The organism is Variovorax atrisoli, from assembly GCF_014195185.1.
GTDB lineage: Bacteria > Pseudomonadota > Gammaproteobacteria > Burkholderiales > Burkholderiaceae_C > Variovorax > Variovorax atrisoli.
On record NZ_JACIBG010000012.1, the window covers coordinates 56471 to 111732 of the forward strand.

The 55262-nt window shown below is 69.0% G+C and carries 51 protein-coding genes, 1 tRNA gene and 1 pseudogene (2 of these 53 running past the window's edge); 20 read left to right on the forward strand and 33 right to left on the reverse strand.

The annotated features are described in order from the left end of the window. From FHY06_RS31540 to FHY06_RS31560, 5 genes are all read right to left on the reverse strand, one after another. A protein-coding gene (locus FHY06_RS31540; protein WP_019656506.1) for a tripartite tricarboxylate transporter permease crosses the window boundary here: on the reverse strand, positions 1-860 show its 5' portion. 652 nt of this gene lie to the left of the window's left edge; 860 of the gene's 1512 nt are visible here — the first part of the coding sequence; the start codon lies at positions 858-860; its stop codon lies off the left edge, out of view. Between the two features lie 37 nt (positions 861-897). Further along, a complete protein-coding gene (locus FHY06_RS31545) occupies positions 898-1386 on the reverse strand; it encodes a tripartite tricarboxylate transporter TctB family protein (RefSeq protein ID WP_019656505.1) in 489 nt (162 codons plus the stop codon). A gap of 117 nt (positions 1387-1503) precedes the next feature. Next, on the reverse strand, positions 1504-2871 hold the full coding sequence (locus FHY06_RS31550; protein ID WP_019656504.1) for a sensor histidine kinase: 1368 nt from the start codon (positions 2869-2871) through the stop codon (positions 1504-1506). Next, on the reverse strand, positions 2868-3551 hold the full coding sequence (locus FHY06_RS31555; RefSeq protein ID WP_020723231.1) for a response regulator transcription factor: 684 nt from the start codon (positions 3549-3551) through the stop codon (positions 2868-2870). The genes FHY06_RS31550 and FHY06_RS31555 overlap by 4 nt, the downstream gene beginning before the upstream one ends. 270 nt (positions 3552-3821) lie before the next feature. Beyond that, positions 3822-4670, reverse strand: a complete 849-nt coding sequence (locus FHY06_RS31560) for an AraC family transcriptional regulator (protein WP_184607388.1) — start codon at positions 4668-4670, stop codon at positions 3822-3824. A 103-nt stretch (positions 4671-4773) separates the two neighbouring features. Here FHY06_RS31560 and FHY06_RS31565 point away from each other — a divergent pair, with 103 nt between their 5' ends. Both FHY06_RS31565 and FHY06_RS31570 read left to right on the forward strand, forming a co-directional pair. Continuing rightward, a complete protein-coding gene (locus FHY06_RS31565; protein WP_019656501.1) occupies positions 4774-5763 on the forward strand; it encodes a Bug family tripartite tricarboxylate transporter substrate binding protein in 990 nt (329 codons plus the stop codon). A gap of 2 nt (positions 5764-5765) precedes the next feature. Beyond that, the gene (locus tag FHY06_RS31570) at positions 5766-7094 is read left to right on the forward strand and encodes a PhzF family phenazine biosynthesis isomerase (protein WP_157773772.1); all 1329 of its coding nucleotides are present in this window, start codon (positions 5766-5768) and stop codon (positions 7092-7094) included. A 26-nt stretch (positions 7095-7120) separates the two neighbouring features. Here FHY06_RS31570 and FHY06_RS31575 read toward each other — a convergent pair whose 3' ends face one another. Beyond that, positions 7121-8338 carry an acyl-CoA dehydrogenase family protein gene (locus FHY06_RS31575; RefSeq protein WP_019656499.1) on the reverse strand — a complete coding sequence of 406 codons (1218 nt, stop codon included), beginning with the start codon at positions 8336-8338 and terminating at the stop codon, positions 7121-7123. Between the two features lie 139 nt (positions 8339-8477). Between FHY06_RS31575 and FHY06_RS31580 the strand changes: the two genes are divergently transcribed. From FHY06_RS31580 to FHY06_RS31610, 7 genes are all read left to right on the forward strand, one after another. Beyond that, complete coding sequence (locus tag FHY06_RS31580) at positions 8478-9800, forward strand: NUDIX hydrolase (RefSeq protein ID WP_184607389.1); 1323 nt, start codon at positions 8478-8480, stop codon at positions 9798-9800. Between the two features lie 63 nt (positions 9801-9863). Next, entirely contained in the window at positions 9864-12083 is a 2220-nt protein-coding gene (gene yccS / locus FHY06_RS31585; protein WP_184607390.1) for a YccS family putative transporter, read from the forward strand. 84 nt (positions 12084-12167) lie between these two features. After that, positions 12168-12596: a hypothetical protein gene (locus tag FHY06_RS31590; protein WP_244164373.1), complete on the forward strand. Its 429-nt coding sequence runs from the start codon at positions 12168-12170 to the stop codon at positions 12594-12596. Positions 12597-12786: 190 nt separating this feature from the next. Beyond that, a complete protein-coding gene (locus tag FHY06_RS31595) occupies positions 12787-13485 on the forward strand; it encodes a Bax inhibitor-1/YccA family protein (RefSeq protein ID WP_019656495.1) in 699 nt (232 codons plus the stop codon). 34 nt (positions 13486-13519) lie between these two features. After that, the gene (locus FHY06_RS31600; RefSeq protein WP_019656494.1) at positions 13520-14062 is read left to right on the forward strand and encodes an Rrf2 family transcriptional regulator; all 543 of its coding nucleotides are present in this window, start codon (positions 13520-13522) and stop codon (positions 14060-14062) included. A 239-nt stretch (positions 14063-14301) separates the two neighbouring features. Next, positions 14302-15441 carry an efflux RND transporter periplasmic adaptor subunit gene (locus FHY06_RS31605; protein ID WP_184607391.1) on the forward strand — a complete coding sequence of 380 codons (1140 nt, stop codon included), beginning with the start codon at positions 14302-14304 and terminating at the stop codon, positions 15439-15441. A gap of 10 nt (positions 15442-15451) precedes the next feature. Beyond that, positions 15452-18577 carry an efflux RND transporter permease subunit gene (locus FHY06_RS31610; protein WP_026346571.1) on the forward strand — a complete coding sequence of 1042 codons (3126 nt, stop codon included), beginning with the start codon at positions 15452-15454 and terminating at the stop codon, positions 18575-18577. Between the two features lie 13 nt (positions 18578-18590). Here FHY06_RS31610 and FHY06_RS31615 read toward each other — a convergent pair whose 3' ends face one another. Then, positions 18591-19493: a DMT family transporter gene (locus FHY06_RS31615; protein ID WP_026346570.1), complete on the reverse strand. Its 903-nt coding sequence runs from the start codon at positions 19491-19493 to the stop codon at positions 18591-18593. Between the two features lie 139 nt (positions 19494-19632). Between FHY06_RS31615 and FHY06_RS31620 the strand changes: the two genes are divergently transcribed. Beyond that, positions 19633-20076: an Lrp/AsnC family transcriptional regulator gene (locus tag FHY06_RS31620; protein ID WP_026346569.1), complete on the forward strand. Its 444-nt coding sequence runs from the start codon at positions 19633-19635 to the stop codon at positions 20074-20076. 155 nt (positions 20077-20231) lie between these two features. After that, entirely contained in the window at positions 20232-21023 is a 792-nt protein-coding gene (locus FHY06_RS31625; protein WP_184607392.1) for a fumarylacetoacetate hydrolase family protein, read from the forward strand. Positions 21024-21062: 39 nt separating this feature from the next. Here the strand turns inward: FHY06_RS31625 and FHY06_RS31630 are convergent, their stop codons facing one another. Next, the gene (locus tag FHY06_RS31630) at positions 21063-21998 is read right to left on the reverse strand and encodes a LysR family transcriptional regulator (RefSeq protein WP_019656491.1); all 936 of its coding nucleotides are present in this window, start codon (positions 21996-21998) and stop codon (positions 21063-21065) included. 115 nt (positions 21999-22113) lie between these two features. Here FHY06_RS31630 and FHY06_RS31635 point away from each other — a divergent pair, with 115 nt between their 5' ends. From FHY06_RS31635 to FHY06_RS31650, 4 genes are read left to right on the forward strand one after another with little or no spacing between them, the layout of a single operon-like run. Further along, positions 22114-23052 (forward strand): dihydrodipicolinate synthase family protein, encoded by a 939-nt coding sequence (locus tag FHY06_RS31635; protein WP_126183020.1) that lies wholly within the window; start codon positions 22114-22116, stop codon positions 23050-23052. Between the two features lie 52 nt (positions 23053-23104). Next, positions 23105-24076 (forward strand): Bug family tripartite tricarboxylate transporter substrate binding protein, encoded by a 972-nt coding sequence (locus FHY06_RS31640; protein WP_019656489.1) that lies wholly within the window; start codon positions 23105-23107, stop codon positions 24074-24076. After that, positions 24066-24776, forward strand: a complete 711-nt coding sequence (locus tag FHY06_RS31645) for an SDR family NAD(P)-dependent oxidoreductase (RefSeq protein WP_184607393.1) — start codon at positions 24066-24068, stop codon at positions 24774-24776. The genes FHY06_RS31640 and FHY06_RS31645 overlap by 11 nt, the downstream gene beginning before the upstream one ends. 39 nt (positions 24777-24815) lie before the next feature. Beyond that, positions 24816-25982, forward strand: a complete 1167-nt coding sequence (locus FHY06_RS31650) for a mandelate racemase/muconate lactonizing enzyme family protein (RefSeq protein WP_019656487.1) — start codon at positions 24816-24818, stop codon at positions 25980-25982. Between the two features lie 123 nt (positions 25983-26105). Here FHY06_RS31650 and FHY06_RS31655 read toward each other — a convergent pair whose 3' ends face one another. After that, positions 26106-27092 (reverse strand): tripartite tricarboxylate transporter substrate-binding protein, encoded by a 987-nt coding sequence (locus FHY06_RS31655; protein WP_019656486.1) that lies wholly within the window; start codon positions 27090-27092, stop codon positions 26106-26108. Between the two features lie 225 nt (positions 27093-27317). Here FHY06_RS31655 and FHY06_RS31660 point away from each other — a divergent pair, with 225 nt between their 5' ends. Beyond that, a complete protein-coding gene (locus tag FHY06_RS31660; RefSeq protein ID WP_019656485.1) occupies positions 27318-27866 on the forward strand; it encodes a MarR family winged helix-turn-helix transcriptional regulator in 549 nt (182 codons plus the stop codon). A gap of 20 nt (positions 27867-27886) precedes the next feature. Here FHY06_RS31660 and FHY06_RS31665 read toward each other — a convergent pair whose 3' ends face one another. The 7 genes from FHY06_RS31665 to FHY06_RS31695 form a co-directional block, all read right to left on the reverse strand. Continuing rightward, entirely contained in the window at positions 27887-28237 is a 351-nt protein-coding gene (locus FHY06_RS31665) for a FlxA-like family protein (protein WP_184607394.1), read from the reverse strand. A 90-nt stretch (positions 28238-28327) separates the two neighbouring features. Continuing rightward, positions 28328-29191 carry an isocitrate lyase/PEP mutase family protein gene (locus FHY06_RS31670; RefSeq protein WP_132799278.1) on the reverse strand — a complete coding sequence of 288 codons (864 nt, stop codon included), beginning with the start codon at positions 29189-29191 and terminating at the stop codon, positions 28328-28330. Positions 29192-29241: 50 nt separating this feature from the next. Continuing rightward, the gene (prpF, locus tag FHY06_RS31675) at positions 29242-30432 is read right to left on the reverse strand and encodes a 2-methylaconitate cis-trans isomerase PrpF (RefSeq protein ID WP_184607395.1); all 1191 of its coding nucleotides are present in this window, start codon (positions 30430-30432) and stop codon (positions 29242-29244) included. A gap of 27 nt (positions 30433-30459) precedes the next feature. Continuing rightward, complete coding sequence (acnD, locus tag FHY06_RS31680; RefSeq protein ID WP_184607396.1) at positions 30460-33099, reverse strand: Fe/S-dependent 2-methylisocitrate dehydratase AcnD; 2640 nt, start codon at positions 33097-33099, stop codon at positions 30460-30462. 91 nt (positions 33100-33190) lie between these two features. After that, on the reverse strand, positions 33191-34174 hold the full coding sequence (locus tag FHY06_RS31685) for a tripartite tricarboxylate transporter substrate binding protein (RefSeq protein ID WP_019656480.1): 984 nt from the start codon (positions 34172-34174) through the stop codon (positions 33191-33193). Positions 34175-34314: 140 nt separating this feature from the next. Beyond that, a complete protein-coding gene (gene prpC / locus FHY06_RS31690) occupies positions 34315-35484 on the reverse strand; it encodes a bifunctional 2-methylcitrate synthase/citrate synthase (protein WP_184607397.1) in 1170 nt (389 codons plus the stop codon). After that, positions 35481-35906, reverse strand: coding sequence for an acyl-CoA thioesterase (locus FHY06_RS31695; protein WP_126183015.1), 426 nt, complete (start codon positions 35904-35906; stop codon positions 35481-35483). Before FHY06_RS31695 ends, prpC begins: the two co-directional genes overlap by 4 nt. 121 nt (positions 35907-36027) lie before the next feature. Here FHY06_RS31695 and FHY06_RS31700 point away from each other — a divergent pair, with 121 nt between their 5' ends. Then, positions 36028-37452, forward strand: a complete 1425-nt coding sequence (locus FHY06_RS31700) for a short-chain fatty acyl-CoA regulator family protein (RefSeq protein ID WP_184607398.1) — start codon at positions 36028-36030, stop codon at positions 37450-37452. Here the strand turns inward: FHY06_RS31700 and FHY06_RS31705 are convergent. Beyond that, positions 37449-38999 carry an amidase gene (locus FHY06_RS31705; RefSeq protein ID WP_184607399.1) on the reverse strand — a complete coding sequence of 517 codons (1551 nt, stop codon included), beginning with the start codon at positions 38997-38999 and terminating at the stop codon, positions 37449-37451. The genes FHY06_RS31700 and FHY06_RS31705 overlap by 4 nt on opposite strands. 138 nt (positions 39000-39137) lie before the next feature. After that, complete coding sequence (locus tag FHY06_RS31710; protein WP_019656475.1) at positions 39138-40130, reverse strand: Bug family tripartite tricarboxylate transporter substrate binding protein; 993 nt, start codon at positions 40128-40130, stop codon at positions 39138-39140. Between the two features lie 159 nt (positions 40131-40289). Between FHY06_RS31710 and FHY06_RS31715 the strand changes: the two genes are divergently transcribed. Then, on the forward strand, positions 40290-41204 hold the full coding sequence (locus FHY06_RS31715; protein WP_019656474.1) for a LysR family transcriptional regulator: 915 nt from the start codon (positions 40290-40292) through the stop codon (positions 41202-41204). Between the two features lie 19 nt (positions 41205-41223). On the opposite strand, the gene FHY06_RS31720 is transcribed toward FHY06_RS31715, so the two are convergent. The 5 genes and pseudogenes from FHY06_RS31720 to FHY06_RS31735 form a co-directional block, all read right to left on the reverse strand. Continuing rightward, on the reverse strand, positions 41224-42462 hold the full coding sequence (locus tag FHY06_RS31720) for a dienelactone hydrolase family protein (RefSeq protein WP_184607400.1): 1239 nt from the start codon (positions 42460-42462) through the stop codon (positions 41224-41226). Between the two features lie 55 nt (positions 42463-42517). Next, entirely contained in the window at positions 42518-43018 is a 501-nt protein-coding gene (locus tag FHY06_RS35120; RefSeq protein WP_309938299.1) for a flavin reductase family protein, read from the reverse strand. Continuing rightward, positions 43013-44251: pseudogene (locus tag FHY06_RS31725) on the reverse strand (styrene monooxygenase/indole monooxygenase family protein); the annotation flags it as partial. The pseudogene FHY06_RS31725 and the gene FHY06_RS35120, both read right to left, overlap by 6 nt. Positions 44252-44264: 13 nt before the next feature. Continuing rightward, positions 44265-45503, reverse strand: a complete 1239-nt coding sequence (locus FHY06_RS31730; RefSeq protein ID WP_184607402.1) for a styrene monooxygenase/indole monooxygenase family protein — start codon at positions 45501-45503, stop codon at positions 44265-44267. 30 nt (positions 45504-45533) lie between these two features. Beyond that, positions 45534-46325, reverse strand: coding sequence for an SDR family oxidoreductase (locus FHY06_RS31735; protein WP_126183008.1), 792 nt, complete (start codon positions 46323-46325; stop codon positions 45534-45536). A gap of 238 nt (positions 46326-46563) precedes the next feature. On the opposite strand from FHY06_RS31735, the gene FHY06_RS31740 reads away from it, so the two are divergent. Then, positions 46564-47577, forward strand: coding sequence for an AraC family transcriptional regulator (locus tag FHY06_RS31740; RefSeq protein ID WP_184607403.1), 1014 nt, complete (start codon positions 46564-46566; stop codon positions 47575-47577). A 46-nt stretch (positions 47578-47623) separates the two neighbouring features. Here the strand turns inward: FHY06_RS31740 and FHY06_RS31745 are convergent, their stop codons facing one another. The 5 genes from FHY06_RS31745 to FHY06_RS31765 form a co-directional block, all read right to left on the reverse strand. Beyond that, positions 47624-48889 (reverse strand): hypothetical protein, encoded by a 1266-nt coding sequence (locus FHY06_RS31745; protein ID WP_184607404.1) that lies wholly within the window; start codon positions 48887-48889, stop codon positions 47624-47626. A 310-nt stretch (positions 48890-49199) separates the two neighbouring features. After that, positions 49200-49559 carry a hypothetical protein gene (locus tag FHY06_RS31750; RefSeq protein WP_019656468.1) on the reverse strand — a complete coding sequence of 120 codons (360 nt, stop codon included), beginning with the start codon at positions 49557-49559 and terminating at the stop codon, positions 49200-49202. An 84-nt stretch (positions 49560-49643) separates the two neighbouring features. Then, positions 49644-50027: a roadblock/LC7 domain-containing protein gene (locus FHY06_RS31755; protein ID WP_019656467.1), complete on the reverse strand. Its 384-nt coding sequence runs from the start codon at positions 50025-50027 to the stop codon at positions 49644-49646. A 53-nt stretch (positions 50028-50080) separates the two neighbouring features. After that, positions 50081-50599, reverse strand: a complete 519-nt coding sequence (locus tag FHY06_RS31760; RefSeq protein ID WP_019656466.1) for a GTP-binding protein — start codon at positions 50597-50599, stop codon at positions 50081-50083. Between the two features lie 5 nt (positions 50600-50604). After that, positions 50605-51399 carry a hypothetical protein gene (locus tag FHY06_RS31765; protein WP_311733758.1) on the reverse strand — a complete coding sequence of 265 codons (795 nt, stop codon included), beginning with the start codon at positions 51397-51399 and terminating at the stop codon, positions 50605-50607. Between the two features lie 452 nt (positions 51400-51851). Between FHY06_RS31765 and FHY06_RS31770 the strand changes: the two genes are divergently transcribed. Next, a complete protein-coding gene (locus tag FHY06_RS31770) occupies positions 51852-52205 on the forward strand; it encodes a hypothetical protein (protein WP_184607406.1) in 354 nt (117 codons plus the stop codon). 3 nt (positions 52206-52208) lie between these two features. Here the strand turns inward: FHY06_RS31770 and FHY06_RS31775 are convergent. The 5 genes from FHY06_RS31775 to FHY06_RS31795 all read right to left on the reverse strand — a co-directional run. Continuing rightward, positions 52209-52296, reverse strand: a tRNA-Ser gene (locus FHY06_RS31775). 32 nt (positions 52297-52328) lie between these two features. After that, the gene (hemW, locus tag FHY06_RS31780; protein WP_019656442.1) at positions 52329-53591 is read right to left on the reverse strand and encodes a radical SAM family heme chaperone HemW; all 1263 of its coding nucleotides are present in this window, start codon (positions 53589-53591) and stop codon (positions 52329-52331) included. Between the two features lie 14 nt (positions 53592-53605). After that, on the reverse strand, positions 53606-54205 hold the full coding sequence (locus FHY06_RS31785; RefSeq protein WP_132754091.1) for a non-canonical purine NTP pyrophosphatase: 600 nt from the start codon (positions 54203-54205) through the stop codon (positions 53606-53608). A gap of 19 nt (positions 54206-54224) precedes the next feature. Continuing rightward, the gene (gene rph / locus FHY06_RS31790) at positions 54225-54956 is read right to left on the reverse strand and encodes a ribonuclease PH (protein WP_132754093.1); all 732 of its coding nucleotides are present in this window, start codon (positions 54954-54956) and stop codon (positions 54225-54227) included. A 41-nt stretch (positions 54957-54997) separates the two neighbouring features. Beyond that, positions 54998-55262: the 3' portion of a PP2C family protein-serine/threonine phosphatase gene (locus FHY06_RS31795; RefSeq protein ID WP_019656439.1), read on the reverse strand. The gene runs 641 nt beyond the window's last position; the window shows 265 of its 906 coding nt (coding positions 642-906); its start codon lies beyond the right edge, outside the window — the gene reads right to left on this strand; it ends in the stop codon at positions 54998-55000.

Consider the following 55262-nt stretch of genomic DNA (forward strand, 5'->3'; position numbering starts at 1 on the left):
TTGATCTTCTTCTCGATGGTGTAGGCCGCGAAGGCCGACAGCAGCGCGCCGCCGCCGGGCAGGATGCCCAGCGCCGAGCCCAGCGCCGTGCCTCGCAGCACCGCGGGCGTCATGTCCTTGAAGTCCTGCTTGGTGGGCCACAGGCCCTTCACCTTGGCGGTGAACACCTCGCGCTCGTGCTCGGGCACCGCGAGGTTGGCGATGATCTCGCCGTAGCCGAACACGCCCATGGCGATGGCGATGAAGCCGATGCCGTCGGTCAGTTCAGGAATGTCGAAGCTGTAGCGCGCCACGCCCGAGTTCACGTCGGTGCCCACGAGGCCGAGCGCGAGGCCCAGCAGGATCATCGTGATGGCCTTCAGCAGCGAGCCCGAGGCCAGCACCACCGCGCCGATCAGGCCCAGGATCATCAGCGAGAAGTATTCGGCCGGGCCGAACTTGAAGGCCAGCTCGGTCAGCGGCGGCGCGAAGGCAGCCAGGATCAGCGTACCGACGCAGCCCGCGAAGAACGAGCCCAGGCCGGCCGCAGCCAACGCCGGCCCTGCCCTTCCCTTGCGCGCCATCTGGTAGCCGTCGATGACGGTCACCACCGATGAAGACTCACCGGGCAGGTTCACAAGGATCGCGGTGGTCGAGCCGCCGTACTGCGCACCGTAGTAGATGCCCGCGAGCATGATCAGCGCCGACACCGGCGGCAGCGCGTACGTGGCCGGCAGCAGCATCGCGATGGTCGCCACGGGGCCGATGCCCGGCAGCACGCCGATCAGCGTGCCCAGCAGGCAGCCCACGAAGGCATAGACGAGGTTCTGCGCCGTGAAGGCGACGCCGAAGCCGATCGAGAGATTGGTAATCAGGTCCATGTGTCTTGTGTCAGGTCTTGTTGTTCTTCTTCGCGCATCAACCCGAGATGAAGGTCGGCCACACCTGGAACTGCAGCTTCAGCGCGACCACGAAGGCCAGGTAGCTGCCCAGCGCGAGGATGGTCGCGAGGATGGTCACGCCCTTCCAGCCGAAGTTGTCCCCGGCAAGGCTGGCGATGAAGGTCAGCGCGTAGATGGCGACGATGAGGCCCATCGACGGCAGCCCGATGCTCGGCAGGCCGCCCAGCAGCACGCCGAACATCAGGTTCGCGCCGATGATGAAGACCAGCGGCTTCCATGCGATGCGCCCGACGGGCTCGCCGTCCTCCGTCTCAACGGCCAGCGCCTTGAGCGTGATGAGTACGCCCATGAGGGCGATGAGGATGCCCACGATCAGGGGGAAGTAGCCCGGACCCATGCGTGCCCCGGTGCCGACGTTGTAGGTCGTGGCGCCCCATGCGAAGGCCACGCCGAAGGCGCTGAAGAGCACGCCCGAGCAGAAGTCTCTCTGGCTCTTGATTCTCAAAGTAGATGTCTCCTGGAACTGCGTTGATCCGCACGAGATGTGCGCCCAGCCGATCCTAGGAATTCACGGCCCCGCCGTGCATGAACAGAACATTGCCATTCGGCAATGCTTGCGGTCTCAGTCCGCCATCGGCAGGTCGATGCACGCGCGCAGCCCTGGCTTCGCGTCCGCGAAGTCGAGCCGCCCGCCATGCAGCGCCACCACGGCGAGCACGCTCGCAAGGCCGAGGCCGTGGCCCGGCACGCTGCGGTCGAGCCGGTGGAAGCGCACGCCGATGCGCTCGTGCTCCGTCCTCGGGATGCCGGGCCCGTCGTCCTGCACGAAGAGCTGCGCCCTGCCGTCCACCGTGTGGGTTCCGATGCGCACCGTGGCGCCGGTGCCTGCGTACTTGAGCGCGTTGTCGAGAAGGTTGGCGGCAGCGCCCGCCAGCAGGTCGCGGTCACCCAGCGCGACGGCCATGTCGGCGGGCTCGCGCAGCAGCGCGATGCTCCGCACCTCGGCCACGGCCTCGTAGAGTTCCGCCACGTCGTCGGCGATGACGTGCAGCGCCACCGGCGCGAACTGCTGCCGCCGCGCGCCGGCTTCCACCTCGGCGATCTGCAGCAGCTTCTCGAACACCACGGCCAGCTCTTCCAGTTCGCGGATGGCGGTGCTCACCGCATCGCGCTGGGGGTCGCCGGCATCGAGTCCGGCCTCCACGGCGCGCAGCCGCACAAGCACGCGCGTGAGGGGCGTACGCAGGTTGTGCGCGATGGTGTTGGAGACGTGGCGCACCCCGTCCATCAGCGACTGGATGCGGTCGAGCATGGCGTTGATGTCGTGCTCCAGCAGCGCGAACTCGTCCTCCTCGCCCGAAGGCTCCACGCGCTCCTGCAGCTCGCCCGCAGCGATGCGCACCGCCGTGCGCCGCACCGCACCCACGCTGCGTTCCAGCTCCTGCCGGAAGACGAAGGTCCCGCCGATCAGCAGCAGCACCGCCACGATGCCCGCGGCCGCGCTCGCGCTGGCCACCAGCGACTCGATGGACTCCTGGTCGCGCAGGTCGTGCCCCACCACCAGCATGCCGCCGTCGGGCAGCGAGCGCATCACCAGGTAGGCGATGACGGTCTGCCCCGAACGCACCACGCGGCGGTGCACGCCGTCGCCGGCATCGGGGGCCTGCGAGGGCATCTGGTCGAGGTTGCCCGCGAGCTTGTTGCCTTCGCGGTCGGTCAGCAGGTAGATCTCGTTGTCGGAGTTGCGTCCGTCGGAGAGCGCGTTCGAGATCTCGCCGGCCACGCCGTCGGCGCCGCGCGCGTCGTAGCGCACCATCAGCTGCTGCATGCTCGCGGCCACCTGCCGCACCATGCGCTGCTGCAGCACGCCCACCGTCTGCATGTAGACGATGGCCAGCGCCGCCAGCATGGTGATCGCCACCAGCAGCCCGTAGTAGAAGGCGAGCCGGAAGCCGACCGAGCGCCACAGCCGGCGCAGGGCCGCCGTCATTGCGGCGCCGACAGCGTGTAGCCCACGCCGCGCACGGTGTGGATCAGCGTGGGTGCGCCGCCCGCGTCGAGCTTGCCGCGCAGCCGGCTGACCTGCACGTCGATCACGTTGGTCTGCGGGTCGAACTGGTAGTCCCACACCGCCTCCAGCAGCATGGTGCGGGTGACCACCTGGCCCGGATGCATCATGAGATAGGCCAGGAGGCGGAACTCGCGCGGCTGCAGCGCGATGGCGCGGCCCCCGCGCTCCACATGCCGGCGCGCGAGGTCGAGCGTGAGGTCGGCCACCTGCAGCATGCGGATCTCGGGCCCGGTGCGCGAGCGCCGCACCAGCGCTTCGGCGCGCGCCGCGAGTTCCGAAAAGGCGAAAGGCTTGGCCAGGTAGTCGTCGCCGCCGGCCTTGAGGCCGCGCACGCGCTCGTCGAGCGCGTTCAGCGCGCTGAGCACCAGCACCGGCGTTTTCCTGCCGAGCGCGCGCATGGTCGAGAGGATCGACAGGCCGTCGACCTCGTTGGGCAGCATGCGGTCGAGGATGACGATGTCCCACTGCTCGCCGGTGGCGCGCGCGAGCGCGTCGGTGCCGTCACGGCTGATCACCGCCACGTGGCCGAGCGAGCGGAATCCTTCGGCGATGTAGCGCGCGTTGTCGGCGTCGTCCTCGACGATGAGGCAGCGCCACATGGCGGTGCTGCCTAGCACGCCGGTGCGGCGCCCCGGTACGGAGCGACAGATGAAAGAGAGGGTTTCCGAGGAAGCTGCGTTCTGATGCTCATGGCGATGGAGTCGGCCGGCGCCCCGCCGTCACGTTCACGCGGGTGCCGCCGGGGCCATCCTAGCCGGCATTGGATCAGAGAAGGCGCGGCTGCTTCATTACCGTTTGTCCATGTTGGGCCGCCATGCTCGGACGCGCCCGCCGTGGCGATCCGTGGACGGCATGGTTGTCGGCCTGGGTCAGTCCATGCCCTGGAGGGGCCCCGAGGCGCGGATCTGCGTCGCGGTCTTCGCCCAGGTCTTCTCCAGCATCCGGGACAGGTACGAGCCCGATTCCCAGCCCACCTGCAGCGCGATGGACAGCACCGAGTCGCGCGTGCTCCTCAGCAGGAACTCCGCGCGCTCCAGGCGCCGGCGCTGCAGGTAGGCCAGCGGCGACACGCCGTATTTCGCGCGGAAGACGCGCTCCACCTGCCGGCGCGAAACACGGTGCTGCTGCGCGAAGGCCTCCAGCATCAGCGGCCGGGAAAGATCGGCTTCGATGGTTTCTGCCAGCAGTTCTGCCACCAGCAGGGCCGATGCGGGATCGCCGTCCGACAGCGGCTGGCCGCTGAGCCTTGCAGCTTCCATGACGAGCGCGCCGCACAGCGCATAGTTCTCCGCGGTGCCGGCCTTGGCCGACTCGAACATGCGCTGCGACAGCGCACGCAGCGCCGTGCTGCCGGCGCGCATGCCCTGCGATGGAGCGGAAACGCCCTGCGCCTGCAGCGCGGTGGCCCACAGCGCGGGGTCCACATAGACCGCGATGTGCGTCTGCCCTGCCGTGAGCGTGGTGGTCGAATGCGCGCTGCCGGCCGCGAACCAGAGGAAATGGCCGGGGCCCAGGGTCTGCGCGCCGCCCTGCGCGTCGCCGACGCTGAAGCGTCCCGCCAGCGGCACGAACAGCATGTCGCAGTCGTGCACGTGGGTGTCGGTGGCGTAGCGCTCGCGGGCGTTCGCGACCATGGTGGCGTGGTGCGACAGGCGCTCGACGAACAGCGACTGGCGCGGCATCGGGGCCAGTGCCGGGGTCGGGGTGTTCAGGTGCATGGCCACTCCTTGTCGCATTTGAACTCGTGCATGTCGCAATCGGCCGCGCGCGTCCGCGCACGCTCAACAGAATCGGGAAACACCACTCCCGCTAGCAAGAAACATGAAACCCCAAGCACTGCGCCGCCGCGCGCTCCTCGGGCTGGCAGCCGCCGGCCTCCTGTACGGCCCTGCCGCCTCATGGTCGGCTCCGGAAACGGCCTACCCGGCCAAGCCGGTGACGATCATCGTACCCTTCCCCGCCGGCGGCGGCACCGACGTCATCTTCCGCTCGGTGCAGCAGCGGCTGCAGGCCGCGCTCGGCGTGTCGGTGATCATCGACAACCGCTCCGGCGCCGGCGGCACCGTGGGCACCGGCTTCGGCGCGAAGGCGAACCCCGACGGCTACACACTGGTGGCCGCCACCACCTCGACCATCGCCTCCGCCGACGCCGTCTACCCCAAGCTGCCCTACGACCCGGTCAAGGACCTCGTGCCCATCGGCACCATCGGCACCACGCCCTTCGTGCTGGTGGTGACGCCCTCGCTCGCAGCGCGCGACGTGAAGGGCTTCGTCGACCACGCCAAGGCCCATCCGCAGGCGCTCAACTACGGCAGCATCGGCAACGGCAGCCTGAGCCACCTGGCGGGCGAGCTCTTCAAGCAGCGCACCGGCATCGAGATGACCCATGTGCCCTACCGCGGCGCGGCGCCCGCGCAGGCCGACCTGATGGCGGGCCAGATCCAGGCGCTGTTCGACAACCCGCCTGCCCTGCTCGCGCAGGTGCGTGGCGGCCGCATGCGGGCGCTGGCGATCAGCGAGCCCTCGGCCGGATTCGAGGGTCTGCCGACCTTCGAGCAGGCCGGCATCAAGGGTTTCAGGCCTCAGCTCTGGTACGGCCTGATGGCACCCGCAGCGACGCCGCAGCCAGTGGTGCAGCGCCTGCGCGCCGCGCTCGACACCGCCATGCGCGATGCAGGCCTGCGCGCCGACATGCAGTCCAAGGGCGTGACGCCGTGGACCGTGACGCCCGATGCGTTCCAGGCACAGATCCGCAGCGACATCCAGCTCTGGGGCGGCATCGCGCGCTCGGTGAATGCGAAGGCCGAATGACGATGACGACACCCCGCCCTCCGCACGCCCACAACATCCGCGTCTTCGTGGGGTCCGACCCGAGGATCGGCGGCAACCCCGCACCGGTCTGGCTCGATGCCGATGCGCTCTCCACCGCGCAGATGCAGGAATACACGCGGCGCAGCGGCCATGAATCGGTCTTCGTGCTGAAGCCCGCAACGCCCGCGCACGCCCTGCGCATGCGCTACTTCGTGCCCAACCACGAAATGGAGATGTGCGGCCACGCCACCGTCGGCGCGCTCTGGCTGCTGCACCGGCGCGGCGAATGGGACGGCTCGCCCATCGCCATCGAGACGCTGAGCGGCACCGTGACCGGCCGCCGCGTCGACGGCACGGTACAGATCAGCCAGCCTCGCGCGGTGGTGGAGGAAGTGAGGCAGCGGGCGCTGGTCGAGGAGATCGCACGTTGCCTGGGCATCGATGCGGCAAGCGTCGTCGGGCCCGTGCTCAACGCCGCGACCAGCCGCGTGAAGACGCTGGTGCGGCTGCCCGATACGACGCGGCTCCACGGCTTGCGCGTGGATTTCGCCCGCGTCGAGTCGCTGTGCGAGCGGCTGGGCTCGACCGGGCTGTATCCGTACGCGCTTTCGGATGGGGAAGGCGAAGTCTGCACGGTCAGCGCGCGGCAGTTCCCCAAGTCCTCCGGCTATCCCGAAGATGCGGCCACGGGCATCGCCGCAGCGGCACTCGCATGGGGCCTGCGCCACCTGGGCCTGGTGGGCACGGATGCGCTCACGGTGACGGTGCGGCAGGGCGAAGCCATGGGCTCGCCTTCCGCCATCCATGTCGGCTTGCCGTCGGAAGCGATGGCGCAGGAAGGCTGCCGGGTCGGCGGCGAGTGCTGCGAGGAACCGCCGGAGGATCTGCGCCTGGACGTGCTCTGCCCGCCGGAAGCGGCGCGAGCCAGCCCTTCCGGAACCTACGCCACCTTCTCGAAGGCGGGCGGGCTGTGGCACTCCAGCGGCGTCGTCGGGCGCGAGAACGGCGAAGTCATCGCCGGGCCGCTGCGGGGGCCGGACGACGTGGAGCGCGGCCAGCGCGCGGCGGTGGCTGCAGTGGCCGCTCTGCTGCGCGCCGCACGGGAAGAGCTGGGCAGCCTCTCGCGCGTCGCCCGCGCTGTCGCGCTGAACGGATACCTCCAGACAGGCAGCGATTTCGCGGAGCACGCGAAGGTGATGGACGCGGCCTCGGACCTGCTGCGGCACGTCTTTCCCGAGGCACCGCTGCCGGCCCGCACAACCGTCGGCGTCGCGTCGCTGCCGCGCGGCGGCGCGGCCGAGGTGTCGTTGACGCTGGAAGTACGCGACTGACCGGCGTGCGGCGGCCTTCTCAGCGCTTACTGGTACGCCGCCAGCTCCTGCTTCGCGATCGCGTTGCGATGCACCTCGTCGGGACCGTCCGCCACGCGCAGGTGCCGCTCGTAGGCGTAGAAGTTCGTGAGCAGCGTGTCCTGGCTCAGGCCCATGGCGCCGTAGGCCTGCATGGCCCAGTCGATCACCTTCACGCAGTTGTTGGGCGTGAGCACCTTGATCATCGCGATCTCCTTCGCGGCGACCTTGTTGCCCACGGTGTCCATGCGGTAGGCAGCGTTGAGCACCATCCAGCGCGACTGCTCGATGAGCATGCGCGACTCGGCGATGCGTTCGCGCCACACGCCCTGCTCCGACAGCGGCTTGTGGAAGGCGGTGCGCGACACCAGGCGCCGGCACATCATCTCCAGCGCGGCCTCGGCCATGCCGATGGCGCGCATGCAGTGGTGGATGCGGCCGGGCCCGAGGCGGCCCTGTGCGATCTCGAAGCCGCGGCCTTCGCCCAGCAGGATGTTCTCCACCGGCACGCGCACGTTCTCGAACACGATCTCCGGGTGGCCGAAGGGCGGGTCGTACACGCCCAGCAGCGCCATGTCGCGCACGATGGTCACGCCGGGCGTGTTCTTCGGCACCAGGATCATCGACTGCTGCCTGTGGCGATCGGCGTTGTCGGGGTCGGTCTTGCCCATGAGCACGAAGATCTCGCAGCGCTCGTTCATCGCGCCGGTGATGTACCACTTGCGGCCGTTGATGACGTACTCGTCGCCCTCGCGGCGGATGCTGCAGCGGATGTTGGTGGCGTCGCTGGAGGCCACCTCGGGCTCGGTCATCGCGAAGGACGAGCGGATCTCGCCGGCCAGCAGCGGCTTGAGCCAGCGCTCCTGCTGCGCCTTGGTGCCGTAGCGCGCCAGCACTTCCATGTTGCCGGTGTCGGGCGCGGAGCAGTTGAAGATCTCCGAGCACCAGTAACGCCGGCCCATGATCTCGCACAGCGGCGCGTACTCGACGTTGCTGAGGCCAGGGCCGTGCTCCGACTCGGGCAGGAAGAGGTTCCACAGCCCGCGCTCGCGCGCCTTGGCCTTGAGGCCGGCCATCATCGGTAGCTCGGCATACGGCCGGCCCGCGCGGGCATTGGCGGCCAGCTCCTCCTCATGGCGCTTCTCGTTGGGGTAGACGTGCTCGTCCATGAACCTGAGCAGTTCCTCGCGCAGCGCGATCACCCGGGGCGTGAATTCGAAATGCATGGTGCGTCCTTCGGCAAGAGTCGATGTGTAGGTGTGGCTTGAAGGTACGTCGCACGCCGTGTTTCGCACGGTCTTCCGGGTGACAGCGCAGCACCCGTGCTGTCACCTTCGCAGCAGCGGCCGGCGCGACAATGCGGGCATGACCGCCAGCCCCACGGACGCTTCTTCTTCTCCCGCCTCGCCGCGCCCCGTGCGCATGGCCGCGACCCTCATCGTGCTGCGCGACGCGAACGCCGGCCTCGAGGTGCTGATGCTGCGGCGGGCCGAGAAGGCCAACGACCAGAACAGCGGCGCGAGCGTGTTCCCGGGCGGCGTGATCGACGCGCACGACCGCGGCCTGCACGGCTGCTGCAGCGGCCTCGACGACCGTGCCGCGAGCGAGCGGCTCGAAGTGCCCGATGGCGGCCTCGACTACTACGCGGCGGCGATCCGTGAATGCTTCGAGGAAGCCGGGCTGCTGTTCGCGACCGATTCCGCCGGACGGCCGGTGACGCTCGACGGACTGCCTCCAGGCCAGCTCGCCGAGATGCGCCATGCGGCGGAGCAAGGCACCGACGCGCTGCTCTCGCTGTGCGCGCAGCACGGCTGGAAGCTCGCGGCCGACCGGCTCGCGTACTTCTCGCACTGGCTCACGCCGCCGGGCATGCCGCGCCGCTTCGACACGCGCTTCTTCCTGGCCACCATGCCCGAGGCGCAGAGCGTTCGGCCCGACGGGCGCGAGACGGTCGAGCACATGTGGCTGCGCCCCGCCGATGCGGTCGACCCGGCACGCGGGCTCAAGCTGATGAACGTGACGCGCCGCATCCTGCTGGAGCTCGCGCGATTCCAAAGCGTGCAGGAGCTCATGGCGCATGCGCGGGGCCTCAAGCACATTCCCCGCGTGATGCCCCGGCTGGCGGACGGTCCGAAGGGAAGGCGGCCGGTGAACATGGAGGAGCCTTCTTACGAGGAAGTCGGCTTCGTCGATCCGGACGGCGAAGGCGGCGGACGCTATGCGCACGAGGCCGGGCTGGCGATGCGGCTTTCGGCACGGGTGCTCCGGGTGACCGGGGAAGCCGGCGACGGATCGGACACGCTGGTGCACGGCTATTTCGTGGGAACGGCGGGCGGCGATTGCGCCCTGATCTACGTATCGCCCGCAAGCCGCGCGCATGCCGAGGCGCTTGCCGCTGCGGCGCCGGGGCATGTGCGATGGCTTCTGTCGACGCAGGCGCCTCCGGAAGACGCCCTGCGCGAACTCTGGCCCGATGCCTCCGCCGCGGTGCCGGCGCCTGGAGAACAGATCCGCATCGGCGACGCCACGCTGCGCGTGCTGCCGGGCGATGGCGATGCGCAATCGCGCCGGTTCCTGCTGGTCGAGGAAGGGCTTCTGTTCACGGGCGCTTCCGATGCGCCCGCAGCCGGCGAAGAGCAGGTTCGCTGGATCGCGCCGCGCCAAGGCTTCCTGCACAGCCGGCGCTGACCGCCGCGCAGCGCCTCGTCGCGCCGCACGGCCGTGGCATGCATCGTGCAAGATCGGCACATCATGCTTCCCCTGTCTCCCGACGCGCTGCGCCAGCGGCTGCGGTCCTTCGCCTCGCGCGCGCAGCCCGTGCGCATTCTTCTCACCCTCGGCAGTCTCATGGCGGGCTGCGCCTGGACCGGCCACACCGATGCGGTGATTCCCCTCTTCCTCGGCGCCATCGCCAGCGCGCTGGCCGAGACCGACGACAGCTGGCGCGGCCGGCTGCGCGCGCAGCTGGTGACGCTCGTCTGCTTCGCGGCCATCGCCTTCGCGGTGGAGGCGGCCTTCGGCATGCCGCTGCTGTTCATCGCCGGGTTCGCGCTGGCGGCCTTCTGGCTCACCATGCTCGGCGCGGTGGAGGCGCGCTACAAGGCGATCGCGTATGCGACGCTGATCCTCGCGATGTACGCCACGCTGGGCATCGAGAACATGGGCGAGCACGGCGTCGTGCATCGCGGACGCGAGCCCCTGCTGCTGGTGGCCGGCGCGGCCTGGTACGGCGTGTTCTCGGTGATGTGGTGCGCGGCCTTTCCGGCACAGCCGGTGCAGGCGCGGCTGGTGACGCTCTTCACCGTGCTGGGCAACTATGTGCGCTACAAGGCGTCGCTGTTCGAGCCGCTGCGCGGCATCGACATCGAGCGCAAGCGGCTCGCGCTCGCACAGCTCAACGCCGAGGTGGTGACCGAGCTCAACGCGGCCAAGGAGAGCATCTTCCGCCGCATCGGCGCGCGGGCGCCGACCGGCCGCATCTCGCGCTACCGGGGGCTGTACCTGATCGCGCAGGACGTGCACGAGCGCGCCAGCTCCTCGCACGACGACTACAACGCGCTGGCCGACGCCTTCTTCCACAGCGACCTGCTCTACCGCTGCCAGCGCGTGCTCGGCCTGCAGGGGCTGGCCTGCCAGCGTCTGGCCGATTCGATCGCGCGGCGCGAGCCCTTCGAGGTGGGAGCGGAGACCGTGCAGGCGCTGGCCGACCTGCGCAGCGCCATCGAGCACGAGCGCGCGCGGGCCGGCACGCCCGCACGGCTGGCGCTGCTGGCCTCGGTGGAGGCGCTGGCGCGCAATCTGGCGCTGCTCGACGGACAGCTCGCGGGGGCCAGCCAGCCCTCGGCGCGCGCGGGTCGTACCGAGATGGGCCTGTTCGACCGCTCGCCGCGCTCCTGGCGCGACGCCGTCGAGCGCGTGCGGCGCCAGCTCACGGTGCGATCGCCGCTCTTTCGGCATGCGCTGCGGCTGTCGATCGCGCTGGTGGCGGGCTACGGGGTGATGCAGCTCATCCATCCGGCGCAGGGCTACTGGATCCTGCTGACCACGCTCTTCGTCTGCCAGCAGACGTATGGCGACACCATCGCGCGCATGGGGCAGCGCATTGCCGGCACCGCCCTGGGCGTGGTGGCGGGCTGGGCGCTGCTGCAGCTCTTTCCGCAGCCGCTGGTGCAGTCGGTGCTCGCGGTGATCGCCGGGGTGCTTTTCTTCGCGACCCGCGCCACGCGCTACCTTCTGGCCACCGCGTCCATGACGCTGCTGGTGCTGATGTGCTTCAACCAGGTCGGCGACAGCGGCGTGCTGCTGGTGCCGCGGCTGGTCGACACGGCCATCGGCAGCGCGATCGCCGGGCTGGCGGTGCTGCTGGTGCTGCCTCACTGGCAGGCCCGCCGCATCAACGAGCTGGCGGCGGCCGCCATGCGCGGTCATGCGGGCTACCTGCGGCAGATCGTCGGCCAGTACCGCACCGGCGCGCGCGACCACCTCGACTACCGGCTGGCGCGGCGCAACGACCACAACGCGGACGCGGCGCTGTCCACCGCGGTGTCGGACATGTTCCGCGAGCCGGGCTACGTGCGGCCGCGCGCGGGGGTGGCGCTGCGCTTCCTCATCCGCTCGCACACGCTGCTGAGCTATCTGTCGGCGCTCGGCGCACACCGTGCCGCAGTGCCCGATTCGGCCCAGATGGCGGTGCTGCATGCATCGGCCGAGGGGGCGATCGCGGCGCTGGAGGCGCTGGCGGCCGGGCTGGAAAAGGGCGTGGTGGATGTAACAGGCCGCATCGAATCGGAAGCCGCCGCGCGCGCAGCGCTGGCGCAGGCGGCGGCCGACAGCGGCGAACGCGGCGATCCGCATGCGCGAACTTTCCACACCGAACTCGGTCTGATCTGGCTGCAGATAGACGCCCTGCGCGCCCATGCGAGCGAATGGCTGCAGCCCGAAGGCAGCGAAAACACGACCGCGCCGGCCTGAGGGGCGAGTGAACATCCGTGCGATCAGGTCGGTTGAAAGCGCCGCTGCGGGCACCCTCCCGCGCGGCAGGTAAAATACCCCTACATGTCCCGCTGGTTTGCCGCTACCGTTCTTGCCATCATGTTGTCCTGCTACGGCTTCGCCGTGCTTGCGCACAACATGCTCGGTGTCGGCCATTCGCACAGCGAACCGCAGACCGCCCAGGCCACGCAGACGCTGATCGTTAGCGTCGCCTTCCCGGACACGTCCGACCGCTCCGCCTCCTCCGACATTCCAGCGCCCGCCGAAGCCCAGAAGGCCCCGGCCGCAGGCGATGTCGACAATTCCTCGGACGACACCCTCTCCCTCGACGAAGCCGGCTCCGAACACGCCGAGCTGGTCGATGCCCGCAACGGCGCGCCCGCGCTGCTGCGCTTCACTGAACAGCCGCCGAAACTCGGCCTGACCACCATCGTCTCGCCGTTCCTGGCGCGACCCAAGCGGCCACCCCGCGCCGCTGCCTTCGTCGCCTAGGCCCTCCAAGGCCTTCGCGACCGGGGGCCGCCATGGCTCCCGCCCCCTTGCGATCCGGCACGGCCGCCATTGGCGGCGCCCGCATCGCACCGCTGCCACTCGCTCTCTCACATTCACGGCCCTGTGCCCTTCCCGCGCGCCATCCATTGCGCGCCCCCGGCGCCGGTCCAGCTTCAAGGAACAACAGGAAATGAACAACAGCCCTACCGCCTATCACGACAGCATCGAGCTGCCGATCGCTTCGCCGCAGGAGCGCAACCGCGTCCTGCGCAACACCTACTGGCTGCTCGCGCTGTCGATGCTGCCCACCGTGCTCGGCGCCTGGATCGGCGTCTCCACCGGTTTCTCGCGCGCTATGTCGCCGGGCATCGGCCTGATGGTCTTCCTCGGCGGCGCCTTCGGCTTCATGTACGCCATCGAGAAGACGAAGGAATCGGCCGCCGGCGTGCCGGTGCTGCTGGCCTTCACCTTCTTCATGGGCCTGATGCTGTCGCGCCTGGTGGGCACCGTGCTCGGCCTGGCCAACGGCGCCAGCCTGGTGATGACGGCCTTCGCCGGCACCGGCGCGATCTTCTTCGGCATGGCCACGCTGTCGTCGGTGATCAAGCGCGACCTGTCCGCCATGGGCAAGTGGCTCTTCATCGGCGCCATCCTGCTGCTGGTGGCGGGCATCGCCAACTTCTTCATCAAGTCGAGCGCGCTGATGATGACGCTGTCGGTGCTGGCCATCGGCATCTTCTCGGCCTTCATCCTGCACGACCTCAAGCGCGTGAAGGACGGCCTGGAGACCAACTACATCTCCGCCACGCTGGGTGTGTATCTCAGCATCTACAACGTCTTCCAGTCGCTGCTGGCCCTGCTGGGCATCGCCGGCGGCCGGGACGAGTGATTCCCCACGAAGGAAGAAACGGAAGGAACATCCCATGCGTCTCACCACCAAAGGCCGCTTCGCGGTCACCGCGATGATCGACATCGCCCTTCATGGGCGATCGGGCCCCGTCACGCTGGCCTCGATCAGCCTGCGCCAGCGCGTGTCGCTGTCGTACCTCGAACTGCTGTTCGGCAAGCTGCGCCGCGCCAGCCTGGTCGAATCGACCCGCGGCCCCGGCGGCGGGTATTCGCTCAGCCGCAAGGCGGCCGAGATTTCCGTGGCCGACATCGTCCTGTCGATCGAGGAACACGATGCCGAGACCACCCGTCGGCGCGATGCCGACGCGCCGGACGAAGCCGGCCGCTGCGAGATCGACGAGCTCTGGGCCACCGTGAACCTGCGGGCGGTCGAGTTCCTCCGCTCGATCTCGCTGCAGAGCCTGGTCGACGAGCAGAAGGCCAAGGGCGTGCAGGCCGCGGTGCGCAGCGAAGTGCGGCGTTCGCCCAGCGGGCAGCCCGTCACGCGCAAGCCCTTCGTCGTCGATGCGCCGAACTCGGTGTTCGCGCTGGGACGGCGACAGCAAAGCGCCAGCTAGCTCCCCAGGCCAGCAAGCCCGCCCGGCCCATGCGGCAGGGCCCGCCGCCACGGATCGACGTGGCGGCGGGCTCTCGCCCGCATGGGCCTTTTTTTCGTCGGCTTCTCCCTCGGAAGCCTCAGGATTTCTTCATGTTGCGACGCAGCACGGCAGGCAGAATGCACCACAACAGTGCAAAACAATACAGGCGCGCGACCCGGGCGACCCCGGCTCGCGCCGCATCGCGTTTCCGGACGACCATGACTTCCAAGCTCCTGCTTCTTCCTCTTTCCCTGCTCGTGCTCGCCGCATGCGGCGCCAGACAGGCCCCGGAGGCCGGCACCGCGCCGCCCGAAGTCGGCGTGATGGCGATGCACGCGAGCGACGTGCCGGTGCACACGGAACTCTCGGGCCGAACGGCCGCATTCCGCGTGTCGGAGGTGCGCCCGCAGGTCAACGGCATCGTGCGCAAGCGGCTGTTCGAGGAAGGCAGCATGGTCCGCGCGGGCCAGGTGCTGTACGAGATCGAGCCCGGCCCCTTCGAGGCGGCGCACGAGCAGGCGCAGGCCGCGCTGGCCACGGCCCAGGCGAGCATCGCGAGCCTGCGCGGCAAGGCCGAGCGCTTCGGCGAACTGGTGAAGGCCAACGCGGTGAGCCGGCAGGAGCACGAGGAAGCCCAGGCCGCGCTCGTGCAGGCCGAGGCCGGCGTGAAGGCTGCCAAGGCGGCGCTGAAGGCCGCGCGCATCAACCTCGAATTCACCCGCATCGAGGCGCCCATCTCGGGCCGCATCGGCCGCTCCAGCGTGACCGAGGGCGCGCTGGTGACGCCGGGCCAGGCCACGGCGCTGGCAACCATCCAGCGCATCGACCCGATCTACGTCGACGTGGTGCAGTCCAGCCTCGAGCTCACGCGGCTCAAGCGCCGCTTCATCTCGGGCGACATGGCGCCCGCGAGCACGCGCGTGAGCCTTCGCATGGAAGACGGCCTGCCCTACCCGCACCCCGGCACGCTGAAGTTCGCCGAAGTGGCGGTCGATGCCGCCACCGGCTCGGTCACGCTGCGCGCGGAGTTTCCGAACCCGCAGGGACTGCTGCTGCCCGGCATGTACGTGCGTGCGCAGGTCGAGTCCGGGGTTGAACGGCAGGCCGTGCTCGCGCCGCAGCGCGGCGTGGCGCGCAACGAGAAGGGTGAGCCGACCGCGCTCGTGGTGGGCAGGGACGACAAGGTCGAGCTGCGCACGCTCGAAGTGCGCAGCGCGGCGGGCGACCAGTGGATCGTGACCGGCGGCCTGCAGGAAGGCGACCGGCTCGTGGTCGACGGCCTGCAGCGCGCCCACCCTGGCGACAAGGTGAAGCCGGTGCCGATAGCGGCCGCGGCGTCGCCTTCATCGGCAGATTGAGACAACGCAAGTGATCGCCAATTTCTTCATCCAGCGGCCCGTGTTCGCATGGGTCATCGCCATCCTCGTCATGCTGGCCGGCGGGGTGGCCATCCGCACGCTGCCGGTGTCGCAGTACCCGGACATCGCGCCGCCCACCGTCGTCGTCTCGGCCAACTACCCGGGCGCCTCGGCGCAGGCGGTGGAGAGCAGCGTCACGCAGGTGCTCGAACAGCAGCTCAAGGGCATCGACGGGCTGCTGTATTTCAAGTCGACCAGCAGCTCGGCCGGCTGGGCCGAGATCAGCGTCACCTTCCGCCAGGGCATCAACCCCGACACCGCCCAGGTGCAGGTGCAGAACAAGGTCAGCCAGGCCACCAGCCGGCTGCCGCAGGCGGTGCAGCAGCAGGGCGTGACGGTCGCGAAGTCGCAGAACAACTTCCTGCTGATCGTGGCCCTCTACGACGAGACCGACCGCCGCACCGACACCGACGTGGCCGACTGGATGGCCAGCAACCTGCGCGACTCCATCAGCCGCGTCGACGGCGTGGGCTCGGTGCAGGCCTTCGGCGCTTCGTATGCGATGCGCATCTGGCTCGACCCGCACCGGCTCGCGAGCTACCAGTTGATGCCCTCGGACGTGACCGCCGCCATCGCCGCGCAGAACACGCAGGTGTCGGTCGGCGAGATCGGCGCGCGGCCCTCGCCCGCGAGGCAGCAGCTCAACGCCACGGTGACGGCGCTATCGCGGCTGCAGACGCCCGGGCAGTTCCGCGACATCGTGCTGAAGACGCAGGCCGACGGCGCCGTGGTGCGCCTGGGCGACGTGGCGCGGGTGGAGATGGGCAGCGAGTCGTACGCCGAGACCACGCGCCTGAACGGCCATCCCGCCGCGGGCGCTGCGGTCATGCTGGCGCCCGGCGCCAACGCGCTGACCACGGCCAGCGCGGTGAAGGCGCGCATGGCCGAGATGGAGCCTTCGCTGCCGGCCGGCCTGCGCGTGGCCTACGCGGAGGACACCACGCGCTTCGTGAAGATCTCGATCAGGTCGGTCATCAAGACGCTGCTGGAGGCGATCGCGCTGGTGGTGGTCGTGATGTACCTGTTCCTGCAGAACTGGCGCGCCACGGTCATCCCGGCCATCACGGTGCCGGTGGTGCTGCTGGGCACCTTCGGCGTGCTCGCGGCCTTCGGCTATTCGATCAACGTGCTCACGCTCTTCGGCATGGTGCTGGCCATCGGCCTGCTGGTGGACGACGCGATCGTGGTGGTGGAGAACGTCGAGCGCGTGATGCACGAGGAAGGGCTCGACCCGAAGGCGGCCACCGTCAAGTCGATGCAGGAGATCACCGGCGCGCTGGTGGGCATCGCGGTGGTGGTGTCGGCAGTGTTCCTGCCGATGGCCTTCTTCGGCGGCTCGGTGGGCGTGATCTACCGGCAGTTCTCTGTGACGATCATCGCGTCGATGGTGCTGTCGGTGGTGGTGGCGATCGTGCTCATCCCGGCGCTGTGCGCGCGCTTCCTGCGGGCCAGCGACGCGCCGCGCACACGTGGATTCCTCGGCGCCTTCAACCGCCGCTTCGACGCGGCGCAGGGCCGCTACGCGGGCCTGCTGGGGCGCATGCTGCGCAAGCCGCTTCGCTTCGCCGTCGTGTACGCGGCCATCGCGGCCGGCATGGGCGCGCTCTACCTGAGCCTGCCCGGCGGCTTCCTGCCCGAGGAAGACCAGGGCAGCGTGATGGTGCAGCTCACGCTGCCGGCGGGCTCCACGATCAGCCGCACCGACGCGGTGAACCGCCTGGTCGAGAAGCACTTCCTCGAAACGGAGAAGGACACGACCGACACCATCTTCACCATCTCGGGCTGGAGCTACGGCGGCTCGGGGCAGAACATGGGCATGGCCTTCGTCTCGCTGAAGGACTGGTCCGAGCGCGGGCATGCGGACCAGCGCGCGCAGGCCATCGTGGAGCGCGCCGGCACCGTGCTCGGCAGGCAGCAGCGCGACGCCGAGGTCTACGGCATGGTGCCGCCGCCCATCGAGGGGCTGGGGCAGTCGAACGGCTTCGAGTTCTGGCTGCAGGACACCTCGGGCATGGGCGCGCAGAAGCTGGTGCAGGCGCGCGAGTCGCTGCTGCGCGACGCGGGCAAGGACGCGCGGCTGCAATCGGTGCGCGCCAACAGCGTGGCCGGCACGCCGCAGCTGCAGATCGACATCGACCAGCTCAAGGCCTCGGCGCTGCGCCTGTCGCTGGACGACGTGAACACCACGCTGGGCATTGCCTGGGGCGGCAGCTACGTCAACGACTTCATCGACCGCGGCCGCGTCAAGCGCGTGTACGTGCAGGCCGACGCGCCCTACCGCTCCGACCCCGACGACATCCGCGAGTGGTTCGTGCGTGGCTCCACCGGCGCGATGACGCCGTTCTCGGCCTTCGCCACCACGCGCTGGTCGCAGGGCGCGCCGCAGCTGGAGCGCTACAACGGCCTGCCGGCGGTGCAGATCCAGGGCGCGGCCTCGCACGGCACGAGCTCGGGCACGGCGATGGCGGCCGTCGAAGCCATCGCGAAGAAGCAGCGCGGCACCGGCCATGCGTGGAGCGGGCTCTCATACCAGGAGCGCCTCTCGGGCGGGCAGGCGCCGCTGCTGTTCGCGCTGTCGATCCTCGTCGTGTTCCTTTGCCTGGCGGCGCTGTACGAGAGCTGGTCGGTGCCGTTCTCGGTGATGCTGGTGATTCCGCTGGGCGTGCTCGGCGCGGTGATCGCCACGTCGCTGCGCGGCCTGTCGAACGACATCTACTTCCAGGTCGGCCTGCTCGCGACCATCGGACTGTCTGCGAAGAACGCGATCCTGATCATCGAGTTCGCCGAAGCGGCGCTGCGCCGGGGCATGCCGCTGCTCGACGCAGTGGCCGAAGGCGCGCGCCTGCGGCTGCGGCCGATCCTGATGACATCGCTGGCCTTCCTGGCCGGCGTGGTGCCGCTGGCACTGGCCACCGGCGCAGGCTCGGCGAGCCAGGTGGCCATCGGCACGGGCGTGTTCGGCGGCGTGCTGGCGGCGACGGCGCTGGGCATCTTCTTCGTGCCGCTGTTCTATCTGCTGGTGAAGCGGCTGGCGGCCCGGTTCTACAAACGCAGCGGCGTGGCGGCGGCCTCCTGAGGAGCCGTCGCCGTCAGCTCTTTCCGGCAACGGGCGAGCGTCGCGCCAGGCCCGGCAAGGTCCATCCGAAGGTCATGCCCGCCGCGGCGATCAGGATGGCGGCCGCGCCCACCACCTGCAACGCGCCCAGCCGCTGGCCGAAGGCGACGTAGTCCACGCCGATCGCCACCAGCGGATAGATGAACGACAACGCCCCGGCCACCGGTGTCGACAGCTTCTGCAGCGCGCCGTACAGCAGCACGAACACCAGCCCGGTGTAGACCACGCCCATCGTCAGGTGCACGCCCCAGGTGGCCGCGTCGGCGGGCAGCGCGCTGAGGTTCGCGAAGGGCGCGAGCATCACGATGCCCACGCACACCTGGATCAGCGCGATGAGGTGGGGCGCGATGCCGTCGAGCTTCTTCGCGACGAAGGCGGCCAACGCATAGCAGAAGGCAGCGCCCAGCGCCATGAGCACGCCGACGAAGTAGGAAGACCCGTCGGCCCCTCCGCCGGACTTGGCCTGCGCCACCAGCACCACGCCGGCGAATGCGATGCACAGCCAGATCGCCTTCATCGCGGTCAGCCGCTCCGACAGCAGCAGCGCACCCAGCGCCACCAGCATGAAGGGCTGCGTGTTGTAGACCGCCGTGGCGATGGAGATCGACGCGCGCGAGAACGACGCGAAGATCAGCACCCAGTTGACGACGAGCGCCACGCCGCCCAAGGCCGCGAGCGCGAACTTGCGCGGCGCGATGCCCCGCTTCAGCAGGCCCAGCGCGAAGCACACGACCAGCAGCGTCGCGGCGCCGAACACGCAGCGCCAGAACAGCAGGTCGGCCAGCGGCTGGTCGAAATGCACCACGAACCACCCGATGGTTCCGGAGATCGCCATGGCCGCGCTCATCTCCAGCGCGCCGCGAAGCTGTGTCTGCATGTCGGTCCGTTGTCGCCGCTGTTCAGGGGAAACAAGAGTGCCACTTATCGCGTCGCCTGGATATGCTTGGAAGAAGGCGAAAACCGCCGACGGCCTTCGAAACGAAGGCATCCAAGCCCCTCCACCGGAGAACAGGAAGATGCTCGACGCAACCGACGAAGCCATCGTGCTCGCCCTCGCGGGCAATGCCCGCATGTCGCTGAAGGAGCTGGCCCATCACGTGGGGCTCTCGTCGCCGAGCGTGTCGGAGCGGCTGCGGCGGCTCGAGGAGCGCGACGTGATCCGCGGCTACACGCTCGAGCTGAACCCGAAGGCGCTGGGCTACCAGTTCCAGGCCATCGTGCGCATCCGCCCGCTGCCGGGGCAGCTGAAGGCTGTGCAGGAACTGATCGCTGCCACGCCCGAGTTCTGCGAGTGCGACAAGGTCACGGGAGAAGACTGCTTCGTCGCGCGGCTCCATCTGCAGTCGCTCGAGCAGCTCGACGGCATCCTCGACCGCATCGCGGCCAGGGCGGAGACCAACACCTCCATCGTGAAGGCCCAGACGATCCAGAGGCGGCTGCCGCCCTTCTCGGCGCGGTGAGGCGCCGCAGCCGATCGGCGGCGCCTGCGGGTGGGTTGTGTCCTGTTTTTGCGTAGATGCGCACCATCGCCACGCGGTGCGACCTCCCAGAATCGACCGGCCGTGAGAGGCACGGCCCACGACGCCGATCCACAAGACCAAGGAGACACATGCCCATGATCACTTCCCGCCGCGGCCTGCTGGCCGGTTCCGCCGCCATGGCCACCGGCGCCATCGCCGGCTGCGCGCTGCCCGCCGGGGCCGGCCGCTCGGCCCCCACGCCATTCGATGTCGCTGCGTCGACCATTCCGATCGTCGGCAGCGACCAGGTCTTTCCGGTGCGCCGCATCTACTGCATCGGCCGCAACTACGAGGCGCATGCACGCGAGATGGGATCGGACCCGAGCCGCGAGCCGCCCTTCTTCTTCCAGAAGCCGGCCGATGCGATCCAGGTCGTGACGCCGGGCGTGGTGGCCGACCACCCCTATCCCACGCTCACGAAAAACTACCACTACGAAGTCGAACTGGTGGTGGCGCTGGGCAAGGGCGGGCGCGACATCCCGACGAGCGCCGCGCTCGACCACGTGTACGGCTACTCGCTGGGCCTGGACATGACGCGCCGCGACCTGCAGCGCGAGATGGGCGACCAGAAGAAGCCCTGGGAGATCGGCAAGAGCTTCGACCATTCGGCGCCCGTGGGGCCGATCCACCCGGTGGCGAAGGTCGGGCATTTCAGCGACGGCGCGATCTGGCTCAAGGTGAACGGGCAGACGAAGCAGAGCGCCACGCTCAGGCACATGATCTGGTCGGTGGCCGAGCAGATCAGCCGGCTGTCGCAGGCCTTCGAGCTCAAGCCGGGCGACATCATCTATTCGGGCACGCCGGAGAACGTGGGGCCGGTGGTGCGCGGCGACCTGATCCAGATCCACATCGACCGGCTGCCGGAGCTGTCGGTGCGGATCGTCTGAGGAAAAAAGGCCCGCCGATGCGCGGGCCGCACCGCCGCTTCAGGAGCCGGCGGCCGCCTCGCCGACCAGCCCCCACAGCGCCTCCGCCACCGGCGCCATCTGCGCCTGCTGCCGATACAGGCGGATGTCCACCGGCACACGCCAGCCGCCCGCGCCGGCATCGGTGAGCGCGCCGCTGCGCAAGTCGTCGGCCACCAGGCTCATCGGCAGCCATGCGAGGCCGCGGCCTTCGAGGGCCATGGTGCGCAGCAGCGCGGCATGGTGGGCGGTGAAGACGACGGACAGCGACGCAGCGAAGTCCTTGCCGAACTCGATGTCCTGGATGGCGCGCATGATCCGGCCCAGGCCCGAGGCCTCGCTGTAGGCCAGCACGGCGGGCGACTTGCCCCCGCCCAGTGCATGCAGCGGAACACCGTCGGCACCGGGCGTGCTCACCGGCACCAGCACGTCGTCGCTGAGCCGCCGCACAGGGTATTGCGCCTCGTCGAGCCGGCCCGGCGCATCGGCGTGGCCGTGGCACAGCACGAACTGCACGCGGCGCTGCAGCATCAGGTCTTCGCAGGCGTAGGAGCTGTCGGAGATGGTCTGGATCGGGCCCATGCTCAGCCGCGATTCGACGCTCGCCAGCCAGCGCGGAAAGAAGGTCAGCGAGAGCACGTGCGTGGCGGCGAAGCTCAGGCTGGCCGCGGCCAGGTCGTGCGCGGCGCGGGCCTTGATGCGTGCGGCCTCCAAGCCCGCGAGCACTTCCTGCAGCAGCGGCTGGAAGCGCTTGCCCGCGGCGGTGAGCGCAGTGGGATGCGCGCTGCGGTCGAACAGGTCGACGCCCACCCATTCCTCCAGCGATCGGATGTGGCGGCTGAAAGCGGGCTGTGCGATGGAGCGGGCCTGAGCGGCGCGCGAGAAGTTGCCGGTCTCGGCCAGGGCCAGGAAGTCTTCCAGCCATTCGAGGTCGAGCGGTCTGTTGCCGGGGCCCATGCGCTGCTCGGTCGGTCGGTTGAATAGTTGTATGCGATTCGAGTATTGGACGGTCCGCACCCCGCCGGCAAAAGATGCACCCATTCCTGCACCTTGAACCACACGGAGACACAGCATGCCTTCCATCGCGAATTATCGCGGGATCATTCCCGCCATTTCCTGCCCCTTCACCAGCGACCACCGCATCGACGAACCCGCGCTGCGCAAGCTGGCCTCGTGGCTCGCCGGCCATGACGGCGTGGTGGCGGTCATGACCAACGGCCACACCGGCGAGGTCTTCTCGCTCACGCCGTCGGAGCGCGCCGAGGTGACGCGCATCGTCGCCGACGAGCTGCGCGGGCGCACGCCGGTGATCTCGTCGATCGTCTGCGAGGGCCTGGCCGAGGCCGCCGAGCATGCCCGCGCCGCGCAAGCCGCCGGCGCGGTGGCGCTGGACGTGATGCCGCCGCACCACTGGCTGCGCTTCGGCTTCACGCCCGGCCACGCGCTGCAGTACTTCGAGGCCATCCACCGCGCCGCGCCCGAGTTGGACCTGGTCTGCCACGTGTACCCGGCCTGGACGCGCGCCTCGTACTCCTCGCAGCTGCTGGCCGACCTGGCGCGGCTGCCCTACCTGCAGGCCTTCAAGGTGGGCCAGCGCGACATGAACAAGTACGCCCGCGACATCCAGGCGATCCGCGAGGCCGATGCCTCCAAGGCCATCCTCACCTGCCACGACGAATACCTGCTCGCCTCGATGGTGCAGGGCGTGGACGGCGCGCTGGTCGGCTTCGCGACCTTCATCCCGCAACTCATCATCGACCTGTGGAATGCGGTGAAGGCCGGCGACCTGAAGAAGGCCATGGCGGTGCAGGCCCTCATCACGCCGCTGAAGGACGCGGTGTACGGCGGCGGCGAGCCCACCGGCGAGGCCCATGCGCGCATGAAGGGCGGCATGTACCTGGCCGGCGTGCTGGAGAACGCCACCGTGCGCCCGCCCACCGAGGCGCCGAACGCGCGCGAGATGGACGCGCTGCGCGCCGCCGTCGAGCAGGCCGGCCTGTCGAGGCGCTGAAGCGCCAGGGGCCGCTGCGCCCCGGCCAAGAGAACACAAGGAGACAAGAGACATGCAACGCAAGCACTTCCTGCGCGCCACACTGGCCGCGCTCGCGCTGGCCGCCGTATCGACCGCCGGCCTCGCCCAGAACTGGCCCGCCCGGCCGGTGCGCATGGTGATTCCCTTCCCGCCCGGTGGCACGCTCGACACCATCGGCCGCCTGCTGGCGCAGAAGCTCGGCGAGCAGACGGGCCAGACCTTCATCGTGGAGAACCGCCCCGGCGGCAACGGCGTGATCGGCGCCGACGTGGTGTCGAAGGCGCCGGCCGACGGCTACACGCTGCTGTTCAACGCGTCGACCTTCACCACCGCGCCGATGACCATGAAGTCGGTGCCCTACGAGGTGGTGAAGGACTTCACGCCGGTGGCGCTGGTGGCGAAGGCACCGCTGTCGGTGGCGGTCAACAAGAACCTGCCGGTGAACGATGTGAAGTCGCTCATCGCCTACGCCAAGGCGCATCCCGGCAAGATGACCTTCGCGGTCGGCTCGATCGGCTCGGCCGGGCACCTGTCGACCGAGCTGCTCAAGCGCGCGGGCGGCGGGCTCGACTACCTGATCGTGCCGTACAAGGGCACGGCGCCTGCGTTCCAGGACCTGATCGGCGGGCAGATCGACGGCTTCATCGACCCGATCCTCGGCTCGCTGCAGTACCACAAGAGCGGCATGCTGAAGGTGATCGCCGTCACCTCGGCCACGCGCGCGACAAGCCTGCCGAACGTGCCCACGGTGGGCGAGAGCATCCCGGGCTACGAGTTCTACAGCTGGTACGGGCTGTGGGGCCCGGCGAAGCTGCCGGCAGCCATCACGCAGCGGCTGAACGCCGAGGTCAACAAGGCGCTGGGCACCGACATGCGCGAGACGCTGAACGCGCAGGGCCTGCTGCTGACGCCGGGCAGCGTCGAGGACTTCGCGAAGTTCCAGGCCGAGGACATGGCGCGCTCGAAGAAGATCATCACCGAGGGCAACATCCATGTCGAATGAGCTCGCCACGGCGCCCCATGCGGTGGTGACGGGCAGCAGCGGCGGCATCGGCCGCGCCATCGCCTCGCATCTGCTGCACGCGGGCTGGCGCGTGAGCGGGCTGGACCTGGCCGCGCCCACGCTGTCGTCCCATGCCGGCTTCACCCACGTGGCCGTGGACCTGGGCGACGCCGCAGCCATCCCGCGCATCGCCTCGACGCTGCAGGATGCGAGCGCGCTGGTGCACGCGGCCGGTGTGCTGCGCGTCGGTCCGCTGGGCGAACTCGATCACGCGGGCGGCGAGCTGATGTGGCGCCTGCACGTGGACGCGGCCACGCGCCTGGCCGACGCGCTCGTGCCCGCGATGGCGGCGCGCGGGCACGGCCGCGTGGTGTTCGTCGGCAGCCGTGTTGCGCAGGGGCTGCCGGGGCGCGGCCAGTACGCCGCGACCAAGGCCGCGCTGATCGCGCTCGCGCGAAGCTGGGCCGCGGAAGTCGCGGCGCGCGGCGTGACCGTGAACGTGGTGTCGCCCGGCGCGACGCAGACGTCGATGCTGCAGGACCCGGCCCGCGCGGGCAGCGCGCCGCGCCTGCCGCCCATCGGCCGGCTGATCCAGCCCGAGGAGATCGCCGCGCTCACCGGCTTTCTTCTGTCGCCGCCGGCGGCGGCCATCACGGGGCAGGACATCCCGATCTGCGGCGGCTCCTCGCTGCATCTCTGACCCTCTTTCGCTTCCTTTCCTTCCACCCGGAACCCGACCATGAAAATCGTCAACATCCTCGAATCCACCCGCCCCATCAAGTCGGACATCCGCAACGCCTACATCGACTTCTCGAAGATGACGCTGAGCCTCGTCGCGGTGGTCACCGACGTGATCCGCGACGGCCGGCCCGTCGTCGGCTACGGCTTCAATTCCAACGGCCGCTACGGCCAGGGCGGGCTGATCCGCGAGCGCTTCCTGCCGCGCCTGCTGGAGGCCGACCCGGCCTCGCTGCTCGACGAGACCGGCGACAACCTCGATCCGCACAAGATCTGGGCCCGCATGATGATCAACGAGAAGCCCGGCGGCCACGGCGAGCGCTCGGTGGCCGTGGGCACCATCGACATGGCGGTCTGGGACGCCACCGCCAAGATCGCCGGCAAGCCGCTCCATCAGCTGCTGGCCGAGCGCTATGGCAACGGCAAGCCGAACCCGCGCGTGTTCGTCTACGCGGCCGGCGGCTACTACTACCCCGGCAAGGGCCTCGAAGGCCTGCAGCGCGAGATGACCAGCTACCTGGAGCGCGGCTACTCGGTGGTGAAGATGAAGATCGGCGGCGCCACGCTCGCCGAAGACTGCGAGCGCATCGAGTCGGTGCTGAAGATCCTCGGCCCCGGCCAGCAGCTCGCGGTGGACGCCAACGGCCGCTTCGACCTGCCCACCGCCCTCGACTACGGCCGCGCGCTCTCGCAATACCCGCTCTTCTGGTACGAGGAAGCGGGCGACCCGCTCGACTACGAGCTGCAGGCCAGGCTCGGCGAGGTGTACGCCGGTCCGATGGCCACGGGCGAGAACCTGTTCTCGATGCAGGACGCGCGCAACCTCATCCGCCACGGCGGCATGCGCCCCGACCGCGACTGGCTGCAGTTCGACTGTGCGCTGAGCTACGGCCTCGTCGAATACCTGCGCACGCTCGACATGCTGAAGGAGAACGGCTGGTCGCCCTCGCGCTGCATCCCCCACGGCGGCCACCAGATGTCCCTGGCCATCGCCGCCGGCCTCGGCCTCGGCGGCAACGAGAGCTACCCCGACCTGTTCCAGCCCTACGGCGGCTTCCCCGACGGCGTGAAGGTCGACAACGGCTACGTCACCCTGCCGCCGCTGCCCGGCATCGGCTTCGAAGGCAAGGCCGACCTGATCGCCGAGATGAGGGCCCTCGCGGCCTGAGCGATCCCTGCCTTTTCGCGGGACGCCGCGGAACCGGCTCCGCCGGGCCGCAGGCGTCGCCCCCCGGCGAGGGGGGTTGGCGAAGCGACACGAAGTGCGCGAAGCCTGGGGGGAGTACCACGCTCAAGGATGAAAACCGGAGCGGCGCACCACCGGCTCCCACTGCGCGCGGTAGGCCTTCAGCATCTGCGTCGTTTCCGCCGCATTGCTCACCACCGGCGTGATGAAGAGCGAGTCGGCCACCTTCTGCAGGCCCGGGTCCTTCATCACGTCGCGGATCGAGTTGGCCAGCAGCTGCACCCTGGCGGGCGGCATCGAAGCGGGCGCGAAGAAGGTGTTCCAGCCGTCGGCGTCGATCTTCATGCCGGCCTCGCTGAAGGTGGGAATGCCGGACGCGAAACTCGCGCGCTTCTTGCCCGATGTCGCCAGGATGCGGATCTTGCCGGCCACGTGCTGCGGATAGAGCGAATCTAGCGTGTCGATGGCGATCGGCAGGCTGCCGTTGACGAGGTCGGCCGCCAGCGGTGCGGAGCCGCCATAGCCCTTGATCTGCGGCTGCACGCTCAGCGCGTCGCCCACCATCAGGCCGAAGAAGTGCGGCAGGCTGCCGGTGGCGGGCACGCCGAAGATGGCTTCCTCGGGGTGCGCCCACAGGCGGCCCACCAGGAACATCGCGCGGTCGAGCTGGAGCTTGCTGCCCACGGCCAGCGCGAAGTCGTAGCTGCTGACCTGGGAGACGGGCACGAAGTCCTTGTCGGGGTCGTAGCCGGCGTCCTTGATGACCAGTGGCGCGACCACCATCACGGCCGGGTTGCCGAGCATCAGCACGTTCTGTCCCGCGGGGGCGCGCTTGACTTCCTTGGCCGCGAGGCGGCCACCCTCGCCCGGCCGGTTTTCGACGCTCACCGGCACGCCGAGCTTCGGCGTGAGCCGCTCGGCGATCAGCCGCGCGATGCGGTCGGTGCTGCCGCCGGGCGCGTAGCCGACCACGAGGGTGAGCGGGCCGCCGTCGAGCGCGGCGGGCGCCTGGGCCTGGGCCAGGGGAGCGCAAGCGGCAAGGGCGAGGCCTCCTGCCATGATGAGCTTGCGCCTTGAAAGGAATGCGGGCATCGGATCGGGTCTCCTGCGGACGATGGGCGCGAGCGGACGGGGACAAGCGCGTTTTCGCGGCGAAAATCCGCGCGTCAAGACTGTTTCCGCTCGTTCAAATTTGTTACTGGTTTATACGTATGGGGAAACAGTTGATCTAATCAACCAACTGCCTGCCGCGGCGGGCGAGCCACACTCCCGACGTTTCCGCAACCACGTCACCTCACGCCGTCACCCTCAGCCCGTATGCGACAAGCTTTCCCCGACGCCGGCGCGCTGCGCGCGCCCCGCTCACTGGACGACCTGGTGCTCTATCGCATGGTGCGCGCCGTGCGGGCCGGCAACGGCATGGCGACGCGGCTGGTAGAAGGCGGCTTCGGCATCACGCGCCGGGAGTGGGGAATGATCGCCACGCTCGCGCAGGAGGGCGAGATGACCTCCTCCGCGCTGGCCGCGCACCTTCACCTGGACCGCGTGCGCACCTCGCGCGGACTGCGCAGCCTGGTCGACAAGAAGCTGGTGCTGCGCCGGCAGAACGCGGAAGACCGGCGCGAGGTGCACGTGCGGCTGAGCGCATCGGGCGAGCAGCTCTTCGGCGGGCTCTTTCCGCGCATCGCAGGGCTGAACACCGAACTGCTCGAAGGCGTGTCGCCCGCCGACCTCGACGCCTTCCTGCGCTGCCTGCAGCACCTGGAGCAGCGCGGCGAGGAACTGCTCGCGCGCGGCGTGGTGGCGGAAAAGGCCGACCGGCGTTCGGGCGGCACGCGGCACCGCTGGCCGGAGCGCAGCCGCTGAGGCGGCCGGCAGCCGACCGCTCAGGCCTGCACGTCCACCACGCTGCCCATCGTTCCGGACCCGCCGGTGCGGCCAGGGCGCGACGTGCCCGCAGCGCTTTCCTCCAGCGAGGCCATCGCGCTCTGCTGCACGCCGGCGTTGCGCAGCGCGTTCATCTGCTGCTGCAGCATCGCGAGCTTCGCCGCGAGCGCCTCGAGCTGCATCCGGATCGCGTCGCGCGCATCGCCCTCGGGCGTGTCGATCAGCTGGGCCTGCGTCTCGCCGATCTGCTTCTGCGTCGCGGCGATCTGCCGCTGGAGCTTCGCGATCTCGACGTTGACGTCGATCCCGCTCCTTGCCGCACCGCTGCTGGCGCCGATGGCATTCAGCATCCCGTTCCTCCGTTCTTGCACATGGGTAAGAACGTCTATCGGCAGCGCGCGCGAAAAGTTGAGGGCCGCCGCCGCCATCGCCGAACGAGCTCAGCTCGCGTAGCGCTTCTCCAGGGCGTCGAGCTCCGGCTTGCCCACCAGCCGCTGGCGCTCGGCGAAGGGCACGACCAGCGCCGGGTCTTCGTCCACGCGCTTCGTGTCGCGCAGCACCGTCAGTGCCTTCTGCATGCCGGCGACCGCGCCCTGCAGCGCCGCGTTGGCGTAAAGCACGATGCCGTAGCCCAGCTGCGCGAGCTCTTCCGCGCCGAAGATGGGCGTCCTGCCGCCGATCACCATGTTCATGAGCTGCGGCTTCTTCAGCCGCTGCGGCAGCGCACGGATCTCGTCGGCGGTGGTCACGGCCTCAACGAAGAGGATGTCGGCGCCCGCTTCGCTGAACTGCTGCGCGCGCTCGATGGCGGCCTCGAAGCCCAGCGTGGCGGCCGCGTCGGTGCGGGCCATCACGAGCAGGTCGGGATCGGTGCGCGCATCGACCGCCGCCTTGATCTTGCTCACGGCCTCCTCGGTGGAGATCACGTCCTTGCCCGAGAAGTGGCCGCAGCGCTTGGGCGCGACCTGGTCCTCGAACTGGATGCAGTCGGCGCCCGCGCGCTCCAGCACGCGCACCGTGTGGCGCACGTTGAGCGCGTTGCCGAAGCCGGTGTCGGCATCCACGATCAGCGGCAGGCCCACCGCGTCGCGGATGCGCGCCGTGTGGTCGGCGATCTCGTGCAGCCCCATGAAGCCCTGGTCGGGCAGGCCGAACCACATGTTGGTGACGCCTGCGCCGGTGACGTAGATGGCCTCGAATCCCAGGTCCTCGATCACGCGCGCCGAGAGCGCGTTGAAGGCACCCGGCACCAGCACGCCCCGGCGCGCCTCGGCCAGGGATCGGAGGGTCTTGCGAGTCGACATCGGTTCTTCCTTGTTGTGTTGTGGGGTGTGGTGTTGTTGATTCAGCAGGGTCAGAGCGTATCGCCGGGCACTCGCACCCAGCCTTCCATCAGCACGCGGGCGCTGCGGCTCATGACGGCCTTGGTCACCCTCCATTCGCCATCGACCCGCGCCGCCTGCGCACCCACGCGCAGCGTGCCCGAGGGATGGCCGAAGCGCACCGCCGAGCGCTCGCCGCCGCCGGCCGCGAGGTTGACCAGCGTGCCCGGAATGGCAGCCGCCGTGCCGATGGCCACCGCCGCCGTGCCCATCATCGCGTGATGCAGCTTGCCCATCGAAAGGGCTCGCACCAGCAGGTCGATGTCGCCCGCCGCGACCGGCTTGCCGCTGGAGGCGGTGTAGCCCGTGGACCGCGCGACGAACGCGACCTTGGGCGTGTGCTGCCGCCCCGCCGCTTCGCCGACGTTCGCGATGAGCCCCATGCGCACCGCGCCGTGCGCACGGATGGCCTCGAAGCGTGCGAGCGCGGCGGCGTCGCCGTTGATGGCGTCCTGCAGCTCGGTGCCCTTGTAGCCGATGGCTTCGGCCTCCACGAAGATCGTCGGGATGCCGGCGTTGATCATCGTCGCGCGCAGCCTGCCGACGCCGGGCACCTCGAGCTCGTCGACGAGGTTGCCGGTCGGGAACATCGCGCCGCCGGCGCCTTCCTCTTCCGCCGCGGGGTCCATGAATTCGAGCTGCACCTCGGCGGCCGCGAAGGTCACGCCGTCGAGCTCGAAGTCGCCGGTCTCCTGCACCGCGCCATCGGTCATCGGCACGTGCGCGACGATGGTCTTGCCGATGTTGGCCTGCCAGATGCGCACCACCGCCACGCCGTCGCGCGGCACGCGGGCCGCATCGACCAGGCCGTTGGAAATCGCGAACGGGCCGACCGCCGCCGAGAGGTTGCCGCAGTTGCCGCTCCAGTCGACGAAGGGCTGGTCGATCGACACCTGGCCGAAGAGGTAGTCCACGTCGTGGCCGGGCCTCTCGCTCTTCGAGAGGATCACCGCCTTGCTCGTGCTGGAGGTGGCTGCGCCCATGCCGTCGATCTGCTTGCCGTAGGGGTCGGGGCTGCCGATGACGCGCAGCAGCAGCGCGTCGCGCGCCTTGCCGGGCAACTGCGCGGCTTCGGGCAGGTCCTGCAGGCGGAAGAACACGCCCTTGCTGGTGCCGCCGCGCATGTAGGTGGCGGGAATCCTGATCTGTGGTGCGAAGGCCATGGTCGTGCGATTGTCGGGATTGTCGGTTCAGGCGGCCGCGGGCGCCGCCGCTGCGTTCGTGGCGAGGAAGTCCTGCGCGAAGCGCTGCAGCACGCCGCCGGCCTCGTAGATCGACACCTCCTCCGCGGTGTCGAGGCGGCAGGTCATCGGCACTTCGAGCCGTTCGCCGCTGCGGCGGTGGATGACCAGCGTCACATCGGCACGCGGCTCGCGCGCGCCGATCACGTCGTAGGTCTCGGTGCCGTCCAGGCCCAGCGTCAGGCGGTTGGTGCCGGGCCTGAACTCGAGCGGCAGCACGCCCATGCCGATCAGGTTGGTGCGATGGATGCGCTCGAAGCCTTCGGCCGCGATGGCCTCCACGCCCGCGAGGCGCACGCCCTTGGCCGCCCAGTCGCGCGAGGAGCCCTGGCCGTAGTCGGCGCCCGCCACGATGATCAGCGGCTGCCTGCGCTCCAGGTAGGTCTCGATCGCCTCCCACATGCGCACCACCCTGCCCTCGGGCTCGATGCGCGCGAGCGAGCCCTTGCGCTGCACGCCGTCGATCACCGCCATCTCGTTGGCGAGCTGCGGATTGGCGAAGGTGGCGCGCATGGCCGTCAGGTGGTCGCCGCGGTGCGTGGCGTAGGAGTTGAAGTCTTCCTCCGGCAGGCCCATCCTCGCGAGGTACTCGCCGGCGGCGCTGTCGGGCAGGATCGCGTTGGAGGGCGACAGGTGGTCGGTCGTGATGTTGTCGGGCAGCAGCGCCAGCGGCCGCATGCCGCGCAGCGTGCGCGGGTTGGCCGCCAGCGCGCCCACGCCCTCGCGGTCCCAGTAGGGCGGGCGCCGGATGTAGGTCGACTGCGGCCGCCAGTCGTACTGCGGGCTCACCTTCTCGCCGCGGTCCGCGTGGATCGCGAACATCGGCTCGTAGACCTTGCGGAACATCTCGGGCCGTACGGAGGCCGCGACGATGGCGTCGATCTCCTCGTCGGCCGGCCAGAGGTCGGCCAGGCGGATCTCGCGGCCGTCGCCGGCCACGCCGAGCACGTCGCGCTCGATGTCGAAGCGGATCGTGCCCGCGATCGCATAGGCCACGACCAGCGGCGGCGAGGCCAGGAAAGCCTGCTTTGCATGGGGATGGATGCGGCCGTCGAAGTTGCGGTTGCCCGAAAGCACCGCCGTGGCGTAGAGATCGCGCTCGACGATCTCCTGCCGGATCTGCGGATCGAGCGCGCCCGACATGCCGTTGCAGGTGGTGCAGGCGAAGGCGACGATGCCGAAGCCCAGCTGCTCCAGTTCGCCCAGGAGGCCCGCGTCGCGCAGGTAGAGCTCCACGGTCTTAGAGCCCGGCGCCAGCGAGGACTTGACCCAGGGCTTGCGCCGCAGCCCGAGCCGGTTGGCGTTGCGCGCCAGCAGCCCGGCCGCGATCACGTTGCGCGGATTCGAGGTGTTGGTGCACGAGGTGATGGCCGCGATGATCACCGCGCCGTCGGGCATCAGCCCTTCGGCCTCCTGCCTGCGCGCCTCGGCCAGGCCGACGGCGATGTCGCGCTCGGCCAGCTGCGAGGTCGGCAGCCGCCGGTGCGGGTTCGAGGGGCCGGCCATGTTGCGCACCACGCCCGACAGGTCGAAGCGCAGCACGCGCTCGTAGCTGGCCGTCGCAAGCGCATCGGCCCAGAAGCCGGCGGTCTTCGCATAGGTCTCGACCAGCGCGACCTGCTCTTCCTCGCGGCCGGTGAGCCTCAGGTAGGCTAGCGTCTGCTCGTCGACATGGAAGAGCGCGGCGGTGGCGCCGTACTCGGGGCACATGTTGGAGATGGTGGCGCGGTCGCCGATGGTCAGGCTGCGCGCGCCCTCGCCGAAGAACTCCAGGTAGGCGCCGACCACCTTCTCCCTGCGCAGGAACTCGGTGAGCGCGAGCACGATGTCGGTGGCCGTGATGCCGGCCTGGCGGCGGCCGGTGAGCTCCACGCCGACGATCTCGGGCAGCCGCATCCACGAGGCGCGGCCCAGCATCACGTTCTCGGCCTCCAGGCCGCCCACGCCGACCGCGATCACGCCCAGCGCGTCGACGTGCGGTGTGTGGCTGTCGGTGCCCACGCAGGTGTCGGGAAAGGCCAGCCCGTCCTGCACGCAGACCACCGGAGACATCTTCTCCAGGTTGATCTGATGCATGATGCCGTTGCCCGCAGGGATCACGTCGACGTTGGCGAAGGCGCGCTTCGTCCAGTCGATGAAGTGGAAGCGGTCCTCGTTGCGGCGATCCTCGATCTGCCGGTTCTTCTCGAAGGCCTGCGGGTCGAACCCTCCGCACTCCACGGCCAGCGAATGGTCAACGATGAGCTGCACCGGCACCACCGGGTTCACCCGCGCGGGGTCGCCGCCCTCGGCCGCGATCGCATCGCGCAGGCCCGCAAGATCGACCAGTGCGGTCTGCCCCAGGATGTCGTGGCACACCACGCGCACCGGGAACCACGGGAAGTCGCGGTCGCGGCGGCGCTCGGCCAGCTGCAGCAGGCACTCGTCGAGGATGGCCGGGTCGCAGCGGCGTACCAGGTTTTCGGCATGCACCCGCGCGGTGTAGGGCAGCGTGCTCCAGGCCCCGGGGCGAAGCGCATCGACGGCGGCCCGGGCATCGATGTAGTCCAGCGAGGTGCCGGGCAGCGGTTTTCGGAAGCGTGTGTTCATCGTGGCGGATCTGTCTGCGGCGTCGGCGCGGCAGCGGCGATGGCGGGCCGCGCCGACTGGGCTTTCTGCTTTCTCTCTTGCTTGAACGGGCTCACTCGGAGCGGATGTCGTTGTCCTTCACGACCTTGGCATAGCGCGGGATCTCCGCACGGATCAGCGCGCCGAACTGCTCGGGCGTGCCGCCGGCCGGGGACACGCCGGTCGGGTCCAGCTTGGCGCCGAGTTCGGGTGCCTTCAGCCCGGTGGCCAGCGCGCCGTTGAGCTTCGCGATGACGGCAGGCGGCACGCCCTTGGGCGCCACCAGGCCGTGCCAGGCCACCACGTCGTAGTCGGGCAGCCCGCCGGCCTCGGCGATCGAGGGAATGTCGGGATAGGCCTGCAGCCGCTGCGCCGTGGTGACGGCCAGGGCGCGCAGCCGGCCCGACTGCACGTGCGGCATCAGCGCCTCGGTGCCCGCGATCAGCATGTCGACGTTGCCCGCCACCAGGTCGGTGACCGCCGGCCCGGTGCCGCGGTACGGGATGTGCGTGGCCTTCACCTTCGCCATGCCGAACATGTACTCGCTCACGATGTGCAGGTGGCTGCCGTTGCCCGCCGAGGCGAAGCTCAGCTTGCCGGGGTTCTGGCGCGCGAAGGCCAGCAGCTCCCGCAGGCTCTTCGCCTGCACCTTCGACGGGTTGACGCACAGCACGTAGGCGCCCTTGGACAGCTGGATCACCGGGCTGATGTCGCCCACCGGATCGAAGCGCAGCTTGTACAGCGAGGGATTGACGGTGTAGCTGCCGGCGATCAGCAGCAGCGTGTAGCCGTCGGCCGGCGTGTGCAGCGCGTACTCGGTGCCGATGGTGCCGCCGGCGCCGGGCCGGTTGTCCACCACCACCGACTGGCCGAGCTGCTGGGTCAGCACGTTGGCGGCGATGCGGGCGATGAAGTCGGAGCCGCCTCCAGGCGCGAAGGGGCAGACGATGCGCAGCGGCTTGGACGGAAAGGCATCCTGGGCCCGGACCGTGCGGGCGAGAGGGAGTGCCAGTCCGGCCAGGGCGGCTGACGAGAAGGCGCGGCGATTCAAGGTCATGCGGTTTGTCTCCGGTGTTGTTGTCATGCGTTCCGCAACGGCGTGCCGTCGCGTCGGCAGGCACTAGTTTGCGCCTGTCCGCCGACCCCGCCCTGACCACCCGGAGACTGCATGAACCCTGGACTGGCGAACCCCGCCCCTCAGGCGCGCGCCTCGATGGGCACGAAGGCCAGGTCCTCGGGCCCCGTGTAGTTGGCGCTGGGCCGGATGATCTTGTTGTCGATGCGCTGCTCGATGATGTGCGCCGCCCAGCCCGCGGTGCGCGCGATCACGAAGAGCGGCGTGAACATGGCCGTGGGCACGCCCATCATGTGATAGCTCACCGCGCTGAACCAGTCGAGGTTCGGAAACATCTTCTTCACCTCCCACATCACGCCTTCGAGCCGCTCGGCGATGTCGAACATCTTGGTCGAGCCCGCCAGCTGCGACAGCGACCTCGCCACGCCCTTGATGACCACGTTGCGCGGGTCGCTCACCGTGTAGACCGGGTGGCCGAAGCCGATCACGACCTCCTTCGCCTCGACCCGGCGGCGGATGTCGGCCTCGGCCTCGTCGGGCGAGTCGTAGCGCTTCTGGATCTCGAAGGCCACCTCGTTGGCGCCGCCGTGCTTGGGCCCGCGCAGCGCGCCGACGGCGGCGGTGATGGCCGAGTACATGTCGGAGCCGGTGCCCGCCACCACGCGAGCGGTGAAGGTCGATGCGTTGAACTCGTGCTCGGCGTAGAGGTTGAGCGACGTGTGCATCGCGCGCACCCAGGCTTCGGAAGGCTCGCGGCCGTGCAGCAGGTGGAGGAAGTGGCCGCCGATGGAGTCGTCTTCGGTCTCCACGTCGATGCGCCTGCCCTGCGTGGACCAGTGGTACCAGTACAGCAGCATCGAGCCCAGCGAAGCCATCAGCCGGTCGGCGATGTCGCGTGCGCCCGGCAGGTTGTGGTCTTCCTTCTCGGGGAGCATGCAGCCCAGCGACGACACGCCGGTGCGCATCACGTCCATCGGGTGCGCGCCGGCGGGCAATTGCTCGAGCGCTTCCTTCAGGCTCGCAGGCAGGCCGCGCATCGACCTGAGCTTCGCCTTGTAGGCGCGCAGCTCCGCTGCCGTGGGCAGCTTGCCGTGCACCAGCAGGTGTGCGATCTCCTCGAAATCGCAGACCTCGGCGATGTCGAGGATGTCGTAGCCGCGGTAGTGCAGGTCGTTGCCGGTGCGCCCAACCGTGCATAGCGCGGTGTTGCCGGCGGTCACGCCGGACAGGGCCACGGACTTCTTCGGCCGGAAGTCGGCCTTGGCTTCGGCGGGGGTGGCGATGTCGTTCATGCTGCTTCCTTCTCCTTGGTTTCCTTGTCCTTCATTTCCTGTTTCGGAAACGAGGCGGGTATGCGCACGGGCCGGCCGCTGCGGTCGACCGCGACCATTTCGAACAGCGACTGCAGCACCGCCACCGGCTCGCGCCCCAGCTGATGCGCCGTGCCGCTGACGCGCACCGTCAGCGAGCTGCGGCCGGCGCGGCCGATCCACGCCCGCAGCCTCAGCACGCTGCCCACGGGCACGGGCGCGAGGAACTGCGCGTCGCTGCAGCGGGCCATCACCACGTCGGTGCCGGCATGGGCACGCGCAGCGAGAAAGGCCGCCTTCGACATCAGCAGCAGGGCATTGCCGCCGAACAGGGTGCCGTAGTGGTTGGCGTGCTCGGGAAACACGATTTCCGTGAGTTCGAAGGCCGTGCGCTCGTCAGTCATGGATTCGCAATTTACGCAATTGCCTGCCCATAATGAAGGACTGAATTTGCCAATCATTGCGAATGGAAAACACCGGATTTGCAAATATTGCGAACAACCTGAGCCCGCAAGGAACCGCACGATGAGCAAGACCTTCATGGGCGTTCGCCTGCGCAAGCTGCGCGCCGAGCGCGGCCTGACGCAGGTGGCACTCGCGCAGGCGCTGGGCCTGTCGCCCAGCTACCTGAACCAGCTCGAACAGAACCAGCGGCCGCTCACCGTGCCCGTGCTGCTCAGGATCAGCCGCACGCTCGGCGTCGACGTGCAGCAGTTCTCGGAAGACGAGGAGGCCCGCCTCGTATCGAGCATGCGCGACGCGCTGGCCGACAACCCCGGCGGCGAAGCCATCGCCCTGCCCGAACTGCGCGAGGTGGCCTCGCAGATGCCCGCCGTGGCGCGCGCGCTGCTCGCGCTGCACCGCCGCCACCAGGAAGCGATGGAGCGGCTGGAGATCATGGCCGCCGAGTTCGGCGACGGACGCGGCGAACTCACGAACGCGCGGCCCATGCCCTTCGAGGCGGTGCGCGATTTCTTCTTCGCCCACCAGAACCATTTCGAGGAGCTCGACCTGCAGGCGGAAAGGCTCGCCGACGAGGCGCGCGGCCACGGCGGCACGCTGTCGGAATGGCTGCAGCAGCGCCTTTCAAAGCAGCACGGCGTGCACGTGGTGCCCACCGACGACGACACCATCGACAACCAGCGCCGCTACGACCCGGCCAGCCGCGTGCTGCGCCTGTCGTCGGGCCTGGAGCCGGGCCAGCAGGCCTTCCAGCTCGCAACGCAGCTCGCGCTGCTTGAGCAGACGCAGCTCATCGAATCGCTGCTGCAGGGCGCCAGCCTGATCGACGACGCACCCACGCATGCGCTCGCCCGCATCGGCCTGGCGAACTACTTCGCGAGCGCCGTGCTGCTGCCCTACGGCCTGTTCCTGAAGACGGCGGAAGCCCTGCGCTACGACATCGACCTGCTGGCGCGCCGCTTCGGCGTGGGCTTCGAGACGGTGTGCCATCGCCTGAGTTCGATGCAGCGGCCCGGCGCGCCCGGCGTGCCCTTCTTCTTCATCCGCGTGGACCGCGCGGGCAACATCTCGAAGCGGCAGTCGGCCACGCACTTCCACTTCTCGAAGACCGGCGGCACCTGCCCGCTGTGGAATGTGTACGAGGCCTTCGCGCAGCCGGGCCGCGTGCTGCGGCAGCTCGCGCGCATGCCTGACGGGCGCACCTACCTGTGGGTGGCGCGCACCGTCTCGCACGGGCAGCGCGGCTTCGGCTCACCGAGCAAGACCTTCGCCATCGGCCTGGGCTGCGACATCCGCCATGCGCCGAGGCTGGTCTACTCCAAGGGCCTCGACCTCGCGGACCAGGAAGCGCCCACGCCCATCGGCATGGGCTGCAAGGTGTGCGAACGCACCGCCTGCCCGCAACGGGCGTTCCCGTTCATCGGACGGGCGCTGGACGTGAACGAGAACGAAAGCAGGTTCACGCCGTATGCGGTGGCGAACTCCTAGACGGCCGACACGGCGGCCGATGCGGCAGCACGGCCATCGCCGAAGACGGGCGGCATCCTGACGATCGAAGTCAGCGCAGGTTCGGCCACGCGCAGCGCGGCGAGGTCGGGACGCGGCCGCCGCAGCTCGGGGTTCGACGAGAACGCCGCCTCCATCGCATGCGCCGCGCCCAGCACCTCGTGGTCGGCCCTGAACCCGCCCACCACCTGCAGCCCGAAGGGCATGCCCGCGTGGTCGAGGCCGCAGGGCAGCGCGATCGCGGGGTGCGTGGTCAGCGTGACCACATAGGTCAGCGCCAGCCAGCGGTAGTAGTTGGCCTGCGGCTCGCCGTTGATGGTGGCGGCGTAGAGCTGGGTCCACGGGAAGGGCGAGACCGGCGTGGTCGGCGACAGCACGAGGTCGTAGTCGGCGAAGGTGGCCTGGAAGCGCTTCAGCAGCCGCGTCTGCTCGGCCTGCGCCCAGGCGCTGTCGAGCAGGCTCATCCTCGCGCCCATCTCGTAGTTGGCGCGCGGATTGGGGCCGAGGCTGTCGGGGTCGCGCTCGTAGGCCGCCTGCATGCCGGCCACGAAGGCCTCGGCGCGCAGCACGTCGAAGCAGCGGTGCGCCTCGCCCATGTCGAAGTCGACCTTGTCGCAGCGGCCGAAGAGGTGCCGCATCGCTTCGATCTTGCGGCGGAAGGTGGCGCGGATGCGGTCGTCCACGGCGCAGGTGCCGAAGTCCTCGGTCCATGCCACGCGCAGCCGGCCCAGGTCGACCGGAGGCGGCACGAGAAAGGACATCGGGTCGAGCGGATAGCTCAGCGGGTCGCCCGCGCACATGCCGGCCGATGCCGCCAGCTGCAGGCAGGCCTCTTCCACGGTGCGGCCCATGGGGCCGACGACCGAGATCGGCGTCCAGCCCAGCGGCTTGCGCACGCTGGGCACCACGCCCGGCGAGGGCCGGAAGCCCACGACGCCGCACTTCGCGGCCGGAATGCGCAGCGAGCCACCGGTGTCGGAGCCGGTGCACACCGGCAGCATGTCGCAGGCCAGCGCGGCCGCCGAGCCGCCCGAGGAGCCGCCCGCGTTGAGGTTCGGGTTGAACGGGTTGCCCGTGGCGCCCCACACGTCGTTGCGCGAGTTGGCGCCCGCGCCCATCTCGGGCACGTTGGTCTTGCCCGCGACGATGGCGCCGGCCCGGCGCAGGCGCGCCACGAGCTCGATGTCTTCCGTTGGCACGTGGTCGCGGTAGATGGGCGAGCCCCAGGTGGTGAGCAGGCCTTCTGTGGGCTCCAGGTCCTTCACGCCCATCGGCAGGCCGTGCAGCAGGCCCAGCGCATCGCCGCGCATGACGGCGCCTTCGGCCGCCTTCGCCTCGGCGCGCGCTCGATCGAAGCAGGTGGCGGTGACCGCATTGACGAACGGGTTCACGCGCTCGATGCGCGCGATGCATGCCTCCAGCAGCTCGACGGGCGAGACCTGCTTGCTGCCGATGAGGCGGCGCAGTTCGACGGCGGATTTCTCGACGAGTTCGTCGGCGGAATCGTGGATTGTTCTGGCAAAGGTCATCGATGTCTCTTGTTCTGGCCATGGCGCTGCACATTCGCAAGACACCACGGAACCGGCTCTGCCGGGCCGTAGGTGTCGCTCCCGGCGAAGGGGTAGGCGCAGCGACACGAAGTGCGCGAAGCCTGGGGGAGAACCTGTTCAGTCCGCAGTGATGTTGGCTCTCGCCGCGATGGCTCGCATGATCGGCAACTCGCGGTTGATCAGCTCCACGCTCGTGGCCGCATTGCTGTAGCTCGGCTCCAGCCCCGCGGCCAGCAGCTTGCTCTTCGTCTCGGGGTCGGCGATGGTCGCGGCGAGCGCCTTCTCCAGCTTCGCCTTCACGTCGGCGGGCACTCCCTTGGGGGCCGCGAGCATGAGCCACGAATCCATGTCGACGTCGGGATAGCCGCTCTCGGCGAAGGTGGGCACGTCGGGCAGCAGCGCAGAGCGCTTCGCGGTGGTGAGCGCGATCGCCTTGATCTTGCCGCTCTTGAGCTGCGGAACTGTCGCGCTCACGGTGTCGATGGTGAACGGGATCTGCCCGCCCATCAGGTCGGTCATGGCCGGAGCGCTGCCCTTGTAGGGCACGTGCGTCATCTTCAGGCCGGTGGCGCGCAGCATGGTTTCACCCGCGAACTGGGCGGTGGTGCCGGTGCCGAAGGAGCCGTACGAGTACTTGTCCGGCGCGGCTTTCACGTACTCGACGAACTGCTTGACGGTCTGCACCGGCACTTCGCTGTTGGCCAGCAGGATCAGCGCCACGCGACCGGCGATGCCGATCGGCTCGAAGCTCTTCACCGGGTCGTAGGGCAGGTTGCTGCGGATCGCGGGGTTGACGGTGAAGGTGGAGCCCGAGCTCAGCAGCAGCGTGTAGCCGTCGGGCGTGGACTTCGCCACGTAGCTCGCGCCCACCACCGTGCCGGCGCCGCCGCGGTTCTCGATCACCACCGGCTGGCCCAGCTCCTTGCCGAGCTTCTGCGCGATCACGCGGCCGTTGACGTCGGTGGCGCCGCCCGGCGGGAAGGGAATCACCAGCGTGACCGGCCGCGCGGGAAAGCCCGTCTCGGCGGCAAGCGAAGTCAGCGGCACGGCGCCAAATCCAAGGCTGCAGCACAGCAATGCCATGCGCGCCACGAGCGGGAGACGGTTCATCGGGACTCCTGGAATTTCGACTGGATGACAGGGGTTCGAGGGTGCGAACGAGTTCATCCTAGGATCGTCACGCCGGTGCCACAAGCGCAATGTTTAGAATTCTTCGTTGCCGAATCGGCAATCTTCAGCAACCGTCCGGACCACGTGCAGGAGCGATCCATGGCGCCTCGTGCCTTGCAGGAAACAGCGGTGCGCTACTTTCTCGAGGTCGTGAAGACCGGCTCGGTGAAGGAAGCCGCACTCAAGCTCAACGTCGCGCCCTCGGCCGTGAGCCGGCAGGTCGCGCGACTGGAGCGGGAGCTCGACACCCTGCTCTTCGAACGCCATGCCCGCGGCATGGTGCCCAACGCCGCGGGCGAACTGCTCGCTGCGCACGCCAAGCGGGCGCAGCAGGACATCGAGCGCGTCGCGAACGAGATCGCCGGGCTGCGCGGACTGCGCAGCGGCCACGTCCGCGTGGCGAGCACCGAGGGCTTCGCCTTCGACTTCATACCGAGGCTGATCGCGCAGTTCCGCCTCAAGCACGCGGGCATCCGCTTCCACCTGGAGGTCTGCGCGCCCTCCGACATCTCGCGGCTGGTGCGCGACGGCGAGGCCGACGTGGGCATCACGCTCAGTGCGCTGCCGGAGCCGGGCATCGAGGTGGAACTGCGGCATCCGAGCCCCATCCTCGCGGTGATGGCGATGGACCATCCGCTCGCACGCCAGCGGCAGCTCTCGCTTCGCCAGGTGGTGGCCTATCCGCTGGGGCTGCCGCAGGAGGACAGCTCGATCCGCCGCCTGCTCGATGCGAGCTGCTCGCGCCAGGAGCTGCGCTACCAACTGGCGATGTCGAGCAACCATGCGAACGCGCTGCTGAGCTTCGCGGCCGCGGGCGGCGGCAGCATCGCGTTCTACGGTCCGCTGTCGATCCGCGCGCTGCTGCAGAGCAAGGCGCTGGTCGCGATCCCGCTGAAGGACCGCGAGATGCACGAGCGGCACCTCGCCATCGAAACCATGGCGGGCCGCTCGCTGTCCGATGCGGGCAAGGCCTTCGTGCGCTTCCTGGTGGATGCGGTGAAGGCTTCGGACTAGGGCTCAGGGCTTCAGGGCCTCAACGCTGCATCAGCGTGTTCGACGGCAGCGTCTCGTCGAGCAGCTTGCGCGCCGTCTCCACACCCGCCACCGGCAGCAGCTTCGCATCGAGCAGCCCCACCTGCACCAGCACGCTGGCCTGGTCCCAGTAGATGTGCTCATGGTAGAGCTTGTCGCCGCGAAACTTGATGACCGCGAGCAGCGGGATCTCCACGCGCTTGCCCGTCGGTGCCACGCCCGGCAGCATCCACGGGATCTCGGTGGTGTGGGTGAAGCAGAACAGCATCTCGTCGACCACCTGCGTGGCGCCGATGGTGCGCGAGATCGGCACCAGCGAGGTGTCGGGCGGGTTGCTGTTGACGAAGTGGTTCGAATAGAAGGCGTGCAGGTTCTTGTAGCCCACGCCGCCGGTCATGGTCGGGATGTGGTTGACGTAGGGCTCGGCCACCATGGTCGACATGGTGTCGTCGACGTTGCGGGTGCCGAACTCGTACTCGCAGTGCTTGTCCCACAGCGCCGAGAGGTCGTAGTGCGGGCCGATGGCGTCCTTCAGCGTGGCGATGCTGCGCTCGTGCGCCATCAGCGCCGAGGGCTTGTGGTAGTGCTCGCCACCCAGGCGCGCGAAGGCGTGGTCCATGCCCGGGTACACGTGCAGCGAGACGCCGGGGCGGCCCTCGAGCGCCGCCACGATGCGGTCGCGCGCCTCGGGCGGGCAGAACTTGTCGAGCTCTGCGATGTGCAGCGTGAGCGGGCGCTTGATCTTGTCGGCCTCGTCGAGCGCGGCATCGATGCCCACGCCGTAGTAGCCCACGGCCACGTCCGCGTCGGTGCGGCACGCCGCGAGGTAGGCCAGCTTGCCGCCGAGGCAGAAGCCGAGCACGCCGACCTTGGCGTCCTGCACCTCGGGCCGCTGGCGCAGGGCGGTGATCGCGGCCTGCATGTCCTCCATGCCCTTGGCCTCGTCGAAGCCCTGGTAGAAGCCGAAGGCGCGCTGCCAGTCCTCGGGCGTGTAGCCGAGTTCGACGTCGGGCTGCTGGCGCCAGAACAGGTCGGGCACGAGCACCACGTAGCCTTCTTCCGCGTAGTAGTCGGCCACCTCTCGCATCGTGTCGTTCACGCCGAAGATCTCCTGCGCGATGACCAGGCCGGGCCCGGTGCCCGAACTGGGCAGTGCGAGGTAGCCGCTGAAGCTGCCGCTTGCGTCGGTGGCCTCGATGCGGATGCGCTGTGGTGCGGCCTGGGGTGCTTTCTGCTGCATGTGTGTTGCTCCGTTCATGGGGTGGTTCACGGGATAAGTGTGGCGGGCCACGCGCTCATTGCATGCATTCCGGATGTCTTGTGGTCACCTGGTAGTAGCCCGAATGAAAGACCAGCGGCTCGCCGTCGAAGCGGTCGTAGCGCTCGACCTCGCCGATGAAGATGAGGTGGTCGCCCCCATCGTACTGCCTGACGTTGCGGCACACGAAGCGCGCGATCACGCCGTTGAGCAGCGGCACGCCGGCCGTGCCCTCGCAGCAGTCGACGCCGCCGAACTTGTCGGCCTGCGGTGTCGAGAACTGCCGCGACAGGTGATGCTGGTTCGCCGCCAGCACGTTGATCGCGAAATGGCTGGCACCGGTGAAGTCGGCCAGGCTCGGCGCCTGGCGCGCGAGGCTCCACAGCACCAGCGGCGGATCGAGCGAGACCGACGAGAACGAGTTGGCCGTCATGCCCACGCGCCGCCCGTCCATCGCGCGGGTGGTGATGACGGTCACGCCGGTGCTGAACTGACCGAGGGCCTTGCGGAAGTCGCGCCGGTCGAAGCGGTCGACCACGGCCTCGCGTGCACGCGCTTCTAGAAAGCGGTCGGCCTCGGCCGCGTCGAACCACCACGGCGCGAAGGCGCGCGGATCGTCGAAGCCGTTGACCACGATGCTCGCGACCGCCGGCATGCTGGAGGCGCTCTGCAGCAGCTTCTGCAGATGCGGCCCCGGGGGCGTGAGCAGGCTGTTGGTCCAGCCGGTGGCCCAGCGGGCATAGCCCTCCCAGTAACGCTCGAAGGTCTGCTGCATCCACGCGGCGTCGAAGGGCGCGTCGCCATGCTCGAGGATGCGCTTGAGGTAGATGTCGGCGCACTTGGCCGCGTTGTTCGATCCCTGGCCGGTGATCGGGTCGTTGAGCACCACCGCGTCGGCCAGGCCCAGCACCTTGCGGCCCGACGGCAGCGTCGCCACCGGCCTGCGTACCGTGGGCGTGAAGCGGCCCGAGAGGATGCCGTTGTCGTCGGTCAGCTCGACGTGCCTGCAGCGCTCGGCCTCCCAGGGCAGGAAGGTTTCGAGGATCCACTTGCTGCGCGCGAGATGCTCCTCGGGCGTCTTCACGTCGGCCCAGCAATCCATAGGGCCGCCGGGCACGCCTTCGAACACCATGATCTCGCACGGCCCCGTGGTGGTCAGCGCCGGGAACACGAAGTACTCGCCCACGCCCGGAATCAGGTTGAAGCACACCGCCGAGTGCGGCTCGCGCGGCCTCATGCCCTTCACATAGGTCAGTGCGAGTGCGCGCTGCGGTTGCTCGTAGGGCGAGCGTTGGGGGTCGCGCTCGAAGAGCCTGGAGATCTCGCCCTTGCCGCTCGCCACGACCACCAGGTCGTGCATCTGCGTGCAGGTCTCCAGGTCGTCGATGTCCACGTCGCGCAGCACCAGCTGCCCGCCGCGCTTCTCGAACTCGGCCATCCACGCGGGTATCTTGAGCCGCTGGTCGACCGACTGCGCGGGGCCGTCGAGCTTCGCGCTCCATTCGACGGCCTTGCCGCCTTCGGGGTTGCGCACCGCGACAGCGATGCCTTCCACCGCCGGGCATTCGTCGGCCCACCAGTCAAGCCCCAGTTCGCGCTCGGTCTGCAGCGCGGTCTCGAACATGCACTGGCTGGACATCACCGGCCCCTCGGCGATCTCCCGTGCGCTGCGGTTGGAGAGCACCGTCACCTCGTGCCCCGCGCTCTGCAGGCCGAGCGCGAGCTGCATGCCGGACTGGCCGGCGCCGACGATGGCCACGCGTCGCTTCATGGTGCCGCTCCCGCTATGCAACCGCTGCGCAGGTGTCGATGAAGCGCTGCGACTCGGTCGGGTCCGCGAACCACGGGAAGAAGGTGCGCGGATCGTCGAAGCCGTTGGCGAATGCGCTGGCCAGCGGCGGCACCGCGCCGGCCGCACCGAGCAGGTTGAGCACGTGCGGCGGCGGCGGGGCCAGCAGCATGTTGGTCCACTGCGTGACCCACTGTGCATAGCCGAACCAGTAGCGGTCGAAGGTCTGCTGCATCCAGGCGGCATCGGCCGGGCCGTCGCCGCGCGCGAGGATGCTCTTGAGATACGTGTCTGCGCACTTGGCCGCGTTGTTGGATCCCTGCCCGGTGATCGGGTCGTTGAGCACCACCACGTCGGCCAGGCCGAGCACCTTGCGGCCCGACGGCAGCGTCGCCACCGGCTTGCGCACCGTGGGCGCGAAGCGGCCGGCGAGGATCCCGTTGTCGTCGGTCAGCTCGATGTCGTGGCAGCGCTCGGCCTCCCATGGCGTGAAGGTGTCGACGATCCACTTGCTGCGCGCGAGATGCTCCTCGGGTGTCTTCACGTCGGCCCAGCAATCCATAGGGCCGCCGGGCACGCCTTCGAACACCATGATCTCGCACGGCCCCGTGGTGGTCAGCGCCGGGAACACGAAGTACTCGCCCACGCCCGGAATCAGGTTGAAGCACACCGCCGAGTGCGGCTCGCGCGGCTTCATGCCCTTCACATAGGTCAGCGCGAGGGCGCGCTGCGGCTTGTCGTAGGTGGACTTGTGGACGTCGCGCTCGAAGAGCTTCGAGATCTCGCCCTTGCCGCTGGCCACGAGCGTGAGGTCGTGCGTCTGCGTGCAGGTCTCGAGCTCGTCGATGCCCGCGTCCTTGAAGACGAGCTCGCCGCCCTTCTGCCTGAACTCGTCCATCCACGCCGGAATCTTCACGCGCTGGTCGACCGACTGCGCGCTCGAATCGAGCCGCGCGACCCAGTCGATGACCTTGGCGCCCTTCTGCTCCGGGTGTGGCACGGCCAGACCGATGCCGTCCACCGTGGGGCATGCGCTCGCCCAATGGTCGAGCCCCAGGTCGCGCTCGATCTGCAGCGAGGTGTGGAACATGCACTGGCTCGACATGACCTTGCCCTGGCGGATGTCCTCGCCCGTGCGGTTGCTGAACATCGTGACCTCGTAGCCCGCGGCAAGCAGGCCGAGTCCCAGTTGCAGGCCCGACTGGCCCGCGCCGACGATGGCGATTCGCTTCATTTGCTGCTCCTTCGATGCTCCGGCTGGAGCTCAGTCCATCAACTTGGGAATGGCGGGAACGGCCTGCTCGGGCCCCATGGCGGAGTAGCCGCCGTCCACCGCGTAGTCGGCACCGGTCACGAAGCTTGCGTGGTCGGAGCACAGGAAGAGCACCACCTGCGCCACCTCGTCCGGGTCGCCGACGCGGCCGAGCAGGTGGAAAGGCGCGGCCACGCGATCGGTCTTGGCGCGGTCGCCGTTCGTGAGCTGGTTCATCACCGCCGACCAGGTCCAGCCCGGCGACACGCTGTTCACGCGGATGCGGTCGGGCGCGAGGTCCATCGCCATGTTGCGGGTGAGCTGCGCCATCGCCGCCTTGCTCACCGGATAGAGCCAGCGGCCCGTCTGCGCCACGCTCGAGGAGATGCTCGTGAAGTTGACCACCGCCCCGCCGCCGGCAGCCACCATGTGCGGATGCACCGCCTGCAGCATCGCCACGGCGCTGGCCACGTTCACATTGAACGAGGTGAGCCAGTCGGCGCGCGGCGACTTGAAGCCGTCGTCCACGTACGAGCACGCCAGGTTGACGAGGAAGTGCACCCCGCCGTGATGCTCGGCCGCCTCGGCCACGCAGGCCTTCACCTGCGCGTCGTCGGTGATGTCGGTGCGCACGAAGCGCACGCCGGCCCCCAGCGAATCGGCCAGCGCCTGGCCGTTGCCGGCGTCGATGTCGGCGATGACGACCTTCACCCCCGCCGCATGCAGGGCGCGCACCACGCCCGCGCCTATCAGTGTGGAGCCACCGGTGACGATGGCGCTCTTGCCTTCGAGTCCCTTGAACATGACGCTTGCTCTCCTCGGTTTGATCGGGCAGGCCCGGCTGGTGCCTGTGGAGCGAACGTTATGGGCAAGGGTGCGCCGGACGAGTCCCGCAAACGCAGGCGCTGTCCCTGGCGCGCAGATTTCTTGGGGCGATGGCCTGCGCCGGCTCCTGGGTCAGGGCCGAGGGATGGCCGCGGGGAGGTCCGAATTGTGGGCGGGGACAGTTTTTGCTACGGTGCCCTCGCCCTGTCCTCGCCTCATGGAAACCCTCACGACCCCACCGTTGCCGCTGCAGCGCTACCGGCTTTTCGAGAGCCACGACGTGGACGAGGCGCGTGAGAGCGTGGCCCGCGTATTCTGTCCGCACGGCCTCGTCATGCTGAAGCCGCGCACCAGACTGGACGCCTGCCACCACAGCGCGAAGCTGCACCGGGACGTGAGCCTCAACTACGTGCAGTACGGCCCCGGCGTGCAGATCGACCCGGGCTACCTGCAGGATTTCTTCCTGTTGCAGATTCCGTTGCGCGGCGGCGCCGAAATCCGCTGCGGCGCTCAGCAGATCGACGCCACGCCCCGCCTCGCGTCGCTGCCCTCGCCCACCGAGCCGCTGTCGATGCGCTGGGCCGACGGCAGCCCGCACCTCATCGTGCAACTGGCCCGCTCCGCGCTGCATTCGCGGCTCGAATCGCTGCTGCAGGCGCCCGTCGGAAAGCCGCTGGTGTTCGACCTCGGCGTGCCGCTGGACAACCCCACGCTCGCGCCGCTGGTGCACTTCATCGACTACCTGAGGCTCACGCTCGATGCCGGCACCGGCCTGCACGGCGGCGGCCCGCTGGCCGAGCACGCAGAGGCCTACCTGATCTCCAGCCTGCTGATGTCGGCGGGCCACAACCACTCCAGGGCCCTGGCAGGCGACAACCAGCGGCGCCTGCTGCCGCGCGTGGTCCGCAGGGCCCAGGAATACATGTCGGCGCATGCGGACCAGCCCCTGTCGCTGGCGGACGTCTGCCGCGAGATCGGCTGCAGTGCGCGTGCGCTGCAGCTGGCCTTTCGCCAGCACGCGGGCCAGGGGCCGATGGAATTCCTGCGCGAGACGCGCCTCGACAGGGTGCGCAACGAACTGCAGCAGCGCACCTCGGCGGGCGCCAATGGCGCCGGCGTGCGCGAGGTGGCGCAGAAGTACGGCTTTCTCCACCTGGGGCACTTCGCGGCGCAGTACCGCGCGCGCTTCGGGGAAAGGCCTTCGGAGACGATGGCGTCGCGCAGCCGCTGATCCATCGGCCGGCCGCTGGCAAGGTGCGCGGCCGGACTCTTCTCTGCTACTTCTGAAAGAACCAGGTCTGCGACGGGAAGGTCTGCAGCTGCTGCTGATGACCATGCTGCTGCGGATAGTGCGGCGCTTGCTGCTGCCCGAACGGCTGATGCTGCTGCGGATAGTGCGGCGCCTGCTGCTGCCCGAACGGCTGATGCTGCTGCGGATAGTGCGGCGCCTGCTGTTGTCCGAACGGCTGATGCTGCTGCGGATAATGCGGCGCTTGCTGCTGCCCGAACGGCTGATGCTGCTGCGGATAGTGCGGCGCCTGCTGATGACCGGACGGCTGCTGCGGCAGGAAGTACTGCGGCACCTGGTGCACAGGCTGCGGTACCGGTCGCGACGCGTCCTTGTGGGGCAGCGTCATGATGTTCGATCCACCCCGGTGAGGACTCTTCAGATCGCTGCAAAGCGCCTCGATCTCGGCTTCCGCGGTCAGCCGATGGGCCTTCCAGGCGTGGTACGCATCCGCCAGATGGCCGCTGATCGCACTGTCCTGCGGCACGTTCTTGTACAGCTCCTTATAGTGCTCGAGGCCGGCGCGGGTGCTGTTGCGCATGTCCCGCAGCAGCTTCTCGAACTTCTTGAGTGCCTGCTCGCGGTCGTAGTCCCGCGCATGGCCGCCGGACAGCTTGCCCAAGGTGTTCTGCATCCGGGCTTCGTCGCTCTTCAGGTTCAGGCTGTATGCCGAATACCTTCGCTTGAGACCCAGGGGCGTTGCCCCCTGCAGGCGCTGCGTCGTGGCCTTCGCGTCCAGCCGGTCGAGCGCACCCGAGATCCTCATGCCGACCGTCGGGGTGGTCGAGCTGGACGACACCCCATTCAGGTCGCTGGAGATCGATCCGTCGAGATGCTCCATCAGCACGTGAGGATCGAGCATGGTCTGGTTGTTGCGCGTGTTGGTCAGCGACCATCCGGCGAACAGGTTCATCGGCTCCGCCGCGTAGATCGAGCCCAGCTTGTGAGGCTTTTGGGAGTCCCAGTGGGGAGTGACCTGCGTGTGCGACAGGTTGCCGCTGAAAGCGCTGAAGATCGGTCTGAAGTCCTTGTAGGCCGAGCCCGCGAACAACTGCAACGTCAGGGCGTAGTAGGCCCGCTTGAATGTGTTTGGCGGCGCACCGTCGGCCAGTTTGAACAGGGTCTGGAGATCGGTGTCCCGGATCTTGTGGCGGACTTGCAGGGCGCTCGCCAATGTGCCTCTGAGTTCAACTTCAGATTTCAGCGCGGTGGCTGTGCACTCGGCAAGAAACAGGTCTAGCGCAGCTTTATGCATTGGCATGACTCCTCAGCCAAAAAGATGAGAAAACGGGAGCACGAGACTGCCGTCCGTTTCCCGCGCCGCTCCGGCCAACTCCCGTAGGCGCCAGCCTCCCCGCGGTGTGGCTTCAATATCCGGCTCAATCCGGGTGCAATCAATACCGAGAATTCGGTAGGCACTGCGATCGAGCAGTGGCCGCTTTCGCCGAGGCCCTGCACCGCCCGCTTTTCGAGGGCAGCAGGTGAGCGGCAAAGAAAAAGCCCGCCAGGTTCTCGCGGCCGGGCGGGCTCTGGCGCATTCTGCGCGGAGGATGGAGGCGCGTCGGTCAGACCGCCAGGGTCTGCTCCACGTCCTGCGTCTTGCGGCGGGCAAGCGCGAGGTTCGACTTCGACTTGTCGAGCACCAGGTAGATGAACAGGCCTTCGTGCTTCTGCAGCGGGCGGATGATGTGGTATTGGCGGCCGAGCGTGATCAGGATGTCCTCGATCACGTCGTTCAGGCCCAGCGCGCGCATCGTCTTGTGCTTGGCGCGCACCACTTCGGTATTGCCGGCGGCGGCCACTTCCAGGTCAACGCCCGAACCGATCTGTCCAAGGATCATGCCGCTGCCCGAGTCGACGAGCGCCGCGCACAGCGCGCCGTCGATGGTCATGAGTTCGTCCATGGATTGCTTGATGTTTGCCATCGGAGTCTTTCGTAGGTATTCCATCGCCCTGATGATCGGCCGCCGCCCGGGCGAATGATGAGCGGCAGCCGCTGGTGAAAGCCTTCAGGCCCGCTGCAGCGCCAGCGTCGCCTGCTTGGAGAAGTACAGGGCCTGGCCGATGACCGCGTCCTTGCCAGTGACTACGCTCACGATCAGCCCGGCTTCCTGGTGGCGGGCCTGCAGCATCAGGATGTGGCCCAGTGCGGTTTCGATGGCGACGTTCTCGCATTGCCCGAGGCCGCTTTCCTCGCCCGCCACCGCGCCGAGCGCCGCGAGCGAACTCGCGATGGCCGACATGCGCGCGACCTGGGCGGTGTTCTGCGCCCGCGCAGCGAGCTCGAGGCCGTCCTCGGTCGCGATCACCACGGCCTTCACGCCCTTGATCTCGCGCATGAGCGTGTCGACGACGGTCTCGGCGGCGTCCTTGATGCGGGGTGCGATGTTCATGTGATTGGGGGTCCGGCGTTGCGGTGAAAAAGAAAGGGGAAGCCGTCCGGCCCTCAGGCCTCGAGCTGGATCAGCAGCAGCTCCAGCAGCTGCACCACCTGCTGCGGATCGGTCACGTTGGCGGGCAGCACGGGGCACAGCACGCCCTTGTCCTGCATGCGCTGGGCATAGGCTTCGAGGCCGGGCTCTGGGTGCGCTTCCATGCGGCCGACCGCGACCACGCAGGCCGTGCTCTCGATCAGCTCGGCGAAGCCGTCGAGGTACACCTCCAGGTCGGCCAGCGGATCGGGGCGGCTGTTGTCGACCAGGATCACGAGGCCCAGCGCGCCGCGCGCGAGGATGCGCCACATGAAGTCGAAGCGCATCTGCCCCGGCGTGCCGTACAGGCGCAGCTTCTCGCCGTTGTCGAGCGTGAGTTCGCCGTAATCCAGGCCGACCGTGGTGGTGGCCTTGGCGACGGAGGTGTCGCTGTTGCGCACCTCGGTGCGCACCGGGGGAATCTCGCTCACCGCGGCGATGGCGGTGGTCTTGCCCGCACCCATGGTGCCGGTGAAAAGAATCTTGTGTTCCACGCTCTTCAGGCCCTCGGTCCGTAAGCCAGCAAGCCGAGCCGGTTGCGGATGCGGGCGAGCAGGCCCGGCTCCACGTTGGCGCGGGCCGCCGGACCGGCGGCAGCGGGGTGATGTGGCTCGCTGCCGGAGGAGATGTGCGAATCGGGCCAGATCGATTCGGGTGCTCGGCTGTTGGCGAAGCCGGTGACGCCACTGCCGCTGCCGCCACCGCCGCTGCTGCTGGCGACGAAGCCTGCGCGTTCCAGCATCGAGATGAAGTCCGCGCACTCGCGCGCGCTGGCGCCCGAGCGTTGCTGCAAGGCCTGCGGCGTTGCCGGACGGGTCGCGAGCAGCGTCGCGAGCTTCATTCGCATGCTCGTGTCGAGCAGGGTGGACGAGGGCCAGCGCAGCAGGCGGTATTCCTCGCCTCGCGCGACCTGCTCGCTGCGGCTGCGCGAAGCCGCGGCCAGCCCCAGTTCACGGGCGTGGACCAGCATCGCACCGAGGCGGTTGAGCATCGCCTCGAGCGCATCGGCATGCAGCGGCAGGCGCAGGAAAGGACCGTGCGGCGGCGGCGTGTCGCCGATCGTCAGCAGCGGCACCGGACGCTCCGCCGGATCCTGTTCAGGTGGCGCCGACAGCTTGTCGCCCACCACGCGCAGATCGGCGTCCTGGACCTGCCAGTCCCAGTGCTGGTGGGTGCGATGGTCAAGCAGCCGGACAAGGGACTTGAAGAGCAACTCGTCGCGGGCCGGCAGGCCCTCCACGCTGAAGCTCAGCAACGGGCGACGGGCGCGAGGGGCAGCGGCCGGCGTGTTCACAGGCGGCTCCGGATCGGCCAAGCGACGGCCGAGGCCAGTCGCACCAGATTGGGGCTTTCTTGCGGCTTGAACTGCAATTCCAGAGCTCCCCATGATGGGCATCCACAGGAAGACGCCCGTCAGTCCTGTACTGAAGCCCTAAGTGTTACGAGAATGTTTCTGGGAAAATATAACATCCGTTGCAAATAAAAACACTAGATTACAAAGCCCGACTGCTACCTACGGGAATCGGTGGTGGGGGGTGTGGTGGCAGGGCGACGGCAGTGCCGATGGCCCGCTGTTCAGGCGGGGCGAAGAGGCACCCGGGTTGGCTGTGGGGCAGTGTGAGAACACGCCGTCTGCCCCGCGCATGCGCTTGACTCAAGGCAAGCCAGGAGCACCCGCAACTGCCATCGGAAGCTGAAAAAGAAGTTGAAACCGCCGCCAGTCTTCTCGTAGTTCTGCTGGCCGGCATGGCCGCTCGTGCTCAGACGCGCTTCGAGCAACTGTCTCCTGCGGCGCGCAAGAACTACGACGCGTGCACCGATGCAGCCGCCTCGAAGCCGACCACCGAGGACGTCCGCATTGTCATGAGCACATGCAACCGCCGCTTTTTCTCCGAAGAGCGACCTGCCGCAGCGGAGGCCATGGACGCTGAATCGCTGGCGACAGCAATCGCCGATGGCTTCAACAAGGACAAGGCGCAGCAGCTGCCGGAGGACGTCATCAGCGGATCCGCCGCAGCCCTCTCGGCAAGCAGGGACGGATCAAAGAAAAAGTTCCGTCGCAGAGGCTGCGCGGGACTTTCAAAAACTGCCAGAGATTGATTCTGGCGGAGAGTGTGAGATTCGAACTCACGGACGCTTTCACGTCGGCAGTTTTCAAGACTGCTGGTTTAAACCACTCACCCAACTCTCCGGAACCGACGATTTTATGCCGACGGCGGCGCCCTACTCCTCGTCGGGCAGGAACATCGACTGCAGGTCGCTCAGGAAGTCGAGGCCGCGTTCGGTCGGCCATACGCGGAACAGGTCGCGCTCGACGAGGCCCTTGCGCTCGGCTTCTTCGAGGCCGCGCTGGATCGACGTCATCGCAAGCCCGGTGCGTTCGCTGAACTGCGGCAGCGTGAAGCCCTGCTTCAGCCGCAATGCATTGAGCATGAATTCGAACGGCAGGTCGGCCAGGGCCACTTCGTCGCTCTGCGACACGGCCGCGCCGGCGCGCGCGTTCTCCATGTACAGGCGCGGCTCGCGAAAGCGCACCTGCCGCACGATGCGGTGGGCGAAGCTCAGCTTGCTGTGCGCGCCCGCGCCGATGCCGAGGTAGTCGCCGAACTGCCAGTAGTTGAGGTTGTGCGCGCACTGGTGCCCTTCGCGCGCATAGGCGGACACCTCGTAGCGCGACATGCCGCTGGCGCCGGTGCGCTCGGTGATGCGGTCGAGCATGGCATAGGCGATGTCGTCCTCGGGCAGCGTGGGCGGAAACTTGGCGAACCAGGTGTTGGGCTCGATGGTCAGGTGGTACACCGAGAGGTGCGGCGGCGCGAGCGCGAGGGCCTGCGAGAGGTCGGCCTCGAGGTCTTCCAGGGTCTGGCCCGGCAGCGCGTACATCAGGTCGAGGTTGAAGGTGTCGAAGTTGCTCGCGGCTTCCTCGAGGGCGGCAATGGCCTGCGCGCGGTCGTGGACGCGGCCCAGCGCCTTGAGATGCTCGTCGTTGAAGCTCTGCACGCCCACCGACAGGCGCGTGACGCCGGCCGAGCGGTATGCGCGGAAGCGGTTGCGCTCGAAGGTGCCGGGGTTGGCTTCGAGCGTGATCTCGCAGTCGGGCGTGAGCTTCAGGCGTGCGCGCACGTCGCTCAGCAGGCGGTCGATGGCCTGCGGTGAGAACAGGCTGGGCGTGCCGCCGCCGATGAAGATGGTGTGGACGCTGCGGCCCCAGATGAGCGGCAGCGCGGCGTCGAGGTCTGCCACCAGCGCGTCGATGTAGGCCGCTTCGGGAATACCGTCGATGTCGGCCTCGCTGGCGGCGCGCCATTCATGCGAGTTGAAGTCGCAGTACGGGCACTTGCGCAGGCACCAGGGCAGGTGGATGTACAGCGACAGCGGGGGCAGCGCGCTGAGCTGCAGCGGACCGGGACGCATCCAGTGCAGCACGTCGTTGGCGTGCGGCGCGCCGGCAGCCTGCGCCGGCAGGATCGGGAAGGTGGTGGCCATCGATCGCGTACCGCTCAGAACCAGCGCTCGCGCATCAGCGCCAGCATGGCCTGCGCCGCACGGCCGCGGTGGCTGTTGGCGTTCTTCACCTCGGGCGGCAGCTGCGCGAAGGTCTTGCCGAAGGACGGCAGGTACATGACGGGGTCGAAGCCGAAGCCGTTGTCGCCGACGGGTGCAGGCGCGATCTCGCCGACCACGCGGCCCACCGCGATGAGCGGCTCGGGGTCGTCGTGGCTGCGCAGCGCGACCAGCGTGCTGACGAGCGCGGCGCGGCGGTTGACGACGCCGTCGAGCTGCTCGAGCAGGGCCTTCACGTTGTTGGCATCGCCCTTGGTGTAGCCGAACTGCGTGGCGTAGAAGGCGGTGTCCACGCCGGGCAGGCCGCCGAAGGCGTCAACGCACAGGCCGGCGTCGTCGGCGATGGCGGGCAGACCGGTGGCTGCGCTCGCGTGGCGCGCCTTGGCCAGTGCGTTCTCGACGAAGGTGCGGAAAGGCTCCTCGGCCTCGCTCACCCCCAGCGCCGACTGCGGCACCAGGGTCACGGCGAGCTCGGCGAACAGCTGCTGGAGCTCGGCGAGCTTGCCTGCGTTGTTGGAAGCCAGGACCAGTTTCATGAATTCGCCAGTGGATGCGTCAGTTGGAGAGCAGCGCCTGCTTCTGCAGGTCCACGAGCTCGCCGATGCCCTTCTCGGCCAGGCCGAGCAGGATGTTCATTTCTTCCCGGGTGAAGGCCACGCCTTCGGCCGTGCCCTGCACTTCGACGAAATGGCCGGCGCCCGTCATGACGACGTTCATGTCGGTGTCGCAGGCGGAGTCTTCGGTGTATTCGAGGTCGAGCAGCGGCGTGCCGCCGACGATGCCGACCGAGATCGCCGCCACGTGGCCCTTGATGGGCGAGGCGGCGATGGCGCCGGACGCCAGCAGCTTGCTGACGGCGTCCTGCGCGGCGACGAAGGCGCCGGTGATGGCCGCGGTGCGCGTGCCGCCGTCGGCCTGCAGCACGTCGCAGTCGAGGTGGATGGTGCGTTCGCCGAGCGCGGCGAGGTCGAACACGGCGCGCATCGAGCGGCCGATGAGGCGCTGGATTTCCTGCGTGCGGCCGGTCTGCTTGCCCTTGGCGGCCTCGCGGCTGCTGCGGGTGTGGGTGGCGCGCGGCAGCATGCCGTATTCGGCGGTGACCCAGCCCTCGCCGCTGCCCTTCTTGTGCGGCGGCACTTTTTCCTCGACGGAGGCGGTGCACAGCACGCGGGTCTGGCCGAACTCGATGAGCACGGAGCCTTCGGCATGGATGGTGAAACCGCGGGTGATGCGCACCGGGCGCAGCTGGTCGGCGGCACGGCCGCCGCTTCGTGTGAAAGCAGTCATTGTTCGAGAACCGGAAAAGGAAAAAGGAAAGAAGGCTGCGCTCAGGTCTTGCGCGCCGCCGATCTGCGGATGGCCTCGTTGATCTCGGCGATGGAGCGCTCGATGGCGTCCTCGTCGAGGTCGTCGATCTCGTTGTCGGAGGGCATGCCAGCCTGGATGGTGGAGGCGAAGACACCGTCCTCGATGGTCTCGGTGGAAACGCCGCTGCGGTCGTCCGCGCTGTCGGGCATCTCCCATTCGAGCGCAATGAGCGTGACGTTGTCGCTGTGAGAACCGCCCTTGCGCAGCGCCATCTCGGCGAGGTCG

What these genes read in the sequence shown, in the direction of transcription:
- prpF (WP_184607395.1), bottom strand. Translation starts at nt 30,432, where the DNA reads ATGGCCTTCGCACCACAGATCAGGATTCCCGCCACCTACATGCGCGGC.
- FHY06_RS31580 (WP_184607389.1), top strand. Translation starts at nt 8,478, where the DNA reads ATGACCGCCAGCCCCACGGACGCTTCTTCTTCTCCCGCCTCGCCGCGC.
- FHY06_RS31755 (WP_019656467.1), bottom strand. Translation starts at nt 50,027, where the DNA reads ATGAACATCGCACCCCGCATCAAGGACGCCGCCGAGACCGTCGTCGAC.
- FHY06_RS31695 (WP_126183015.1), bottom strand. Translation starts at nt 35,906, where the DNA reads ATGACTGACGAGCGCACGGCCTTCGAACTCACGGAAATCGTGTTTCCC.
- FHY06_RS31705 (WP_184607399.1), bottom strand. Translation starts at nt 38,999, where the DNA reads ATGACCTTTGCCAGAACAATCCACGATTCCGCCGACGAACTCGTCGAG.
- FHY06_RS31735 (WP_126183008.1), bottom strand. Translation starts at nt 46,325, where the DNA reads ATGTTCAAGGGACTCGAAGGCAAGAGCGCCATCGTCACCGGTGGCTCC.
- FHY06_RS31620 (WP_026346569.1), top strand. Translation starts at nt 19,633, where the DNA reads ATGCTCGACGCAACCGACGAAGCCATCGTGCTCGCCCTCGCGGGCAAT.
- FHY06_RS31750 (WP_019656468.1), bottom strand. Translation starts at nt 49,559, where the DNA reads ATGGCAAACATCAAGCAATCCATGGACGAACTCATGACCATCGACGGC.
- FHY06_RS31650 (WP_019656487.1), top strand. Translation starts at nt 24,816, where the DNA reads ATGAAAATCGTCAACATCCTCGAATCCACCCGCCCCATCAAGTCGGAC.
- FHY06_RS31550 (WP_019656504.1), bottom strand. Translation starts at nt 2,871, where the DNA reads ATGACGGCGGCCCTGCGCCGGCTGTGGCGCTCGGTCGGCTTCCGGCTC.
- FHY06_RS31590 (WP_244164373.1), top strand. Translation starts at nt 12,168, where the DNA reads ATGTCCCGCTGGTTTGCCGCTACCGTTCTTGCCATCATGTTGTCCTGC.
- FHY06_RS31685 (WP_019656480.1), bottom strand. Translation starts at nt 34,174, where the DNA reads ATGACCTTGAATCGCCGCGCCTTCTCGTCAGCCGCCCTGGCCGGACTG.
- FHY06_RS31785 (WP_132754091.1), bottom strand. Translation starts at nt 54,205, where the DNA reads ATGAAACTGGTCCTGGCTTCCAACAACGCAGGCAAGCTCGCCGAGCTC.
- FHY06_RS31720 (WP_184607400.1), bottom strand. Translation starts at nt 42,462, where the DNA reads ATGCAGCAGAAAGCACCCCAGGCCGCACCACAGCGCATCCGCATCGAG.
- FHY06_RS31670 (WP_132799278.1), bottom strand. Translation starts at nt 29,191, where the DNA reads ATGTCGACTCGCAAGACCCTCCGATCCCTGGCCGAGGCGCGCCGGGGC.
- FHY06_RS31770 (WP_184607406.1), top strand. Translation starts at nt 51,852, where the DNA reads ATGGCCGCTCGTGCTCAGACGCGCTTCGAGCAACTGTCTCCTGCGGCG.
- FHY06_RS31710 (WP_019656475.1), bottom strand. Translation starts at nt 40,130, where the DNA reads ATGAACCGTCTCCCGCTCGTGGCGCGCATGGCATTGCTGTGCTGCAGC.
- prpC (WP_184607397.1), bottom strand. Translation starts at nt 35,484, where the DNA reads ATGAACGACATCGCCACCCCCGCCGAAGCCAAGGCCGACTTCCGGCCG.
- acnD (WP_184607396.1), bottom strand. Translation starts at nt 33,099, where the DNA reads ATGAACACACGCTTCCGAAAACCGCTGCCCGGCACCTCGCTGGACTAC.
- FHY06_RS31660 (WP_019656485.1), top strand. Translation starts at nt 27,318, where the DNA reads ATGCGACAAGCTTTCCCCGACGCCGGCGCGCTGCGCGCGCCCCGCTCA.
- FHY06_RS31740 (WP_184607403.1), top strand. Translation starts at nt 46,564, where the DNA reads ATGGAAACCCTCACGACCCCACCGTTGCCGCTGCAGCGCTACCGGCTT.
- FHY06_RS31615 (WP_026346570.1), bottom strand. Translation starts at nt 19,493, where the DNA reads ATGCAGACACAGCTTCGCGGCGCGCTGGAGATGAGCGCGGCCATGGCG.
- FHY06_RS31560 (WP_184607388.1), bottom strand. Translation starts at nt 4,670, where the DNA reads ATGCACCTGAACACCCCGACCCCGGCACTGGCCCCGATGCCGCGCCAG.
- FHY06_RS31715 (WP_019656474.1), top strand. Translation starts at nt 40,290, where the DNA reads ATGGCGCCTCGTGCCTTGCAGGAAACAGCGGTGCGCTACTTTCTCGAG.
- FHY06_RS31655 (WP_019656486.1), bottom strand. Translation starts at nt 27,092, where the DNA reads ATGCCCGCATTCCTTTCAAGGCGCAAGCTCATCATGGCAGGAGGCCTC.
- FHY06_RS31640 (WP_019656489.1), top strand. Translation starts at nt 23,105, where the DNA reads ATGCAACGCAAGCACTTCCTGCGCGCCACACTGGCCGCGCTCGCGCTG.
- rph (WP_132754093.1), bottom strand. Translation starts at nt 54,956, where the DNA reads ATGACTGCTTTCACACGAAGCGGCGGCCGTGCCGCCGACCAGCTGCGC.
- FHY06_RS31745 (WP_184607404.1), bottom strand. Translation starts at nt 48,889, where the DNA reads ATGCATAAAGCTGCGCTAGACCTGTTTCTTGCCGAGTGCACAGCCACC.
- FHY06_RS31555 (WP_020723231.1), bottom strand. Translation starts at nt 3,551, where the DNA reads ATGTGGCGCTGCCTCATCGTCGAGGACGACGCCGACAACGCGCGCTAC.
- FHY06_RS31630 (WP_019656491.1), bottom strand. Translation starts at nt 21,998, where the DNA reads ATGGGCCCCGGCAACAGACCGCTCGACCTCGAATGGCTGGAAGACTTC.
- FHY06_RS31605 (WP_184607391.1), top strand. Translation starts at nt 14,302, where the DNA reads ATGACTTCCAAGCTCCTGCTTCTTCCTCTTTCCCTGCTCGTGCTCGCC.
- FHY06_RS31575 (WP_019656499.1), bottom strand. Translation starts at nt 8,338, where the DNA reads ATGCATTTCGAATTCACGCCCCGGGTGATCGCGCTGCGCGAGGAACTG.
- hemW (WP_019656442.1), bottom strand. Translation starts at nt 53,591, where the DNA reads ATGGCCACCACCTTCCCGATCCTGCCGGCGCAGGCTGCCGGCGCGCCG.
- FHY06_RS31635 (WP_126183020.1), top strand. Translation starts at nt 22,114, where the DNA reads ATGCCTTCCATCGCGAATTATCGCGGGATCATTCCCGCCATTTCCTGC.
- FHY06_RS31700 (WP_184607398.1), top strand. Translation starts at nt 36,028, where the DNA reads ATGAGCAAGACCTTCATGGGCGTTCGCCTGCGCAAGCTGCGCGCCGAG.
- FHY06_RS31730 (WP_184607402.1), bottom strand. Translation starts at nt 45,503, where the DNA reads ATGAAGCGAATCGCCATCGTCGGCGCGGGCCAGTCGGGCCTGCAACTG.
- FHY06_RS31645 (WP_184607393.1), top strand. Translation starts at nt 24,066, where the DNA reads ATGTCGAATGAGCTCGCCACGGCGCCCCATGCGGTGGTGACGGGCAGC.
- FHY06_RS31665 (WP_184607394.1), bottom strand. Translation starts at nt 28,237, where the DNA reads ATGCTGAATGCCATCGGCGCCAGCAGCGGTGCGGCAAGGAGCGGGATC.
- FHY06_RS31625 (WP_184607392.1), top strand. Translation starts at nt 20,232, where the DNA reads ATGATCACTTCCCGCCGCGGCCTGCTGGCCGGTTCCGCCGCCATGGCC.
- yccS (WP_184607390.1), top strand. Translation starts at nt 9,864, where the DNA reads ATGCTTCCCCTGTCTCCCGACGCGCTGCGCCAGCGGCTGCGGTCCTTC.
- FHY06_RS31600 (WP_019656494.1), top strand. Translation starts at nt 13,520, where the DNA reads ATGCGTCTCACCACCAAAGGCCGCTTCGCGGTCACCGCGATGATCGAC.
- FHY06_RS31565 (WP_019656501.1), top strand. Translation starts at nt 4,774, where the DNA reads ATGAAACCCCAAGCACTGCGCCGCCGCGCGCTCCTCGGGCTGGCAGCC.
- FHY06_RS31595 (WP_019656495.1), top strand. Translation starts at nt 12,787, where the DNA reads ATGAACAACAGCCCTACCGCCTATCACGACAGCATCGAGCTGCCGATC.
- FHY06_RS31570 (WP_157773772.1), top strand. Translation starts at nt 5,766, where the DNA reads ATGACGACACCCCGCCCTCCGCACGCCCACAACATCCGCGTCTTCGTG.